Annotated in this window: 51 protein-coding genes and 2 tRNA genes (2 of these 53 only partly in view); 24 read left to right on the top strand and 29 right to left on the bottom strand. The window is 60.1% G+C overall.

Annotated features, from left to right (window positions below; genetic code table 11):
* Positions 1-1,793, top strand: partial view of a multidrug efflux RND transporter permease subunit gene (locus tag BW43_RS03725; RefSeq protein WP_032890839.1) — the 3' portion only. The gene continues 1,234 nt to the left of window position 1, outside the view; the window shows 1,793 of its 3,027 coding nt (coding positions 1,235-3,027); the start codon falls outside the window, past its left edge; its stop codon occupies positions 1,791-1,793.
* 54 nt (positions 1,794-1,847) lie between these two features.
* On the opposite strand, the gene BW43_RS03730 is transcribed toward BW43_RS03725, so the two are convergent.
* The 5 genes from BW43_RS03730 to colR all read right to left on the bottom strand — a co-directional run bounded on the left by BW43_RS03730 (position 1,848) and on the right by colR (position 5,618).
* Complete coding sequence (locus tag BW43_RS03730) at positions 1,848-2,075, bottom strand: hypothetical protein (protein WP_032890836.1); 228 nt, start codon at positions 2,073-2,075, stop codon at positions 1,848-1,850.
* Positions 2,072-2,791 (bottom strand): lipopolysaccharide kinase InaA family protein, encoded by a 720-nt coding sequence (locus BW43_RS03735; RefSeq protein WP_032890835.1) that lies wholly within the window; start codon positions 2,789-2,791, stop codon positions 2,072-2,074. The genes BW43_RS03730 and BW43_RS03735 overlap by 4 nt, the downstream gene beginning before the upstream one ends.
* A 4-nt stretch (positions 2,792-2,795) precedes the next feature.
* Positions 2,796-3,476, bottom strand: a complete 681-nt coding sequence (locus tag BW43_RS03740) for a class I SAM-dependent methyltransferase (RefSeq protein WP_032890833.1) — start codon at positions 3,474-3,476, stop codon at positions 2,796-2,798.
* Positions 3,477-3,664: 188 nt separating this feature from the next.
* Entirely contained in the window at positions 3,665-4,945 is a 1,281-nt protein-coding gene (locus tag BW43_RS03745) for a HAMP domain-containing sensor histidine kinase (RefSeq protein ID WP_032890831.1), read from the bottom strand.
* Positions 4,935-5,618 carry a two-component system response regulator ColR gene (gene colR, locus BW43_RS03750; protein ID WP_027605482.1) on the bottom strand — a complete coding sequence of 228 codons (684 nt, stop codon included), beginning with the start codon at positions 5,616-5,618 and terminating at the stop codon, positions 4,935-4,937. The genes BW43_RS03745 and colR overlap by 11 nt, the downstream gene beginning before the upstream one ends.
* A 201-nt stretch (positions 5,619-5,819) precedes the next feature.
* On the opposite strand from colR, the gene BW43_RS03755 reads away from it, so the two are divergent.
* Together BW43_RS03755 and BW43_RS03760 are read left to right on the top strand one after the other, a co-directional pair.
* Entirely contained in the window at positions 5,820-7,769 is a 1,950-nt protein-coding gene (locus BW43_RS03755) for an LTA synthase family protein (RefSeq protein WP_032890829.1), read from the top strand.
* Positions 7,770-7,819: 50 nt separating this feature from the next.
* Complete coding sequence (locus BW43_RS03760) at positions 7,820-8,539, top strand: phosphatase PAP2 family protein (protein ID WP_032890827.1); 720 nt, start codon at positions 7,820-7,822, stop codon at positions 8,537-8,539.
* Between the two features lie 77 nt (positions 8,540-8,616).
* Here BW43_RS03760 and groL read toward each other — a convergent pair whose 3' ends face one another.
* From groL to BW43_RS03785, 5 genes are all read right to left on the bottom strand, one after another.
* A complete protein-coding gene (gene groL / locus BW43_RS03765; RefSeq protein ID WP_032890825.1) occupies positions 8,617-10,263 on the bottom strand; it encodes a chaperonin GroEL in 1,647 nt (548 codons plus the stop codon).
* 50 nt (positions 10,264-10,313) lie between these two features.
* Positions 10,314-10,610: a co-chaperone GroES gene (groES, locus tag BW43_RS03770; RefSeq protein WP_003175874.1), complete on the bottom strand. Its 297-nt coding sequence runs from the start codon at positions 10,608-10,610 to the stop codon at positions 10,314-10,316.
* Positions 10,611-10,857: 247 nt separating this feature from the next.
* Positions 10,858-11,334 (bottom strand): FxsA family protein, encoded by a 477-nt coding sequence (locus tag BW43_RS03775; protein WP_032890823.1) that lies wholly within the window; start codon positions 11,332-11,334, stop codon positions 10,858-10,860.
* A gap of 66 nt (positions 11,335-11,400) precedes the next feature.
* Positions 11,401-12,132: a HugZ family protein gene (locus BW43_RS03780; protein WP_032890821.1), complete on the bottom strand. Its 732-nt coding sequence runs from the start codon at positions 12,130-12,132 to the stop codon at positions 11,401-11,403.
* A gap of 106 nt (positions 12,133-12,238) precedes the next feature.
* Positions 12,239-13,246 (bottom strand): DUF481 domain-containing protein, encoded by a 1,008-nt coding sequence (locus BW43_RS03785; protein WP_032890819.1) that lies wholly within the window; start codon positions 13,244-13,246, stop codon positions 12,239-12,241.
* 133 nt (positions 13,247-13,379) lie between these two features.
* Here BW43_RS03785 and BW43_RS03790 point away from each other — a divergent pair, with 133 nt between their 5' ends.
* The 4 genes from BW43_RS03790 to BW43_RS03805 all read left to right on the top strand — a co-directional run bounded on the left by BW43_RS03790 (position 13,380) and on the right by BW43_RS03805 (position 18,197).
* Positions 13,380-13,763, top strand: coding sequence for an MGMT family protein (locus tag BW43_RS03790; protein ID WP_050442874.1), 384 nt, complete (start codon positions 13,380-13,382; stop codon positions 13,761-13,763).
* A gap of 43 nt (positions 13,764-13,806) precedes the next feature.
* Positions 13,807-15,339 carry an AmpG family muropeptide MFS transporter gene (locus BW43_RS03795; RefSeq protein WP_032890815.1) on the top strand — a complete coding sequence of 511 codons (1,533 nt, stop codon included), beginning with the start codon at positions 13,807-13,809 and terminating at the stop codon, positions 15,337-15,339.
* 168 nt (positions 15,340-15,507) lie between these two features.
* Complete coding sequence (locus BW43_RS03800) at positions 15,508-17,223, top strand: proline--tRNA ligase (RefSeq protein WP_032890813.1); 1,716 nt, start codon at positions 15,508-15,510, stop codon at positions 17,221-17,223.
* A 20-nt stretch (positions 17,224-17,243) separates the two neighbouring features.
* Entirely contained in the window at positions 17,244-18,197 is a 954-nt protein-coding gene (locus tag BW43_RS03805) for a hypothetical protein (RefSeq protein ID WP_032890811.1), read from the top strand.
* Between the two features lie 130 nt (positions 18,198-18,327).
* On the opposite strand, the gene dinB is transcribed toward BW43_RS03805, so the two are convergent.
* Positions 18,328-19,386, bottom strand: a complete 1,059-nt coding sequence (gene dinB, locus BW43_RS03810; RefSeq protein WP_032890809.1) for a DNA polymerase IV — start codon at positions 19,384-19,386, stop codon at positions 18,328-18,330.
* Positions 19,387-19,665: 279 nt separating this feature from the next.
* On the opposite strand from dinB, the gene BW43_RS03815 reads away from it, so the two are divergent.
* The 4 genes from BW43_RS03815 to BW43_RS03830 all read left to right on the top strand — a co-directional run bounded on the left by BW43_RS03815 (position 19,666) and on the right by BW43_RS03830 (position 24,249).
* Positions 19,666-19,742, top strand: a tRNA-Met gene (locus tag BW43_RS03815).
* A gap of 241 nt (positions 19,743-19,983) precedes the next feature.
* Positions 19,984-20,060, top strand: a tRNA-Met gene (locus BW43_RS03820).
* 266 nt (positions 20,061-20,326) lie between these two features.
* Complete coding sequence (gene mprF / locus BW43_RS03825; protein ID WP_032890807.1) at positions 20,327-22,969, top strand: bifunctional lysylphosphatidylglycerol flippase/synthetase MprF; 2,643 nt, start codon at positions 20,327-20,329, stop codon at positions 22,967-22,969.
* Positions 22,969-24,249 (top strand): virulence factor family protein, encoded by a 1,281-nt coding sequence (locus tag BW43_RS03830; RefSeq protein WP_032890805.1) that lies wholly within the window; start codon positions 22,969-22,971, stop codon positions 24,247-24,249. The genes mprF and BW43_RS03830 overlap by 1 nt, the downstream gene beginning before the upstream one ends.
* A gap of 137 nt (positions 24,250-24,386) precedes the next feature.
* Here BW43_RS03830 and recJ read toward each other — a convergent pair whose 3' ends face one another.
* Both recJ and BW43_RS03840 read right to left on the bottom strand, forming a co-directional pair.
* Entirely contained in the window at positions 24,387-26,096 is a 1,710-nt protein-coding gene (recJ, locus tag BW43_RS03835) for a single-stranded-DNA-specific exonuclease RecJ (RefSeq protein ID WP_032890803.1), read from the bottom strand.
* 96 nt (positions 26,097-26,192) lie between these two features.
* The gene (locus BW43_RS03840) at positions 26,193-26,735 is read right to left on the bottom strand and encodes a YaeQ family protein (RefSeq protein ID WP_032890801.1); all 543 of its coding nucleotides are present in this window, start codon (positions 26,733-26,735) and stop codon (positions 26,193-26,195) included.
* Between the two features lie 147 nt (positions 26,736-26,882).
* Between BW43_RS03840 and BW43_RS03845 the strand changes: the two genes are divergently transcribed.
* Both BW43_RS03845 and BW43_RS03850 read left to right on the top strand, forming a co-directional pair.
* Positions 26,883-28,082 carry a CaiB/BaiF CoA-transferase family protein gene (locus BW43_RS03845; RefSeq protein WP_032890799.1) on the top strand — a complete coding sequence of 400 codons (1,200 nt, stop codon included), beginning with the start codon at positions 26,883-26,885 and terminating at the stop codon, positions 28,080-28,082.
* A 16-nt stretch (positions 28,083-28,098) separates the two neighbouring features.
* The gene (locus BW43_RS03850; RefSeq protein ID WP_032890797.1) at positions 28,099-28,968 is read left to right on the top strand and encodes a TIGR02285 family protein; all 870 of its coding nucleotides are present in this window, start codon (positions 28,099-28,101) and stop codon (positions 28,966-28,968) included.
* Between the two features lie 170 nt (positions 28,969-29,138).
* On the opposite strand, the gene BW43_RS03855 is transcribed toward BW43_RS03850, so the two are convergent.
* The 11 genes from BW43_RS03855 to ffh form a co-directional block, all read right to left on the bottom strand.
* Entirely contained in the window at positions 29,139-29,423 is a 285-nt protein-coding gene (locus BW43_RS03855) for a DUF3509 domain-containing protein (RefSeq protein WP_032890795.1), read from the bottom strand.
* A 315-nt stretch (positions 29,424-29,738) separates the two neighbouring features.
* Entirely contained in the window at positions 29,739-31,148 is a 1,410-nt protein-coding gene (gene thrC / locus BW43_RS03860; protein ID WP_032890793.1) for a threonine synthase, read from the bottom strand.
* A 66-nt stretch (positions 31,149-31,214) separates the two neighbouring features.
* Complete coding sequence (locus tag BW43_RS03865) at positions 31,215-32,519, bottom strand: homoserine dehydrogenase (RefSeq protein WP_032890791.1); 1,305 nt, start codon at positions 32,517-32,519, stop codon at positions 31,215-31,217.
* A gap of 129 nt (positions 32,520-32,648) precedes the next feature.
* Positions 32,649-33,380 (bottom strand): thioredoxin fold domain-containing protein, encoded by a 732-nt coding sequence (locus BW43_RS03870; protein ID WP_003175893.1) that lies wholly within the window; start codon positions 33,378-33,380, stop codon positions 32,649-32,651.
* A 144-nt stretch (positions 33,381-33,524) separates the two neighbouring features.
* Positions 33,525-34,421, bottom strand: a complete 897-nt coding sequence (gene xerD, locus BW43_RS03875; protein WP_032890789.1) for a site-specific tyrosine recombinase XerD — start codon at positions 34,419-34,421, stop codon at positions 33,525-33,527.
* 78 nt (positions 34,422-34,499) lie between these two features.
* Complete coding sequence (locus tag BW43_RS03880; RefSeq protein ID WP_032890787.1) at positions 34,500-34,913, bottom strand: acyl-CoA thioesterase; 414 nt, start codon at positions 34,911-34,913, stop codon at positions 34,500-34,502.
* 82 nt (positions 34,914-34,995) lie between these two features.
* Positions 34,996-35,346: a 50S ribosomal protein L19 gene (rplS, locus tag BW43_RS03885; protein ID WP_003175895.1), complete on the bottom strand. Its 351-nt coding sequence runs from the start codon at positions 35,344-35,346 to the stop codon at positions 34,996-34,998.
* Positions 35,347-35,391: 45 nt separating this feature from the next.
* Positions 35,392-36,165: a tRNA (guanosine(37)-N1)-methyltransferase TrmD gene (trmD, locus tag BW43_RS03890; protein ID WP_024077235.1), complete on the bottom strand. Its 774-nt coding sequence runs from the start codon at positions 36,163-36,165 to the stop codon at positions 35,392-35,394.
* Positions 36,147-36,683: a ribosome maturation factor RimM gene (gene rimM / locus BW43_RS03895; RefSeq protein WP_027605457.1), complete on the bottom strand. Its 537-nt coding sequence runs from the start codon at positions 36,681-36,683 to the stop codon at positions 36,147-36,149. The genes trmD and rimM overlap by 19 nt, the downstream gene beginning before the upstream one ends.
* Positions 36,684-36,688: 5 nt before the next feature.
* A complete protein-coding gene (gene rpsP / locus BW43_RS03900; RefSeq protein WP_003175899.1) occupies positions 36,689-36,940 on the bottom strand; it encodes a 30S ribosomal protein S16 in 252 nt (83 codons plus the stop codon).
* A gap of 250 nt (positions 36,941-37,190) precedes the next feature.
* A complete protein-coding gene (gene ffh / locus BW43_RS03905; RefSeq protein ID WP_003193965.1) occupies positions 37,191-38,567 on the bottom strand; it encodes a signal recognition particle protein in 1,377 nt (458 codons plus the stop codon).
* A gap of 233 nt (positions 38,568-38,800) precedes the next feature.
* Between ffh and BW43_RS03910 the strand changes: the two genes are divergently transcribed.
* From BW43_RS03910 to BW43_RS03920, 3 genes are all read left to right on the top strand, one after another.
* Positions 38,801-39,613 carry an inner membrane protein YpjD gene (locus tag BW43_RS03910; RefSeq protein WP_032890784.1) on the top strand — a complete coding sequence of 271 codons (813 nt, stop codon included), beginning with the start codon at positions 38,801-38,803 and terminating at the stop codon, positions 39,611-39,613.
* 12 nt (positions 39,614-39,625) lie between these two features.
* On the top strand, positions 39,626-40,864 hold the full coding sequence (locus BW43_RS03915) for a transporter associated domain-containing protein (protein ID WP_032890783.1): 1,239 nt from the start codon (positions 39,626-39,628) through the stop codon (positions 40,862-40,864).
* Positions 40,865-41,086: 222 nt separating this feature from the next.
* Complete coding sequence (locus BW43_RS03920; protein WP_032890781.1) at positions 41,087-42,397, top strand: MFS transporter; 1,311 nt, start codon at positions 41,087-41,089, stop codon at positions 42,395-42,397.
* Positions 42,398-42,524: 127 nt separating this feature from the next.
* On the opposite strand, the gene purT is transcribed toward BW43_RS03920, so the two are convergent.
* The 5 genes from purT to BW43_RS03945 all read right to left on the bottom strand — a co-directional run bounded on the left by purT (position 42,525) and on the right by BW43_RS03945 (position 45,782).
* The gene (gene purT / locus BW43_RS03925; protein ID WP_003193969.1) at positions 42,525-43,706 is read right to left on the bottom strand and encodes a formate-dependent phosphoribosylglycinamide formyltransferase; all 1,182 of its coding nucleotides are present in this window, start codon (positions 43,704-43,706) and stop codon (positions 42,525-42,527) included.
* 69 nt (positions 43,707-43,775) lie between these two features.
* Complete coding sequence (locus BW43_RS03930) at positions 43,776-44,243, bottom strand: VUT family protein (RefSeq protein ID WP_032890779.1); 468 nt, start codon at positions 44,241-44,243, stop codon at positions 43,776-43,778.
* A gap of 164 nt (positions 44,244-44,407) precedes the next feature.
* The gene (locus BW43_RS03935; protein ID WP_032890777.1) at positions 44,408-44,623 is read right to left on the bottom strand and encodes a DUF1289 domain-containing protein; all 216 of its coding nucleotides are present in this window, start codon (positions 44,621-44,623) and stop codon (positions 44,408-44,410) included.
* Positions 44,620-45,144 carry a gamma carbonic anhydrase family protein gene (locus tag BW43_RS03940; RefSeq protein WP_032890775.1) on the bottom strand — a complete coding sequence of 175 codons (525 nt, stop codon included), beginning with the start codon at positions 45,142-45,144 and terminating at the stop codon, positions 44,620-44,622. Before BW43_RS03940 ends, BW43_RS03935 begins: the two co-directional genes overlap by 4 nt.
* Before the next feature lie 35 nt (positions 45,145-45,179).
* Positions 45,180-45,782: a CoA pyrophosphatase gene (locus tag BW43_RS03945; RefSeq protein WP_032890773.1), complete on the bottom strand. Its 603-nt coding sequence runs from the start codon at positions 45,780-45,782 to the stop codon at positions 45,180-45,182.
* A 146-nt stretch (positions 45,783-45,928) separates the two neighbouring features.
* Here BW43_RS03945 and BW43_RS03950 point away from each other — a divergent pair, with 146 nt between their 5' ends.
* From BW43_RS03950 to BW43_RS03985, 8 genes are all read left to right on the top strand, one after another.
* Positions 45,929-46,477: an NUDIX hydrolase gene (locus BW43_RS03950; protein WP_032890771.1), complete on the top strand. Its 549-nt coding sequence runs from the start codon at positions 45,929-45,931 to the stop codon at positions 46,475-46,477.
* Positions 46,478-46,505: 28 nt separating this feature from the next.
* On the top strand, positions 46,506-47,009 hold the full coding sequence (locus BW43_RS03955; protein ID WP_032890769.1) for a murein L,D-transpeptidase family protein: 504 nt from the start codon (positions 46,506-46,508) through the stop codon (positions 47,007-47,009).
* Between the two features lie 261 nt (positions 47,010-47,270).
* Positions 47,271-48,020, top strand: coding sequence for a GntR family transcriptional regulator (locus BW43_RS03960; protein WP_032890767.1), 750 nt, complete (start codon positions 47,271-47,273; stop codon positions 48,018-48,020).
* A gap of 19 nt (positions 48,021-48,039) precedes the next feature.
* Entirely contained in the window at positions 48,040-49,146 is a 1,107-nt protein-coding gene (nagA, locus tag BW43_RS03965) for an N-acetylglucosamine-6-phosphate deacetylase (protein ID WP_032890764.1), read from the top strand.
* Positions 49,139-50,149: an SIS domain-containing protein gene (locus tag BW43_RS03970; protein ID WP_032890762.1), complete on the top strand. Its 1,011-nt coding sequence runs from the start codon at positions 49,139-49,141 to the stop codon at positions 50,147-50,149. The genes nagA and BW43_RS03970 overlap by 8 nt, the downstream gene beginning before the upstream one ends.
* A gap of 36 nt (positions 50,150-50,185) precedes the next feature.
* Positions 50,186-52,696 (top strand): phosphoenolpyruvate--protein phosphotransferase, encoded by a 2,511-nt coding sequence (gene ptsP, locus BW43_RS03975; RefSeq protein ID WP_032890760.1) that lies wholly within the window; start codon positions 50,186-50,188, stop codon positions 52,694-52,696.
* Positions 52,697-52,725: 29 nt separating this feature from the next.
* The gene (gene nagE / locus BW43_RS03980) at positions 52,726-54,432 is read left to right on the top strand and encodes an N-acetylglucosamine-specific PTS transporter subunit IIBC (protein ID WP_032890758.1); all 1,707 of its coding nucleotides are present in this window, start codon (positions 52,726-52,728) and stop codon (positions 54,430-54,432) included.
* Between the two features lie 77 nt (positions 54,433-54,509).
* Positions 54,510-57,508, top strand: the 5' portion of a protein-coding gene (locus tag BW43_RS03985; RefSeq protein ID WP_032890756.1) for a membrane-targeted effector domain-containing toxin. It continues 2,680 nt past the right edge of the window; only the first 2,999 of its 5,679 coding nucleotides appear in the window; it begins with the start codon at positions 54,510-54,512; the stop codon falls past the right edge of the window.

The following is a 57,508-nucleotide window of genomic DNA, read 5'->3' as shown; positions in this document are numbered from 1 at the left end:
ATATCGAGGAAGGCAAGACGCCATTGGATGCGGCGCTGGAAGGCGCTCGGGAAATTGCCCTGCCGGTGGTGTCCATGACCATCACGTTGGCCGCGGTGTATGCGCCCATTGGTTTTCTCGAAGGGCTCACCGGGGCGCTGTTCAAGGAGTTCGCCCTGACCCTGGCCGGGGCGGTGATCATTTCCGGCATTGTCGCCCTGACCCTGTCACCGATGATGTGCGCCCTGCTGTTGCGCCACGATGAAAACCCGAGCGGCCTGGCTCATCGCCTCGACCGGATTTTTGACAGACTCAAGCGGCGCTATCAACGCATGCTCCACGGCACCCTGAATACGCGGCCGGTGGTGATCGTGTTTGCGCTGATCGTGCTGTGCCTGATCCCGGTGTTCCTCAAGTTCACCCAGTCGCAACTGGCCCCGGACGAAGACCAGGGCATCATCTTCATGATTGCCAGCGCGCCGCAGCCCACCAACCTGGACTACCTCAACACCTACACCGACGAGTTCATCAACATCTTCAAGGAGTTTCCGGAGTACTACTCGTCGTTCCAGATCAATGGCTTCAACGGCGTGCAATCGGGCATCGGCGGTTTCCTGCTCAAGCCGTGGAACGGGCGTGACCGGACCCAGATGCAAATCCTCCCCGAGGTGCAGCATCGCCTCGAGCAGATTCCCGGCCTGCAAGTGTTCGGCTTCAACCTGCCGTCCCTGCCCGGCACGGGTGAGGGCCTGCCGTTTGGCTTTGTGATCAACACCGCCAATGACTATGAGTCGTTGCTGGAAGTGGCCAACCGCGTGAAAAAGCGCGCGATGGAGTCGGGCAAGTTTGCCTTTGTCGACATCGACCTGGCCTTCGACAAACCCGAAGTGGTGGTGGATATCGACCGCGCCAAGGCGGCGCAGATGGGTGTGTCGATGCAAGACCTCGGCGGCACCCTGGCAACCCTGCTGGCGGAGGCTGAGATCAACCGGTTCACCCTTGATGGGCGCAGTTACAAGGTGATCGCTCAGGTAGAACGCGCCTACCGCGACAACCCCGACTGGCTGAACAACTACTACGTGAAAAACACCCAGGGTGAATTGTTGCCGCTGTCGACCCTGATCACACTCACCGACCGCGCCCGACCGCGCCAGTTGAACCAGTTCCAGCAACTCAACTCGGCGCTGATATCAGGCTTTCCGATCGTGAGCATGGGCGAGGCCATCGACACGGTGCGCCAGATCGCCATTGAAGAAACCCCACCCGGCTATGCGTTCGACTACAGCGGTGCGTCCCGACAATTTATTCAGGAAGGCTCGGCGCTGTGGGTAACCTTTGGCCTAGCCCTGGCGATTATCTTCCTGGTGTTGGCGGCGCAGTTCGAAAGCTTCCGTGACCCGCTGGTGATCCTGGTGACGGTGCCGTTGTCGATCTGTGGGGCGCTGATTCCGCTGTTCCTGGGCTGGTCGAGCATGAACATCTACACCCAGGTGGGGTTGGTAACGCTGATCGGCTTGATCAGCAAGCACGGCATTCTGATCGTGGAATTTGCCAACCAGTTGCGTAAGGACAAGGGCCTCACGCCCCGACAAGCCGTGGAGGAAGCCGCATCGATTCGCCTGCGACCAGTGCTGATGACCACAGCCGCCATGGTGTTCGGCATGGTGCCGCTGATTTTCGCGACTGGGGCGGGTGCCGTCAGCCGGTTTGATATCGGGATGGTGATTGCGACGGGGATGTCGATCGGTACGTTGTTTACGCTGTTTGTACTGCCCTGCGTTTATACCCTCCTGGCCAAACCGGATAAGGCTTGAAGCAAAAAAAAGGGCCTCGCATCGCAAGGCCCTTTCGGGGTGGTTTAAATCGTTTCAACTCTGCGGCCTCATCCCTTGAGACATTCCAAACATGAACAGGAGCAACTCGTGATCAGGCTTGGCCGCCACACTCGCCTTGACGACGCGCGGCAACAGGCATTGCGCCCCGTCCTGCGTCGCACTGAGTACCTGTGTGCGAGGCTGTTCCCACGCGGCCAGGGCCAAGGCTGCAACGCCTAACGCCCCTACCAGAAACACACCTCGTGCTATTTCTAGCTTCATTTGGTTAAACCCTTGATAGCGCTGCCAAACGCCGTCTCGTAAAAGTAGCTGAGTTTTGCCCAGTCGCTATCGTTCCACGACGAATGGCGGCGCAGTTGCAGCATGTCGTGGGACGCTGCCTTATGAGCGGTAATGCGCTGGCGGCACTTCTCAAAATCCAGCAGTGCCACTTCCACGTTGGCCGCGTCGCCCTCGCCCGTCACCCTTACAAAGATATGCTTGATGTACAGGCAACCGTGCTGCCAACGCCCCTTGTGCATACGTGCCAGGGTGCAGGCCAATTCCTTGAGTACGCGCTCGTGGACCAATTCGCCGTAGCGTTCACGGCCACCCGCGGAGTACCAGTTTTCAATTTCGTCAAAACCGTCAAGGGACGCGGTAACCAGCAACGCCTGCCACTGGTGCTCAGCATCGCGGCGCGCCTCGCAGAACACCAACTCCGGCACCCGCACATCCAGCAAGCGCAGCCCCTTGAGGGCATCACGCTCGCGCAGCACCGTAGGGCGCCCAAAGGGGTGCAGCCAACTGCGGTAGATGTGGCCAGTCTGGCGCTTGCTGTAGAGAAGACGCCCATTGGCGCTCATCACTCGCTGCACACCACTTTCACCGCCGCGACGACGATTGGGCTCTTCGACCCACTCGCCTTGTTGGCGCCAGAAATAATCAAATCTTTCTTCGGGAGCTACGTGACTGCCTGCTACGCACTCAACTGCCATGCTCTTACCTCTTGCGCAATACATACACTCGCCACATGGCGTACAGCGGGATGAAATCCAGAGAATCCTGAACACGGAAACCCGCTTGCTCAAATTCTGCTTCAACAGTAGCAGCTGGTAACACAAATCTGTTTTGGTAACCTTCTTGCTCACCGTTCTTGCGTCGCTGCCCTTCAAGGCGTTTGCGTTTCCAGGCTTTGAAATTGCCATCGACCCACAGCGAAATGATCACGCTGTCGCGGGTAACACGCTGAAACTCCCGCAATATCGCCAGTCGGTGCGCCGGATCACCAATGTGGTGCAACAGGCGCATACAGAAAATGCTATCGACCGAGTTATCCGGCAAATCGATATCAAAGGCAGATGTCTGCAAAGGTCGTACCCGTTTCACCACATCCGCCGGTTGGGCGGCGGTTGCGACCTTCAACATCGACGCGGAATTGTCGGCGCCAATAATCACACGGTTGGGTTTTTCCGCCAGCAACGGCCAGAAGCGCCCCGCACCACACGGCAAGTCCAGCACCAGGCTAGGCTCACCCGCCATCGCCAACGCACCACGGGCCAATTGTTCGTCGCGCTTGTGGGACAAGCGGCGGGCCAAATTGTCCTGATGCTTGAGCAAATATTCGTGGGCGTGTTCGTCGTCGTACTTGTCGGAAAATTCGAGTTTGATCGGGGTAGGCATCAACGGATCTCCTGTTGCTGATGCCTACAACCTTAAGCAGCGTCCTGTGATCAACAGGTCAACCCATTGTGAAAAACTTGTCCTGTCCAATCTCATATATTTCAAGACTTTACAGATACAAGCAATATCATGGGGCCATCTTCGCCGAATTACGGCGATCTCTGGCAGGATAACGGCAGGGGAAACGGTCAGGCGTTGACCTGACTCAACTGAACATGAAAGCGACAGCCATTGGGTTCCATAGTGCTGAGGGTAACGCTCCAGCCCTGGTTCTCGCAGATGCGCTGGACCAGTGACAAACCCAATCCGAGGCCCTCACCGCGCTTCTCACTGCCGCGGACAAACGGCTCGAACATCGCTTCGCGCTTATCTTCGGGAATGCCGACGCCGCTGTCTTCCACCACAAACCCGGTAGGCTCCAGGGTCAGCCGGATAAAACCGCGTTCGGTGTAATGCAGCGCATTGCGCAACAGGTTGCCCATCACGGCATGCAGGAAGGTCGCGTTGTAGCGGGTATCCAAAGGGTTGCCCGGCTGGTAGATCAACTCCAGGCCCTTGTGCTCAATGGGCTCGCGCCAAATGCCAAGCAGATCATCAGCCACCTGCGACAGGTTGACCTTGGGCGACATGCTGCCATCGTCATGTTGGGCACGGGCGAGCATCAGGAAGGTTTGGACCAGTTCACGCATTTCTTCACAGGCACGGGCGATTCGCTCGACCTGGTTACGCCCACGCTGATCGATCGCGGGGTTTTCCAGTAGCAGTTCGCAGGAACTGGCCAGCACCATCAGGGGCGTGCGCAGTTCGTGGCTGACATCGCTGGTAAACAACTGCTCGCGTGACAATGCCTGACGCAGGCGCCCCAGCGTGGCGTCGAAGGCCACGGCCAACTCCCCCACTTCGTCGGCGGCATAGTCGGGCGCCAGGGGCGGCGCCAGGCCAAGCAACTGGTCACGGTGGCGCACCTGACGAGCCAGGCGCACCACCGGCGCCATCACCTTACGGGCCAGCACCCAACCGAGGAACACCGCCAGCGCCAGGCTGAGCACGAAGCCCACCAACACCACGGCAAACAGCACGCGCTCGCGCTCTTCGAAATCGCTTTGATCTTGCAGCAGCACATAGCGCCGACCGTCGACTACTTCGACCATAGCGTGGTACGACAGCGCCTCACGAAACACCTCATGAAACCCTGGCTCCAGATGGCGCAGGTCCTTGGGCAATTCAAAATCGCCGGGGCCACCGCTGAAGTAAAACAGCTGATCGGGCTCGGGCCGGTGCCGCCAGTCCTCAACGGTGTCCATCAGCAGCAGGCGCTGCAAGTCACCGCCCAAGCCTGCCGAGATCAACTTCTCTTCCACCAGGTGCACGGTCGCAACGATGCCCATGGCGAAGGCGCCCGCCACCAACGCACTCATCAAGGCAAAGGCGATGATGATCCGCTGGGCAAGGCTTTGCTTAAACTCCATCACGGCCCTCGGCCAAGCGGTAACCCACACCATGCACCGTTTGCAGCAGCGGTTTGGCGAACGGCTTATCGATCACTTGCCGCAACTGGTGCACATGGCTGCGCAGGCTGTCGCTGTCCGGGCAGTCATCGCCCCACAGCGCCTCTTCAAGCACTTCCCGACGCAGTACGTGGGGACTCTTCTGCATCAAGACCGCGAGCAGCTTCAGGCCGACCGGGTTGAGTTTGAGCAGGCGCCCTTCGCGGGTAACTTCCAGGGTATCGAGGTCGTAATTAAGATCGGCCACTTGCAGGGCGCGACGACCGCCACCTTGGGCACGGCGTAGCACGGCTTCGATACGCGCGGCCAATTCCGACAGGGCAAACGGTTTGAGCAAATAATCGTCGGCGCCGGACTTGAAGCCCTGCAACCGGTCATCCAACTGGTCGCGAGCGGTGAGCATGATCACCGGTGTGTCGCGGCGGGCGTCTTCACGCAGGCGTTTGCACAAGGTGTAGCCATCGATGCCAGGCAGCATGATGTCGAGCACGATCAAGTCGTAATGCTCGGTCGCGGCCAGGTGCAGGCCCGACAAACCGTCCTGCGCACAGTCCACGGTGTAGCCTTTTAGCCCCAGGTAGTCGGCCAGGTTGGCCAGAATATCGCGGTTGTCTTCAACCAATAGAATTCGCATGGGCAGTGTCTCCGTACGCGGTAACGGCCGTGTTGGCTCGCGCAGCTTAAGGCCAAGTGTGGCTAAGGGATAGAGCTGAGAGGTACGACGATAAAGGTTTTCAACCTTGTAAGGAGTTGAACAAGTTTTTCACTATAGCTTCACAAACTGACTACAGTGTCAGGCAGAAGATCGCCCCCCATTGATATAAGGAACATTGACATGGGGTTTCTCAAGATGGCGCCAATGCGCTATTTGCTGTTGGTAACCGGTGCCTGGCTGGTTATTTTCCTGCTCACTCGCAGCGTACTGCTCATCACCCACCTGGATGAAGTCGGCGGCAACCTGCTGCCGGTGTTTGGCGTGGGCCTGCTGTACGACATGGGTTTCCTGGCCTACGCAGCACTGCCGCTGGGGCTGTATTTGCTGCTATGCCCACCCGCGCTGTGGCGCCGTCGCGGTCACCGCTGGTTCCTGCAGGCGGTGCTCACCGTCAGCCTGTTCGCCATGCTGTTTACCTCAGTGGCCGAGTGGCTGTTCTGGGATGAGTTCGGCGTGCGCTTCAACTTTATTGCCGTTGACTATCTGGTGTATTCCGATGAGGTGTTGAACAACCTGTTGGAGTCCTATCCGATCGGTAAACTGCTGAGCCTGCTAGCCATGCTGGCCATTGTGCTGAGCCTGGCCTTGCGCAAGCCGTTCAACGCGGCGATGAGCGCCCCACTGCCGACAATGCGTGGCCGGCTGGCGAATGCCTTGGGCCTGTTGATCGTCACCGGGTTGAGCCTGCAACTGATCAGCCAAGACAGCCCACGCGCCCAGGGCGGTAACGCTTACAAGAACGAACTGGCCAGCAATGGCCCGTATCAGTTCTTTGCCGCCTTCCGTAATAATGAGTTGGATTACCCGCAGTTCTACAAAACCCTGCCAACGGACGTCGTTGCCCAGCAAATGCGCACCGAACTCAGCGAGCCCAACGCCCGTTTTATCGGTCAGGACCCGCTGGATATTCGCCGCGCCATCACCAACCCGGGCACGCCGCGCAAACCCAATATCGTGCTGGTGACTATCGAAAGTTTCAGCGCCAAATACATGGGCAGCAACGGCGACGAACGCAACCTCACGCCTTACCTCGATGCGTTGCGCAAACAGAGCCTGTATTTCAATAACTTCTATGCCACCGGCACCCGCACCGACCGTGGCCTGGAAGCAATTACCCTGGCGATCCCCCCTACGCCCGGGCGCTCGATCGTCAAGCGCATTGGTCGTGAAAGCGGCTTCGCCAGCCTGGGGCAGCAACTCACGGCCGTCGGTTACGACAGCGTGTTCGTGTACGGCGGGCGCGGGTACTTCGATAACATGAACGCGTTTTTCAGCGGTAACGGTTATCGCGTCGTGGACCAGAGCAGCGTGCCCGAGTCGGAAATCTCGTTCAAGAACGCCTGGGGCATGGCTGACGAGGACCTGTACAAACAAACCCTGAAACTGGCCGACACCGACTACGCCAAGCAGCAGCCATTTTTGCTGCAGTTGATGACCACTTCCAACCACCGCCCCTACACCTACCCGGATGGGCGCATCGACATCAAATCCGGGAATGGCCGCGACGGCGCCGTGAAGTACACCGACCATGCCATCGGCCAATTCCTGGAAGCCGCCCGTCAAAAACCCTGGTTCGATAACACGATCTTCATCTTCGTCGCCGACCACACCGCCGGCAGCGCAGGTAAAGAAGATCTGCCCATCACCAACTACCAGATTCCGCTCTTCATCTATGCGCCCAAGCTGATCGACCCACGAGAAAGCGCACAACTGGCCAGCCAGATCGACTTGGCGCCTACGCTGCTGGGCCTGCTCAACCTGAGCTACGAATCAACGTTCTTTGGCCGTAACCTGCTGCAGGAAAACCCACTGCCACCTCGGGTCGTGGTCGGTAACTACCAGCACCTGGGATTGTTCGACGGCAAGGACCTGGCCATTCTCAGCCCGCGCCTGGGCCTACGCCGACACGACCAAGCCCTGGGTGAAAGCAAAGAGCTGCGCGTCGGCAGCGATGATCCGTTGATCCAGCGGGCGATCAGCTACTACCAGGCTGCCAGTTATGGTTTCAAACAACAGTTGCTGAGCTGGAGGGCGCCCAAGGAAGAGGCCCCGGCATTGAGCACGCGCTAACCAAAACGTCCCGTACAGGTCAGTACGGGACTGTTTCACCAGGGTTCACCATGCGAACCACCCCCGCCGTACCGGCTTCCAAACCTCTCAACTTATGGCTATGCCTCGGCATCCCTGGCGGCGCTGCGCTTCTATTGCTGTTGCTGGAGCTGACCTCGCTGGACATGGACCTCGCCAAGCTGTTCTACAACGGCGCGGAGGGCGGTTTCATCGGGCGTTACAGTTTCTTCCTCGAAGACATCCTGCATGACCGCGCCAAAGAGTTGGTCATCCTGTTCTCGGTCTTGGCGATCCTGGGATTTGTCGGCACGTTTGTCCTCCAACGGCTCAAACCCTATCGCCGCGAACTGGGCTGCCTGGTGCTCTCACTCGGGCTGGCGACGGCGTTTGTCTCTCCGCTGAAAACCATCACCGGCGTCCAGTGCCCATGGAGTGTCCAGGAGTTCGGCGGTCAGGAAACCTACAGCAAACTGCTGAGCCCTCGCCCGCCCACCGATAAACCCGGGCGCTGCTGGCCAGGCGGTCATGCCGCCACCGGATTCGCCTTGTTCGCGCTGTTTTTTGCACTGCGGGACAGGCAGCCGCGCATGGCTCGCTACGCATTCATCTTCGCCGTCGGCTTGGGCAGCGTCTTTTCCGTCAGCCGTATGATGCAAGGCGCACACTTCTTTTCCCATAACGTGTGGACGGCGATTTTCTGCTGGCTGATCTGCCTGGGGCTGTATTGCATGTTGCTGTACCGGCCATCCAAGCGCGCAACGCACACCTGAACCCAAAGCAACGCCCACAAAAAAGCCCCGCCTGCATCACTGCAGGCGGGGCTTTTCAGTACAGGGGTAAGGCTGGCTTACATCATGCCGCCCATGCCACCCATGCCGCCCATGTCTGGCATACCGCCACCGCCAGCGCCTTCAGCCTTTGGCTTGTCAGCAATGGCAACTTCGGTAGTCAGCAGCAGACCAGCGATCGAAGCGGCAGCTTGCAGTGCCGAACGGGTGACTTTGGTTGGGTCCAGGATACCCATTTCAACCATGTCGCCGTATTCGCTGGTTGCAGCGTTGTAACCGTAGTTACCTTTACCGTTCTTCACTTCGTTGACCACAACACTTGGCTCGTCGCCGCTGTTGGAAGCGATCTGGCGCAGTGGGGATTCAACGGCGCGACGCAGAACAGCGATACCGACGTTCTGGTCAGCGTTATCGCCTTTCAGGTCAACCAGGGCTTCCAGGGCACGGATCAGCGCAACGCCACCGCCAGGTACCACGCCTTCTTCAACGGCTGCACGGGTTGCGTGCAGGGCGTCTTCAACGCGGGCTTTCTTCTCTTTCATTTCGACTTCGGAACCGGCGCCAACCTTGATCACTGCAACGCCGCCGGACAGCTTGGCCAGACGCTCTTGCAGTTTTTCACGGTCGTAGTCCGAGGAAGTCTCGGCAACCTGGGCGCGGATCTGGTTGATGCGGGACTGGATGTCGCCATCGACGCCAGCACCGTCAACGATGATGGTGTTTTCTTTGGAGATGGTCACGCGCTTGGCACTACCCAGGTTTTCCAGGGTGGCGCTTTCCAGGCTCAGGCCGATCTCTTCGGAGATTACGGTACCGCCGGTCAGAACAGCGATGTCCTGCAGCATGGCCTTGCGACGGTCGCCGAAGCCTGGAGCCTTAACGGCTGCAACCTTGACGATGCCACGCATGTTGTTCACAACCAGAGTCGCCAGGGCTTCGCCTTCAACGTCTTCGGAAACGATCAGCAGTGGGCGGCCGGCTTTGGCAACGGCTTCCAGCACTGGCAGCATTTCGCGGATGTTGGAGATCTTTTTGTCGACCAGCAGGATCAGCGGGCTTTCCAGCTCGGCAACCATGGTTTCTGGCTTGTTGACGAAGTACGGGGACAGGTAGCCACGGTCGAACTGCATGCCTTCTACAACCGACAGTTCGTTTTCCAGGCCAGTGCCTTCTTCAACGGTGATCACGCCTTCTTTACCGACTTTTTCCATGGCTTCGGCAATGATGTCGCCGATGGAGCTGTCGGAGTTGGCGGAGATGGTACCTACCTGAGCGATAGCCTTGGTGTCAGCGCATGGCTTGGACAGGTTTTTCAGCTCGGCAACAACGGCGATGGTGGCCTTGTCGATACCGCGCTTGAGGTCCATCGGGTTCATGCCGGCAGCGACGGCTTTCAGGCCCTCGTTGACGATCGACTGAGCCAGAACGGTGGCGGTGGTAGTACCGTCGCCTGCGTCATCGTTGGCACGGGAGGCAACGTCTTTGACCAGCTGCGCGCCCATGTTTTCGAAACGGTCTTCCAGTTCGATTTCTTTAGCTACAGAAACGCCGTCCTTGGTGATGGTCGGAGCGCCGAAGCTCTTCTCGATGATCACGTTACGACCTTTCGGGCCCAGGGTAGCTTTTACTGCGTCAGCCAGGATGTTGACACCGGTGAGCATTTTTTTACGGGCGGAATCGCCGAATTTAACTTCTTTAGCAGCCATGATCGATATTCCTTAAATACTTTGTAGTAACGGGAAAATGAGCGGGGAAATCAGTCTTCCAGAACAGCGAGAATCTCGTTCTCAGCCATAACCAGCAGGTCTTCGCCGTCGACTTTCACAGTGTTGCTGCCGGAGTAAGGGCCAAATACAACCTTGTCACCGACTTTAACGGCCAGCGCACGTACGTCACCGTTTTCCAGAGTCTTGCCTGGGCCTGCAGCGACGATCACACCGTGGTTGGCTTTTTCAGCAGCCGAACCTGGCAGAACGATACCGCCAGCGGTTTTCTTTTCTTCTTCGCTGCGACGGATTACGACGCGGTCGTGCAGAGGACGAAGCTTGCTCATTGTCGATCTCTCCTAATTGTGTTTTTCATCGGCCGGTGTCAGTACCGGCAGGTTGTTATCCGGCTGTGCCGGTCGCGCCTCGCCAAGCAAGACGCGGAAGTCTGTCTGGTGTCGCCACCAGAAACCTTGCGGTGACCGTTACATAAGGGCGCATAAGCTTATTACAAGGGCGATCGGCGGAATTTTTTTGCAGTTGCCGAGCGATAAAAGCAACACGGCACCCTCAGGTGCCGTGTCAATAAAGCGGTTATTTGCTGTCGCGGTGTTCGAACTCACCTTCGATCACATCGCCTTCACGCCCCAAAGGCTGGCGCGGAGCCGGGCCACCACGGGGTTGCAGGTCGTCTGCGAACGCACGCTGGCGAATCGCCGCCTCTTCGGCGCGCTGGCGCATCTTGCCCGCCAGAAGTTTGCGAGTGAACGGCAGCAGCAGGAACAGCCCGACAACATCGCTGACGAAACCCGGCAGGATCAACAGGCCACCCGCCAGGGCCATCATCAGACCTTCAAGCATGGTCTGGGCCGGTAGTTCGCCACGGTTCAGGCTTTCACGGGCACGCAGTGCCGTTGCCAGGCCGGCGACGCGCAGCACCAGAACGCCAAGCATCGAGCCGAGAATGATCAGCAACAGGGCCGGGAAAAACCCGATCGCACTGCTGACTTGGACGAATACGAACAGCTCCAACACCGGGAACAGCAGAAAGAGCAATAAAAAAGGGCGCATCAAATGGTTCCTCAACGCAAGAATGCCTTGCCAGTCCACCTTAGATGACGTCGCCGTTTCGTGAATTCAAGCGTCAGCCGCGGCTTTTTTCGGCCAGACTTGGGCGTGGGCCAATGAAACCAGGGCTTCGCGTACTTGTGTCGGCGTGTTGCAAGGCTCGGCAAACGGCAGCCAGTACAGGGCTTGGCCGATACGCAGGTGCATGCCTTCGCTGTCGATGCCGGCCAATTGCGCGGGCTCCACGGCAGGCAGGCCGGCAAGCTGGACGTAATGGGCGATGGCCTTGGTGTGATCGCTGTTCATGTGCTCGATCATGCTGCGCTCAGCCTTGCCCGCGAACGGGTTGGCGAGGGTCAACTGGTCGACCCAGTGAATCGCGCCAAAGCCGCCGATGTAACGGTGGCGCACCGGCTTGAGCACCCAAAAGTCGAAATCGTGAGCTTTATGGTAGTTGGCGGAATCGGGGAAGTAGCGGTAATAGCGCTCGGCGGCAGCCTCGATGGCGGCGCCCTCCTCCAACTTCTCGGCTTCACCCAGGTAGGTCAGACGCCCAACGGCCTGCACATCATCGGCCTCACGTTCGCCCACCAGCAGCGAGCACTTGGGGTCTTTTTGCAGGTTGTGGGTGTGCTGGGCGATACGGCTGATCAGGATCAGCGGGCGACCCTGTTCGTCCAGGCAGTACGGCACGACCGAGCCAAAGGGAAAACCCGGCATGGCTTTTGACTGTGTGGCGAGAGCCCCACGGTATTCCTTGAGCAATAGCTCTCGGGCGTTCTTGGCAACGTGCGCGCTCAACGTGTGACTCCTAGGGTATTCAGCCGCCCAACCCATATGGGAATGGATCGCAACACAAGGTAATCAATATCCGCGCAGGTTGCCAAGCAGGTTTTATGCAGCCTTATTACCAGGCCACGCCGAAGCCTGCGGTGTAGCGGGTCTTGCTCAAACTGCTTTCCGAGTCGCCACTGATAACGTCGCGCTCGGCCTTGAGATTGAGGGAAGCCCACTCGGTGACCTTGTAGCGCAGGCCGACTTCCGCATCCAGAGAGTAATCCGCGGGCGCATCGATAGGCTTGCCCAGTTCGCCAGTGGTGAAGAACTCGACGGTCTTGCCCACCAGATAGCGGTTGTAGTTCCACTTCATAGCCAGGGAATAGAAGTTGTCCTTACCGCCATCGGCATATTCATAATCGGTGCGGTTGACCAGCGACCCCAGGGAGAACGCACCCAATTCGTCGTCCCAGAACTGGTAGCCCGGACCGGTACCGACCGTGCGTTGACGCGCAAGGTCTTCCACTTTGTCGCGCTTGTAGGTCAAACGCCCTTGCCAGAACCAATGCTCGGTGATGAACCGGTCCAGGTCGTATTCCAAAGCCCAGTTGTCGGTGGTGGTCACGTCGTCCTGGAATTCGCGGTTGTACTCACCTTGACCGGTATGCCGCCACTGGCCATGGCGGGCAGTGGTTTTGAAGTCGATATCGTAGTCGTTGGTGTCGTTCTCGGCGCGTTTGTAGTCCAGCGCCATGTCGACGTTGCCCTTCCACACCAGGTCTTCGATCACAGGCTTGGGCTTGATGATCTGCTGGATGCTGGCCAGTTCTACAGTCTTGGGCGCTTCGCCATTGGCCAGCACCACTTTGCCATCATCCGCAGCTTTGAGGGATTTAGCCTTCTCGCCAGTGTAGGCGTCCTGCTTGACCAACAACTCCTGGTCGCTCTCCAGGGTTTTAACCTGCTTCCAGTCCACCGGGATTGCACCCGCGTAGTCGGTCTGGATCAGCAGCTTGCCACCGTCAAATACCTTGATCTTGCCGGTCAGGCGGTCACCGTTCTTCAACCAGACGGTATCGGCGAGCAAAGGTGTTGAGGCGCTGAAAACAGCAAGGCACAGCAGGGTTCTGGACAACATATGCGGATTCGAGGCTCGGTTTTGGCGAAAAGAGGGCATTATCGTCTTAGATGACGTGTTAGCAAGGACTGACTCAAGGATCTGTATTGAGTTCAATTCTCAACACCCTGCTTACAGCATATTTCTTACAGATATGCCGACATTTTCAACGGATAGCACCTCAGTGAATCAATCTGCCGACACCCCGCAAAACGCGGCCGAGATGCGCCGTACCGCGTTGTACCTGACATTGGCGCAAGTCCCCGCCGGCTGCGTGGTGAGTTACGGCGAGCTGGCGCAACTGGCCGGGCTGGGCCGCGCTGCACGCTGGGTGGGGCGCACCTTGAGCCAACTCCCAGAAGGCACCACATTGCCCTGGCATCGCGTGCTGGGTGCCGGCGGTCGGATAAGCCTGCCGGTGGGCAGCGCCTCGGGCGACGAGCAGCGTGCGCGTTTGCGCGATGAAGGCGTCACTGTCCGTAATAATCGCGTGGATATTCAGCGCCATGGCTGGCGCCCGGTAGAGCACAGCGGTTAGAGTGCGCGCTTTGTTTCCGCAAACCTGAGGCAGACTCCAGCCCATGCCCCGTAAAACCTGGCGCGCCGCGCTCGCCGCCTATGCCAGCCCCTCGACGTTAGTGCTGTTGTTGCTCGGCTTTGCCGCCGGCATGCCTTACATGTTGGTGTTCTCGACGCTTTCGGTGTGGCTGCGCGAGGCCGGTGTGGCCCGCGAGACCATCGGCTATGCGAGCCTGATCGGTCTGGCGTACGCCTTCAAATGGGTCTGGTCACCACTGCTCGACCAATGGCGCCTGCCGCTGCTCGGCAAACTTGGACGGCGTCGTTCCTGGCTGGTATTGGCCCAGTCGCTGGTGATCCTTGGATTGATCGGCATGGGTTTCTGCGACCCGCAGAAACATTTGTCCTGGCTGATCGCTATTGCCGTCGTCGTCGCCTTCGCGTCCGCCACCCAAGACATCGCAGTCGACGCCTACCGCCTGGAAATCGCCGACGACAGCCGCCAGGCCGCGCTGGCCGCCAGCTATATGTCCGGCTACCGCATAGCCGCCCTGCTGGCCACGGCGGGTGCACTGTTCTTTGCCGAAGGCTTTGGCTCCACCGGCTTCAACTATAAACACTCGGCGTGGACCGGCACCTATGTGCTGTTCGGCGTGCTGATGATCCCAGCGCTGCTGACCACCCTGTTCATGCGCGAACCCAATGTGCCATTGCGCACCCAGTTGCAGGCTGGGCGCTACAGTTTCATGCACCAACTGATGTCGGTGTTTGTGCTGATCGTTCTGCTGGTGTCAGTGCCCGCCATGTTTACCCAGTTGTACAACACCGACTTCGGAAGCGTGGTGTTCCACGACACCAGCGTGTGGGACCTGCTGATGGAGGACCGCGCGTTCCTGCGCGCCATTCTCTATATCATCCTCACCGCCCTGTGCCTCTCGACCATGGGCCGTCGCGGCCTGGCGCCGGTGCTGACACCGGTCAACGACTTTATTCTGCGCTACCGCTGGCAGGCACTGCTGCTGCTCGGGCTAATCGCCACCTATCGCATGTCCGACACCGTGATGGGCGTGATGGCCAACGTGTTCTACATCGACCAGGGCTTTACCAAGGATCAGATCGCCGGGGTCAGCAAGATCTTCGGCCTGATCATGACCCTGCTCGGCGCCGGCATGGGTGGTTTGCTGATTGTGCGGTTCGGCATCCTGCCGATCCTGTTTATCGGCGGTGTCCTGTCGGCCGGCACCAACCTGCTATTCGTGATGCTCGCAGACATGGGCCCCGACCTGCAGATGCTGATCTTCACCATCTCCCTGGACAACTTCAGCTCCGGCCTGGCCACCTCGGCATTTGTGGCTTACCTGTCGAGCCTTACCAACCTCAAGTTTTCCGCCACTCAATATGCCTTGCTCAGTTCGATCATGCTCCTGCTGCCGCGCCTGATCGGTGGGTATTCGGGGGTGATGGTGGAGAAGTTCGGATATCACAACTTCTTCCTGATCACCTGCATGCTGGGGGTGCCGACGCTGCTGCTGATTGCGTTGCACTGGTTTCAGGAGAATCGGCGGATTCGGTTGAATCCGCCGGCAGAAGACTGATTTTGGGGGCCCTTTAAAAGCCAGACTGCGGCGCCACCATCGCGAGCAAGAACTAGGCGTCCCCCTCGCTCCTTCAAACAGCCCTATATTCTGATGCCTGTACGGCGGCAGTTTGCGCCCGTACAATCCCAAGTCATTTCAAGTCCAAGCAACCGACAACGGCCTACCATGCGTACCAGTCAATATTTGCTCGCCACACAGAAAGAAACGCCTTCCGACGCGGTCGTGATCAGCCATCAGCTGATGCTGCGCGCCGGCATGATCCGCAAACTGGCCTCCGGCCTGTACACCTGGCTGCCCATGGGCTTGAAGGTGATGCGCAAGGTCGAAGCCATCGTTCGTGAAGAAATGAACGCCGCCGGCTCTCTCGAAGTGTTGATGCCGAGCACCCAACCGGCTGAGTTGTGGCAGGAATCAGGGCGCTGGGAAGAGTACGGCCCTGAGTTGCTGCGCTTCAAAGACCGTCATGGCCGCGACTTCTGCGCTGGCCCGACCCACGAAGAAGTGATCACCGACCTGATGCGCAACGAGCTGAGCAGCTATAAGCAGCTGCCGCTGAACCTGTATCAGATCCAGACCAAATTCCGTGATGAAATCCGCCCACGCTTCGGTTTGATGCGCGGCCGCGAATTCATCATGAAGGACGCCTATTCGTTCCACGCTGACCAGGCATCGCTTCAGGTCACCTACGATCGTATGCACCAGGCTTACTGCAATGTGTTCACGCGCTTGGGCCTGAAGTTCCGGGCAGTTGAAGCGGACAATGGCTCCATCGGCGGTGCCGGTTCCCACGAGTTCCACGTACTGGCTGAATCCGGCGAAGACGATATCGCGTTCAGCAACGGTTCCGACTACGCGGCCAACATCGAGAAAGCCGAAGCCGTACCGCGCGAAACCTCGCGCCCAGCGCCGGCTGAAGAACTGCGCTTGGTGGACACGCCAGAAACCAAGACCATCGCGGCCCTGGTGGAAAAATTCAATCTGCCGATTGAAAAGACCATCAAGACCCTGATCGTGCGCGCCGAGGAAGAAGGCAAACTGATCGCCCTGGTGATCCGTGGCGACCACGAACTCAACGAAATCAAGGCTGCCCAGCAGCCTGGCGTGGCCAGCCCGCTGGTCATGGCCACCGATGCCGAACTGCGCGACGCCATTGGCGCCGGCGCCGGTTCCCTCGGCCCGCTGAACCTGCCACTGCCGATCATCATCGACCGTTCGGTAGAGTTGATGAGCGACTTCGGTATCGGCGCGAACATCGACGATAAGCACTATTTCGGCGTGAACTGGGAACGCGACCTGCCAGTTCCGACCGTAGCGGACCTGCGCAACGTCGTCGCCGGCGACCCAAGCCCGGATGGCAAGGGCACCCTGGAAATCAAGCGCGGCATCGAAGTCGGGCACATCTTCCAGCTGGGCAACAAGTACAGCAAGGCGATGAAGTGCGAAGTGCTGGGCGAGAACGGCAAGCCGATCACCCTGGACATGGGGTGCTACGGCATTGGCGTATCCCGCGTGGTTGCTGCTGCTATCGAGCAGAACAACGATGAGAAAGGCATCATCTGGAGCGACACACTGGCGCCGTTCCAGATCGCCCTGGTACCGCTGCGTTACGAAACCGAGCAAGTACGCGAAGCCACCGACAAACTGTATGCCGAACTGACGGCCGCCGGTTTTGAAGTGCTGCTCGATGACCGGGACAAGAAAACCAGCCCGGGCATCAAGTTCGCCGACATGGAATTGATTGGCATCCCGCACCGGATCGTGGTCAGTGACCGCGGCCTGGCCGATGGCAATCTGGAATACAAGAGCCGGACCGAAGCCGAAGCCCAACCGTTGCCGGTGGCTGACGTGCTGTCTTTCCTTCAGGCGCGTATTCGTCGCTGAAAACCAGATCAAGAGAAGTCATGTTCAAGCGAAACACCAGAGCCCTGGGGGGCGCCGCCTTGTGCGGCGCCCTGCTGGTCAGCGGCTGCGCCAACCAGATGTCGCAACGCAGTGAGCACGAGGAGCGGGTCGAGCGTAAGTTGCTCGACCACAGTCTGCAGATCGATGTAGGCGATCCCAAAGTGCTGGAACTGCCGCAACGCCGGGTTCGCATTCACGAGCAGAAGACTTTCGAGGTCACCGAATTCGAAGTCACCCGTCGCTACGACCGCTACACGCCTTACCAGCCCTGGCGCAAACTCTATGAGTTGCCCCTGGGTGCGGTGGCATTGGTGGCTGGCGCGGGAGCCAACGTGGCGAATATCTTCGCCCTCGGCAACCTGCCTACCAGCATGACCCACGACTGGCTGACTTACGGCGTGGACGGTCTCAACCCGTTCATGAACGTGCAATCCCACGGCCGGGCGCAACAGAATCTGGCAGGTATCGATGAAGTCCAGCGTGACAAGCGCGTGGAGTATTCAAGCCTGCCCTGGAGCGAACGACCGGTGCAGGTCACCGCCGGCAAAAAGATCCACGAGCTGACCACCGACCGCAACGGCGTCCTGCGCCTGAACCTGTTGGACAGCCCGTTTGCCGAGCAAGACCTGAATCGCATCACGACGCTGAAGATCAGCGTGGAAGATGGCCAGGACGACGTACATTCGGACTCGACCCTGGCAATCAGCAGTACCTTGCGCGGCAAGTTGCTGGAAGCCCACGGCCTGATCTACGACGACCTGGAAGACGACGAAGTCAGCCAATGGGTGCACCGGGTCAAGCGTCTGTCGGAGCTGGGCTTGGAAGAAGAAGCCAGTGAACTGGAACAAAGCCTGATTGAGCTGACCCGCAATGATCCGGAGCTACAGCAGGAATTCCTGCAGGCGCTGACCAAGGACGCGGGGCGGTTAGTCGCAGATCCCGGAGCACGCTGAGACTTCGAAAACACTGTAGATCCAAATGTGGGAGGGGGCTTGCTCCCGATTGCGGTGCATCAGTCAGCTTATACGTAGCTGACCCACCGCTATCGGGAGCAAGCCCCCTCCCACATTTTGTTTCCGGTTTCTACCAAGAGAACTCTAACTGTTCGTGGCCGCCGCTTAGGTCCAGCAACCGCACGCCAATACCCAACAATCGCACCGGTTTATCACCACGATTAAACGCCTGGGTCATCAGCTGTTGATAACTCTCCAGATCCCGCCCTGCCCCCGCCTGCTCCAAGGTGGTCTGGGTAAAGTCGTGAAACTTCACCTTAACGAACGGTTTGCCCGCACGGTAACTGCTGTCGATGCGCGCCATGCGCCCGGCCAGGGTCTCCATCAGTTCAGGGAGTTTTTCCAGGCAGCTTGAGAGATCCGGCAGGTCCACGTCGTAGGTATTTTCCACACTGATCGATTGCCGACGATTGTCGTTCTGCACTGCGCGTTCATCGATCCCACGAGCCAGGTTCCAGAGTCGCTCGCCAAAACTACCGAATTCCCGTACCAACGCCAGTTTGCTCCACTCGCGCAGTTGCAGGCAGTCTTCAATACCCAAACGAGCCAGCTTGTCGGCCGTGACCTTGCCGACGCCGTGCAACTTGCTCACGCGTAACTGCGAGACAAAGTCTTCGACCTGGTCCGGGGTGATCACAAACAGGCCGTTGGGCTTTTTCCAGTCGCTGGCGATCTTGGCCAGGAATTTATTCGGGGCCACGCCGGCGGATACGGTGATGTGCAATTGGTTGGAGACCCGCCGACGAATGTCTTGGGCAATACGCGTGGCACTGCCGCCAAAATGCGGGCTGTCCGAGACGTCCAAGTAGGCTTCATCCAAGGACAATGGCTCAATCAAGTCGGTGTAGTCGCGAAAGATCGTCTGAATTTCCTTCGACGCTTCTTTATAAGCATCCATGCGCGGCTTGACGATGGTCAGGTCCGGGCAAAGCTTCAAGGCATGGCGCGACGACATGGCTGAGCGCACCCCGTACGCCCGCGCTTCGTAATTGCACGTAGCGATCACGCCCCTTCGGTCCGCCGAGCCACCCACAGCCAGAGGCTTTTGCGCCAGGCTCGGGTTATCGCGCATCTCGATAGCGGCGTAGAAGCAATCACAGTCGACGTGGATGATTTTGCGCTGCGTCATATATAGAGGGGTGAAATCCTACGGGTGGGCAGTATCGCACTCACACCTGTATATAGCACCAGTAGTTTGAATCTTCTGCCTAAGCGGTAGGAAATTTCACACATGGATTTATTTTTTCAATCGAAAACAGCATCCCGATAGAGCCGAAACCCTTGGCCCGCCTGGCTCGCGCGGCCCCTACAAGGCTTTCTGGAGAGCTAACCGATTGAAGCACAAGCGCTTTTCTTCAACTCACAGGTTGACACACTCGTGATCCTCTGTAGAATGCCGACACACAGACGCGGGATGGAGCAGTCTGGTAGCTCGTCGGGCTCATAACCCGAAGGTCGTCGGTTCAAATCCGGCTCCCGCAACCAAACATCAAAAAAGGCTACTCGAAAGAGTGGCCTTTTTTGTGCGCGTGTGTTTTTCAAACCTGGATCGCGTGCACTTCATTACGAACGCTTCGCGCCCAACGCGGAGCAAGCCTGCTCACCACAAAAAGCCTTCTCAATCGAGAACTTAGGTTGCATGGGGCGGTTAATTCACACTTATTTGCACCATCGGTTGATTAACGGTTGACACCTCGCCGCTTGGCTGTAGAATGCCGCCCACAGACGCGGGATGGAGCAGTCTGGTAGCTCGTCGGGCTCATAACCCGAAGGTCGTCGGTTCAAATCCGGCTCCCGCAACCAAACATCAAAAAAGGCTACTCGAAAGAGTGGCCTTTTTTGTATCCGGTGAAAAAGTTCTTCTGAAACAATGGGATGGCATCTTTCATGAAACCGTACACGGTTTGTAGAGTCCATCTCATCGCACGCTATGCTTACTCCTCTACGACCAAGGGCCGCTGTCGCCGCCCCCGGTGATACGCGTTAATATTTGTAATTATTTTGTCCATAGGGATTGGTAACTTGGCTGGATACCCCCATCCTGTCGCGCACAATCCACGAGGTGATTGATGCGCGCCAACTCGTCTGAACCACAAGACACCGTCACAGCAGAACAACCGATCACGCCTACCCGATTGCGTTGGCTGGATCTGATCAGCAAGTACCGGCAACCCCTCGGGCTGGCGGTCACCCTGTTGCTGTTCGCCATCGCCTTGATCGCTTGCCGCCACCTTCTGCTGGAACTCGACCTGTACGCACTTCACGACTCGATCCTGGAAGTGCCCAAACCTGCACTGCTGGGAGCATTTGCCGCGGGCGTCGCAGGGTTTGTCATTCTTCTCGGCTATGAGTTCTCCGGCGCACGCTATGCCGGCGTGAAGCTGCCCGCCAAGACACTGGCCCATGGCGGCTTCACCGCCTTTGCCATTGGCAATGCGATTGGCCTGTCGATGCTCTCCGGCGGCTCGGTGCGCTACCGTTTATATGCACGCCATGGCATCGGGGCCTCGGAAGTCGCCCATATGACTGTGTTCGCCAGCCTGGCCCTGGGCTGCGCCCTGCCCCCGCTGGCCGCACTCGCGACACTGAGCAACCTGCCTGCAGCGTCGACCTACTTGCATCTGTCGCAAGGCCTGCTCGGCGCGATTGCCGGTGCCGTGCTGCTGTTGTCGGCCGCGCTGTGTATCGGCATTTACCGCCGCCGCTTGCCGGAGCAACCTTACCCGGACAACCTGCTGGTCAAAGTCGGCCGTCGCACCCTGCGCCTGCCCGGCCGGCGCCTGACGCTCCTGCAATTGGTCATCACTGCCCTGGATGTCGCCGCCGCCGCCACTGTCCTCTATCTATTGCTGCCAGAAGCGCCGCCCTTCGGGCCATTCCTGCTAGTTTACCTGCTGGCTCTCGCCGCTGGCGTGCTCAGCCACGTACCGGGCGGAGTCGGGGTGTTCGAAGCGATCCTGCTCGCCGCGTTTGCAGACAAGCTCGGCGCCGCACCACTGGCCGCTGCCCTGCTGCTGTATCGGATGATCTACGTAGTGTTGCCGCTCCTGATCGCGTGCGTGTTCCTGCTGATCAACGAGGCGCAACGACTATTCCAGACCCAGCAGAGCCTGCGCGTGGCCTCAGGTCTGGCGGCGCCAGTGCTGGCCGTACTGGTTTTTTTGTCCGGCGTGGTCCTGCTGTTTTCAGGCGCCACGCCAGAGATCGATTCACGCCTGGAAAACATCGGGTTCCTGATTCCCCACCGCCTGATTGATGCCTCGCATTTTGGTGCCAGCCTGATAGGCGTACTGTGCCTGTTGCTGGCCCAGGGCCTGCGTCGACGTTTGTCGGCGGCCTGGATGCTGACCATGGTGCTGCTGCTGGTGGGCGCCCTGCTCTCGCTGCTCAAAGGCTTCGACTGGGAAGAAGCCAGCCTGATGACCATGACGGCGGTGCTGCTGGCGATCTTTCGCCGCTCGTTCTACCGCGCCAGCCGCCTGACAGAACTGCCGTTCTCACCGCTGTACCTGGTGTCCAGCGTCTGCGTGCTGGGTGCCTCGATCTGGCTGCTGCTGTTTGCCTATCAAGATGTGCCGTACAGCCATCAACTGTGGTGGCAGTTCACCCTCGATGCCAACGCCCCACGCGGCCTGCGCTCATTGCTGGGAGCCGCCGTGCTGCTGGTGATCGTATCGCTGACCTGGCTGCTGCGCACCGCCCGCCCGGTGATCCACCTGCCGACCCCGGATGAGCTGGAGCGCGCCTCGAAGATCCTGATGGCTTCGTCCCAACCCGACGGTGGCCTTGCGCTGACCGGTGACAAGGCGCTGCTGTTCCACCCCAACGACGAAGCCTTCCTGATGTATGCCCGTCGCGGCCGCAGCCTGGTGGCCTTGTACGACCCAATTGGACCGACCCAGCCAAGGGCCGAGATGATTTGGCAGTTCCGCGACCTGTGCGACATCCACCACGCGCGTCCGGTGTTCTATCAGGTACGGGCGGAGAACCTGCCCTACTACATGGACATCGGCCTAACCGCGATCAAGCTGGGCGAAGAGGCGCGCGTCGACCTGAAACGCTTTGACCTGGAAGCCAAAGGCAAAGAGATGAAGGATCTGCGCTACACCTGGAACCGTGGCACCCGGGACGGTCTGTCCCTGGAGATCCATGAACCGGGTACGGCGCCGATGGATGAATTAAAAGTCATCTCGGACGCATGGCTTACCGGTAAGAATGTGCGCGAAAAAGGGTTTTCCCTGGGACGCTTCAGTGACGACTACCTCAAGCATTTTCGGATTGCGATCATTCGCTTCGAAGGACGCCCGGTAGCCTTCGCCAACTTGCTTGAGACTTACAATCACGACCTGGCCAGCCTCGACCTGATGCGCGCCCATCCGGATGCGCCCAAGTTGACCATGGAATTCATGATGGTCGGTCTGATTCAACACTATAAGAGTCACGGCTACGCCCGTTTCAGCCTCGGCATGGTGCCGTTGTCGGGCCTGCAACCGCGACGCGGCGCGCCACTGACCCAGCGTTTGGGTTCGATGGTGTTCCGTCGTGGCGAGCAACTGTATAACTTCCAAGGTTTGCGCCGCTTCAAAGATAAGTTCCAGCCAGACTGGGAACCCCGTTACATGGCCGTGCCCGCAGGACTTGATCCGCTGGTGGCACTGGCCGATACCGCCGCCCTGATCGCGGGTGGCTTGACTGGATTGGTGAAACGCTGATGATTCGACGCTCCTGGCGGTATGTATTGGCCTTTGTAGTGCTGCTGGCCCTGGTTCTGGGTGGCGGCTTTTGGTATTTGAAACGCCCTGCCCCGCAGCCGACCCTGGAGCAACTGCCCCAGGCCGATGGCTCGGTAATGACCCGCGTGACCCCAGCCGGCAACCCGAAAGCCCGTGTGGCCGTGGCGGTGATGGCCGACGAAACCCTGACCGATAGCCAGTTGTTAACCCTGAGCCAGGGTGGCAAAGCGCAGATCGTCCAGGTGGTCTTGCCAAAAGATGACTGCAAGCTGCAGGAACAAGCGCTGCAAAGCGCCTTGAGCCAGCTCAAGGGCCCTGCGACGCTGGTCAGCGGCATCGGCCCTGGCGCGGCGCTTGCCTTTCGCTGGCTGGCCACTCAGAACGACGACAAGGCCAATGCCATCTCTGTCGGCTTCGCTCTGGCGCAGGAAGGCTGCAAAGATCCACTGCCGAAAACTGCAGAGCACGGCAACTGGCTGGTGGCGTGGAATGACAACCCTGACGACGAAAGCGCCAGTTTCGTACGCGATACACCACGCGCCACAACCAGCATCAGTGACTACGACATTCACTACCCGCAAGTACTGAACAACGAACTGCGCAAGCAACTGGTGGGTTCGGATAACGGTGGCCTGGCGATTCCCGTGGTGGAAGTCCCGGCAGGCCAGGCTAAGGACACCGTGACCCTGTTCCTCTCCGGGGACGGCGGCTGGCGGGACCTGGACCGCGACGTGGCCGGTGAAATGGCCAAGATCGGCTACCCAGTGGTCGGCATCGATACCCTGCGCTACTACTGGCAGCACAAGACGCCGGAACAAAGCGCCAAAGACCTGACCGAGCTGATGCAGCACTACCGGCAAAAGTGGGGCACCAAGCGCTTTGTGCTGACCGGCTATTCGTTCGGCGCCGACGTGTTGCCAGCGATCTATAACCGCATGCCGGAGAACGAGCAACAGCGCGTCGATGCGATCATCCTGCTGGCCTTCGCCCGCACCGGTAGCTTTGAGATCGAAGTGGAAGGCTGGCTGGGCAACGCCGGCAAAGAAGCCGCGACCGGCCCGGAAATGGCCAAGCTGCCGCCTGAGAAAGTGGTGTGCATCTACGGCGCCGAAGAAGTCGACGAGAGTGGCTGCACCGACAAGACCGCCGTGGGCGAGGCTGTGAAGCTGCCCGGCGGGCATCACTTCGATGAGAACTACCCGGCGCTGGCCAAGCGGTTGGTGGATATCATCGTCAAGCACCAGGCCAAAAGCGAATAACCCCAGGCCTTACACAAATCAAAATGTGGGAGGGGGCTTGCCCCCGATAGCGGTAGGTCAGTCACAGCATTGCTGACTGACACTCAGCTATCGGGGGCGAGCCCCCTCCCACAGTTGTTTTGCGGTGTTAGTAAAATCTAACGCGGCTCGATGTGGGCAATCATCAGCTGTACGGTTTCATTCCCACGAAACTCGTTCACGTCCAGCTTGTAGGCCAACTCCACCCATCGCACGGTCGGATTCGGCCAGACCTCACGGTCCACGCCAAAGGCGATGCCATCGAGCTTCACTGACCCGCATTCGCTCTTGAGCACCACTTTCAGGTGCCGCTCCCCTACCACACGTTGCTCCACCAACTGAAACACCCCGTGAAACAGCGGCTCGGGGAAGTGCTGCCCCCAAGGACCGGCGTGCCGCAGGGCGCGGGCCAGCTCCAGGTGAAACTCCTCAACCGCCAGTGTGCCGTCGGACAACAGGCGACCGGTGAGGTCTTCTTCACGCAGTTGACGACGCACTTCGGCATCAAAAGCTTCGGCAAACAGAGGGAAATTCGCCTCTGGCAATGTCAGACCCGCCGCCATGGCATGGCCGCCGTACTTGGCGATCAGAGTGGGATGCTGGCTAGCAACCACCGCCAGCGCATCACGGATGTGAAAACCCGGCACAGAGCGCCCAGAGCCCTTAAGCAGGCCATCACCCGCATCGGCGAAGGCGATGGTCGGGCGGAAATAACGCTCTTTCATGCGCGACGCCAGAATGCCGATCACGCCTTGGTGCCATTCAGGGTCGAACAGGCACAGGCCAAAGGGCATTGATTCCACCGGCAAGTCCTTGAGCTGGGCCAGGGCCTCGCGCTGCATACCTTGCTCGATGGATTTACGGTCCTGGTTCATGCCGTCCAGTTGCGCCGCCATTTCCCGCGCCGCCGCGAAATCCGTGGTGAGCAGGCATTCGATACCCAGGCTCATGTCGTCCAGCCGCCCGGCGGCGTTGAGCCGCGGCCCGAGAATAAAGCCCAGGTCGGTGGAGGTGATGCGCGCCGCATCGCGCTTGGCCACTTCAAGGATTGCCTTGATCCCCGGCCGTGCGCGACCTGCGCGGATACGCTCCAGGCCTTGGTGCACCAGGATGCGATTGTTGGCGTCCAGCGGCACCACGTCGGCGACACTGCCCAGGGCGACCAAGTCGAGCAGATCGCCGATATTCGGCTGCGGCTTGTTCGCGTACCAGCCCAGCTCACGCAAGCGCGCGCGCAGCGCCATCAGCACGTAGAAAATCACGCCAACACCGGCCAACGCCTTGCTCGGAAACTCACAGCCCGGCTGGTTAGGATTGACGATGGCGTCTGCCGCAGGTAACTCGTCACCGGGCAAGTGGTGATCGGTGACCAACACCTGCAACCCCGCCGCCTTCGCCGCCGCCACGCCTTCGACACTGGAGATGCCGTTGTCCACGGTAATCAGCAACTGCGGCTCGCGCTGCAGGGCCACGGCAACAATCTCCGGCGTCAGGCCGTAGCCGTATTCGAAGCGATTGGGCACCAGGTAATCGACATGGGCGGCACCGAGCAAACGCAGGCCCAGGGTGCCTACAGTGCTGGCGGTGGCGCCATCGGCGTCGAAGTCACCAACGATGAGGATGCGTTGGCGTTGCTCCAGGGCCGTCACCAAAAGGTCTACGGCGGCGTCGATGCCCTTGAGCTGTTGATAGGGAATCAACCTTGCCAGGCTTTTATCCAGCTCGGCCTCGGACTGCACCCCGCGTGCGGCATAAAGACGGGTCAACAGCGGTGGCAGTTCACCGAGAAATGGCAGGACAGCGGGCAACGGACGAGGATCAATACGCATGGGGTGATGGGCGCTTCTCTTTGATACGACGGTTAAACGACAACGCTGAAGGCAACACGGAGCACATGTGGAAGGGGCAAGCCCTCCCTGCAGTGTTCAACCGCGCTCGCCGACCAGCCATTGCAGTTGCACTTCATGCTGGCCACGGTCATCAGTGACGAAGATCGTGCCTTCGCTGATCATCACGTCCCACTTGATTACGCGGGGCATGTCCTTGGCCAGAACCTCCAGAATCTCCTGGGGCACCGCAGCGATGTGTACGTTTTTCAGATTATTCGCCACCGGCACCACTTTGCCTTCCCATACACGCAGGCTGCCATAAGCCAGCAGGCTGGTACGTTCAGTACGGCGCGAGCACCAGGTCAGGCGGTCGGCATCGGGCTGGCCGACTTCGATCCAGTGCAAAACCCGATCATCCAGGCTTTTTTCCCACAGGGCCGGTTCGTCTACATCTGAAAGGCCACGACCGAATGCCAATTGCTCATTGTAAAAAAGGGCGTAGGCCAGCAGGCGCACGGTCATGCGTTCTTCGGTTTCCGAAGGGTGGCGGGCGATGGTCTGTTTGACGCTCTCGTACACCGAACGGTCAAGGTCGGTGAGGTTGAGTTCGAATTTGTAGGTCGTGGACGGCTGGGCCATGAACGGGCTTCTAGAGACAGGGAAAGGCGGCCAGTCTAACTGATGGTGGTGCCATTCAACGAATCCTGCGCTGTTTCACGCTTATCCCTGGCCGCTCGCCTATGTTAAAAGGCATCACACACCCGCTCCGCGCAGACAAGGATCCCCATGTCGTTTAATGCCAAACCGCTTGCCGGCCTGAAAGTCATCGAACTCGGCACCCTGATCGCCGGCCCGTTCGCTTCGCGTATCTGCGCTGAATTTGGTGCAGAAGTGATCAAGGTCGAATCCCCGAATGGCGGCGATCCGCTGCGCAAATGGCGCAAGCTGTACGAGGGCACCTCGCTGTGGTGGTTCGTGCAGGCACGCAACAAAAAATCCCTGACGCTGAACCTAAAGCACCCGGACGGTCTGGAGATTCTCAAGAAACTCCTGACGGACGCCGACATCCTCATCGAGAACTTTCGCCCCGGCGTACTGGAGAAACTCGGCCTGAGCTGGGAAACCCTGCACGCGCTGAACCCGAAACTGGTGATGGTGCGCCTCTCGGGCTTTGGCCAGACCGGACCGATGAAAGACCAGCCGGGGTTCGGTGCAGTCGGTGAATCCATGGGCGGGCTGCGTTACATCACCGGTTTCGAGGACCGCCCGCCGGTGCGCACAGGGATTTCCATTGGCGACTCCATCGCTGCGTTGTGGGCAGTAATCGGTGCACTGATGGCGCTGCGTCATCGCGAAGTGAATGGCGGCGTAGGCCAAGTGGTGGATGTGGCGCTGTATGAAGCTATCTTCGCCATGATGGAAAGCATGATTCCTGAGTTTGACGTGTTCGGATTCATCCGTGAGCGCACCGGCAACATCATGCCCGGCATTACACCGTCGTCGATCCATACCAGCGCGGACGGCAAGCATGTGCAGATCGGCGCAAATGGGGATGCAATCTTCAAACGGTTTATGAGTGCCATTGGCCGTGAAGACCTGGCGAATGATGCGCAGTTGGCGAGCAATGACGGGCGCGATACCCGTCGTGATGAGCTGTATGGCGTGATTGATCGTTGGGTCAATTCGCTGTCACTGGAGCAGGTGGTGGAGCAACTGAACAAGGCCGAGGTACCCGCCAGCCGGATCTACAGCGCCGAGGACATGCTTGGCGATCCGCAATTCCTGGCGCGGGAGATGTTCCTCAAGGCGCAACTGCCAGGCGGCAAGGACTTCAAGATGCCGGGCATCGTGCCCAAGCTGTCGGACACGCCCGGGAGCTGCGAGTGGGTCGGGCCGCAGTTGGGCGAGCACACCAACGTGCTGCTTAACGAGCTGGGTTACGACGCGGCCGCGATCACCCGGCTACGTGAACAAGGCGCGATCTGATGGCGCACTCGCAATAATGGCGCGGCGTTGGCTCCTGGGTGTTTGTGCACCGTTGCTCGGGCTTCTGCCGCTGTCTGCCAAGGCAGCGGACACCTTGACCTGGTTAATCCGCGACCTGCCCCCGATGACCATCCTCGACGGCCCGCAAAAGGGCCAGGGCGTCATCGACGAATTGCTGCCGATGCTGATGGAGCGCCTGCCCGAGTACCAACACAAGATTTTGCACGTTAACCGTGCACGCGGCCTGCAGATACTTCAGACCCCCGCACTGACCTGCGACCCCACCATGCTATGGACCGCAGAACGGGCCAAGTGGGTGGTGTATTCGCGCCCGGCTTTTTCCATGGTCAGTAATGGGGTGGTGGTACGTCAGGACCGCCGTGACGTGCTCGCGCCGCTTGTCGCACAGCAAAGGGTGGACCTCGCGGCGCTCCAGCTGGATAAGCGCGCACGCCTGGGCGTGGTGGCCGAGCGCAGCTACGGGACGCTCATCGATGAAATGCTGGACCAAACGGATGCGCATACACGCGTGCTGCACTACGGAAACGACGCCCTGGGCAGCCTGCTGCAAATGCAGCGATTGGGTCGCCTGGAAGCCGTGCTGGGCTACTGGACTGAAATTCGCTATCACGCCCTGCGCCAGGGGATTGATCCGCTGACCTTGGCGTTCTATCCGATTGCTGGCGTCATGCCCTACCAACGTGTGCATATCGGCTGCTCCGATACGCCTGAGGGCCACCAGGCAATTGAACACATCAACCAAGTGTTGAACGAGCTGCCCCAGGCTCAACTACTGCACGCCTATGCCGCCTGGCTCGACCCTGCGCTGCGCACGCAATACCTGACCGACCATCTCCAGTTTTACCAAGACGCGCCTACGCCCTGACAAATCGCGGGCAAAAAGAAACCCCGAAGCGTGGGGAGACACTTCAGGGTTAAACGTGGCCAACAAAGACCAGTACAGCAAGCCACAAACACCGGAGCACAATGTTTGCTCTTGCTGTTACAAAATCTGACCGGCCATGCCGTAGGAAGTTTCCATCGATGAACAATTCTTCATGCGCGGGCAATGCCACGGGTCTGGGCGGCATTGCGTAAGGCGGCGATGACCGAGGGTTCCAATCGGCCTTCTGCAATTTTGATGTCACGCAGCAGGCAGTCCACTACGTCCACCAGCACGCGTTTATCCATCAATTGGGCACGGTCAACTTCACGCTCGACCACAATAGCGCCAGTAGGATTCTTTACTGTCACCAAGCACTCGTCCTGAACACCCGCAGTGGTCAGCGTAACCTGATAAGGGGTCAGTGCTTCTTCGAGCAATAGGCTGATACTTTCCATCTCGATCACCACTCAATAGTTCGGGAACAATCGTTTCAACGGGAACTGCATCTATCCTAAGTGACTGGCTATGACGTAGGAAAGTTCGCTTTTTCGTATTTACGGGGGTTACCGGGGGATGAGGTTTCCAGCATGCGCTTGCAATATGACAAGCAAAAAACGGCGACACATAAATGCTTGCGCAATGGGCGGTGATTTGGGGTTTGGCCGGGCGCTATCGCAGGTCGCCCCTTTACTTAATGAGCGCTGCCAAAAAACAAAAAACGCCGCTGACCCAAGCAAGGGAGAGCGGCGTTTTTGTGTACGCGGTCTGCCTTACAACGGCTTACCACGATTGCCGTGCTGGCTGACAAACGCCTGCACTGCTTTCAAGTCATTGGCCAACACCGTGCAACGCTCTTCGCGCTCGAACAGGTCGGTCAAGTGCACCGGCAGCTCCAACGCCTTGCCGACACCGGCTTTCTCCACCGCTTCCGGGAATTTGACCGGGTGCGCGGTACCGAGGATCACCATTGGAATATCCAGGCTGCGACGGCATTCGCGGGCGGCCTTCACACCGATGGCGGTGTGCGGGTCGAGCAGTTCGCCGGTCTGGGCATAGACTTCGGCGATGGTCTCGCAGGTCTGTGCATCGTCCACGGCCAGGGAGTCAAAGAGCTTGCGGGTTTCGGTCCAGCGCTCCTCATCAACGCTGAAACCGCCGCCGCTCTTGAAGGTGTCCATCAAGCCGGCAATCGCCGAACCGTTGCGACCGTGCATGTCGAACAGCAGGCGTTCGAAGTTCGACGAGACCATGATGTCCATGGAAGGCGACAGGGTAGCGTGCAGGGTTTCCTTGACGTACTGATTGCCGCTCATGAAGCGGTGCAGGATGTCGTTGCGGTTGGTGGCGACGATCAACTGATTGATCGGCAGGCCCATGTTACGCGCCAGGTAACCGGCGAAGATATCGCCGAAGTTGCCGGTCGGCACCGAGAACGACACCGAACGCGCCGGGCCGCCCAACTGTAGGGATGCGTGGAAGTAGTAAACGATCTGGGCCATGATCCGCGCCCAGTTGATCGAGTTCACCGCGACCAGGCGGGTGCCCTTGAGGAAGCTCTGGTCAGCGAAGCTGTTCTTGACCATTTCCTGGCAGTCATCGAAGTTGCCTTCGATGGCGATGTTGTGGATGTTCTCGCCAAAGATGGTGGTCATCTGACGGCGCTGCACTTCCGACACACGCTTGTGCGGGTGCAGGATGAAGATGTCGACGTTTTCGCAGTGCTTGCAACCTTCGATGGCGGCCGAACCGGTATCACCGGAGGTAGCGCCGATGATCACAACGCGCTCGCCGCGCTTCTCCAACACATAATCCAACAGGCGACCGAGCAGTTGCAGGGCAAAGTCCTTGAACGCCAGAGTCGGGCCGTGGAACAGTTCCAGCACCCACTCATTGCCATTCAGTTGGCGCAACGGCGCGATGGCGCTGTGGGAAAACACGCCGTATGTTTCTTCCAGAATCTTCTTGAAGTCCGCATCTGGAATGCTGCCGGTGACGAATGGACGCATCACTCGGAACGCCAGTTCGTGGTACGGCAGCCCGGCCCAGGAGGCGATTTCTTCCTGAGTGAAGCGTGGCAGGTTTTCCGGCACGTACAGGCCGCCGTCAGTGGCAAGGCCTGCCAGCAAAACGTCTTCGAAATTCAGGGCCGGTGCCTGGCCGCGGGTGCTGATGTAACGCATGACTGGCTCCTCTAAAACATTCTCGAACAGAGGCCGCCGAACGCGCGGGGCCCCTGGAACAATCGGTTAGTTCAGGTGTTCAACACGAATACGAACGACCGGGCCGACAACGCCTTGCAAGGCTTCCAGCGCGGTGATGGCGTCGTTGATGTGCTGCTCAAGCACCCGGTGGGTCAGCAGGATCATCGGCACCTGGCCATTTTGCTCCTCGACTTCCTTCTGCATGATCGACTCGATGTTGATACCGCGCTCCGACAGGATGCTGGCGACCTGGGCCAACACGCCCGGATGATCCTTGGCCTGGATGCGCAGGTAGTAGGCACTTTCGCACGCTTCGATAGGCAGGATCGGGTGGGCCGACAGTGAATCAGGCTGGAAGGCCAGGTGCGGGACGCGGTTTTCCGGGTCGCTGGTCATGGCGCGAACCACGTCTACCAAGTCGGCGATCACCGAGGAAGCGGTCGGCTCCATACCAGCGCCGGCGCCGTAGAACAGCGTGGAACCCGCAGCGTCACCGTTGACCATCACTGCGTTCATCACGCCGTTGACGTTGGCGATCAGGCGATCGGCGGGGATCAGCGTCGGGTGCACACGCAGCTCGATACCAGCCGGGGTGCTGCGCGCTACGCCAAGATGCTTGATGCGGTAGCCCAGGGCTTCGGCGTAGTTCACGTCGGCCGTGGTCAGCTTGGTGATGCCTTCGGTGTAGGCCTTGTCGAACTGCAGCGGGATACCAAAGGCGATGGACGCCAGGATGGTCAGCTTGTGGGCCGCGTCGATCCCTTCCACGTCGAAAGTCGGGTCGGCTTCGGCGTAACCCAGAGCCTGGGCTTCTGCCAGCACGTCTTCGAAGGTACGGCCCTTCTCACGCATTTCGGTGAGAATGAAGTTACCGGTGCCGTTGATGATGCCGGCCACCCAGTTGATACGGTTGGCGGACAAGCCTTCACGTATCGCCTTGATCACCGGGATACCACCGGCTACTGCGGCTTCGAACGCTACGATCACGCCCTTCTCACGCGCCTTGGCGAAGATCTCGTTGCCGTGCACGGCGATCAGCGCCTTGTTGGCAGTGACCACGTGCTTGCCGTTCTCGATGGCTTTGAGCACCAGCTCACGGGCAACGGTATAGCCGCCTACCAGCTCGATGACGATATCGATCTCCGGATTGGTGGCCACGGCGAAGACATCGTTGGTAATCGCAATACCGGTCGTTTCGAACTGAGGCTTTGGCGAACGCGTGGCAATTTGCGCCACTTCAATCCCGCGCCCTGCACGGCGGGAAATTTCTTCAGCATTACGCTGAAGTACGTTGAAGGTGCCGCCACCGACGGTCCCTAAACCACAGATGCCTACTTTGACCGGTTTCACTGAAGAACTCCCCATGAAACGGCCGACGCTAGGTCGGCCGTGGAAAACAGCCGCACAACTGCGGCTTTCAATTAATGACCCGTCGACTGATCAACGAGCCATGATCGTCAAAGGTTCGACGATGCTGGTTTATTTGGCACTCAGCGCCAGTTTGGCAACTTGTGGCGCCGGCTGGTAGCCCGGAATAACCTGGCCATCAGCCAAAACGATAGCCGGTGTACCGTTCACGCCAATGGACTGGCCCAATGCGAACTGCTTGGAGACCGGATTGGCGCACTTGGCGGCCTTGATTTCCTTGCCGTCGACCATCTTGTCCATGGCCGCTTTCTTATCGGCCGAGCACCAGACCGCCTGCAATTGTTCGTCACCCGGCGAACCCAGGCCCTGACGCGGAAACGCTACGTAGCGCACTTCCACACCCAGCTTGTTCAACGCAGGCACTTCGGCGTGCAGCTTATGGCAGTACGGGCAGGTGGTGTCCGTAAACACGGTAATGTGAGTCTTGGTCTCGCCGATGGCCGGGTACACCACAGTCTCGGCCACCGGAATGCCATTGATCAATTTGGACACGCCCAGACGCTCGGCTTTCTCAGTCAGGTTGACCGGCTTGCCGTCTTTCAACTGGAACAGGTAACCCTGGACGATGTACTGGCCATCGGCACTGGCGTACAACACGCGGCTACCCTTGAGCTTGACTTCATACAGGCCGGCCATCGGGCTGGCGCTGATGCTTTCGATCGGGGTATCAAGTTGCAGGTTGGCCAGGCTCTTGCGGATGGTCTGCTCGGCAGCATCATCGGCGACGGCAAAGGTGGAAACCAACGCAATGGCTGCGGCGGCAATAATCTGGGTCAAGCGCATGGGAACTCCTGAAGGCAGATGCAGGGACGGGAAGGAACACCGCTGTCTCTGTAGACACGGGTCGGGACCGTCACCTTTGCTAACCGGCAAAGCCTACCACAGTTGGGCCGCAGGGCAGCCCGCGGCGGGATAAATTGGCGGTTTTCAGCCTCGCGGGTGGTGCTTGGCGTGCATATCCTGCAATCGCGCACGCGCCACATGGGTGTAGATCTGGGTGGTGGATAAGTCGCTGTGCCCGAGCAGCATTTGCACCACGCGTAAATCCGCACCGTGGTTGAGCAAATGGGTGGCAAATGCATGGCGTAGCGTGTGGGGAGACAGGCTCTTGCCAATTCCGGCGACCTTGGCCTGGTGCTTGATGCGATGCCAGAAAGTCTGGCGGGTCATTTGCTCACCGCGCAGGCTGGGAAACAGCACATCGCTGGGGCGCCCACCGAGCAATTCGCCACGGGCATCGCGCATATAACGCTCGACCCACACAATCGCCTCCTCTCCCATCGGCACCAGCCGCTCCTTACTGCCCTTGCCCATCACACGCAGCACGCCCTGACGCAGGTTAACCTGCTCCAGGGTCAGGCTGATCAGCTCGGTAACCCGTAGCCCGCATGCGTACAACACTTCGAGCATAGCGCGGTCACGCTGGCCGATGGCTTCGCTCAGGTCAGGGGCGGCGAGCAAGGCGTCGACGTCGGCTTCCGATAGGGATTTGGGCAATGGCCTGCCCAGTTGCGGCATGTCGACTTGCAAGGTCGGGTCCAGGGCAATCAGCTTTTCCCGCAGCAGATAGCGATAAAAGCCACGTACACCAGATAGAAACCGTGCAGTGGAGCGCGGCTTGTAATTCTGATCCAGGCGCCAGGCCAAGTGATCGAGGATCAGCTCACGGCCAGCGCTGACCAGCTCAAGGTTATTCTCCTGCAGCCAGCCGTTGAACAGCGCCAGGTCACTGCGGTAAGCCTGGCGAGTGTTGTCCGAAAGGCCTTTTTCCAGCCAGAGGGCGTCGAGGAAGCGGTCGATCAGGGGGTGGTCGATAGCAGGCATGAGGGCTCGAAGCAGAAAAGAATAGGGGGATGCTACCGCATGTAGAAGTCGGCTTGCCGGCTCCTACAAAAGGATGTTTCAGTTTGCAAATCCCGGCAGCACAGGTACTGGGCGCTTGTCCGCATCAATCGCGACAAAGCTGAACACGCCCTGGATCGCCTTTTCACGTCCATCGGCACTCATGCTCTCGACGAACACTTCAACCTCAACCTTGAGACTGGTGTTGCCGACCTTGATTACACGGCCGATCAGCTCAACGATGGAACCCGCCGGAATCGCATGATTGAAGTCGATGCGGTCGGTAGAAACCGTCACCAACGGCAAACGGCAAAAACGCGTGGCGGTGATGAACGATACTTCATCCATCCAGGCCAGTGCAGTGCCGCCGAACAAGGTGTTGTGGTGGTTGGTCGTCGGCGGGAATACAGCCTTGGTCACATGGGTGACAGAGAGGTCAGTACGGCGCTGAATTTCTTCGAGGCGAGTAGTCATGGGCAAATACCGGAAAATGGACAAATTTCAGGCACAAAAAAGCAGCCCGTAGGCTGCTTTTTTCTGCATCGGAAAGCTGGACTTAAGCCAGTTTTTCCTTGATGCGAGCTGCTTTACCGGACAGGTCACGCAGGTAGTACAGCTTGGCTTTACGTACGTCACCGCGACGCTTAACGGCCATGCTGTCGATTTGCGGGCTGTAGGTCTGGAAAGTACGCTCTACGCCAACACCGTTGGAGATTTTACGAACAGTGAAAGCACTGTTCACACCACGGTTACGCTTGGCGATTACCACGCCTTCGAACGCTTGCAGACGCGAACGGTCGCCTTCCTTCACTTTCACCTGAACGACAATAGTGTCGCCCGGGGCAAAGGTAGGGATCTCTTTGGTCATCTGCTCTGCTTCGAGTGCAAGGATGATTTTGTTAGTCATGCTGTGCTCCTAAGGTAAGTCAATGGACCTACCATCGATACGTTGTTAACTATCGTCCCGCGCGAGGATGTATTCCTCGAGCAGCTTCTTCTCTTCTCCAGAAAGCGAGCGGCTTTCCAGAAGATCGGCGCGTCGTTCATAGGTCCGACCAAGGGACTGCTGTAAACGCCAACGCCGGATGTGTGCGTGATTGCCACTTAGCAATACGTCGGGAACACGCTGATCCGCATACACCTCCGGACGGGTGTAGTGCGGGCAATCCAGCAAACCATCCGTGAAGGAATCTTCCTCCGCGGAGTCCGCATGCCCTAAAGCTCCAGGCAGCAGTCGTGTAACCGCATCTATCAGGACCATCGCCGGCAGCTCGCCGCCAGACAGGACATAGTCCCCAATCGACCACTCTTCATCGACATGAGCCTCAATAAAGCGCTCGTCAATGCCTTCATAGCGACCGGCAATCAGGATTAATGCTTCCTCATTCGCCAGTTCGCGTACCGCCGCCTGTTTCAGCTGACGGCCTTGAGGGGACAGGTAAATTACCTTCGCCTTCTCCCCAGCAGCTGCCTTGGCCTGAACCAACGCGTCTTCCAGGGGCTTGATCTTCATCACCATGCCCGGGCCACCGCCAAATGGGCGATCGTCCACAGTGTGATGTCGATCCGTCGTGTAGTCTCGCGGATTCCAACAGGTGAGCTGCAACAGCCCCTGTTTCACCGCCCGACTGGTGATGCCGTACTCGCTGATGGCGGAGAACATCTCGGGAAACAAACTGATCACTTCAATGCGCAAATTAGCCACGCTTAGAAGTCCGCGTCCCATTCCACCTTCATCTCGCCCGCTGCCAGGTCAACAGCCAACACGCATTGCTCCGTATAGGGCAACAAGCGTTCGCGATCATCCAGGCTGCCAGCACAAGGCTTGACCACCATTACATCATTGGCGCCGGTTTCCAGAAGATGATCGATTTTCCCGAACAATTGCCCGAGTTGATCAATAACCTTCAGACCTTCCAGCTGGTACCAGTAGTACTCGCCGTCGGTCAATTCAGGGAACAGGTTGCGCGGCACGCAGATCTCATAACCAGCCAGAAGACGAGCTTCTTCACGATCATCAAGACCCTTGAGCTTCGCGACCAGGAACTTATCGCTCCCACGCCCACTGACCAGCTCGACCTGTTTCACACTACCTTCGCGCTTGAGCGTCCAGGTTTTGTACTGCAACAGGTTTTCTGTCGGATCAGTAAAGGAATACACCTTCACTTCGCCGCGAACGCCATGAACAGAATAAATCTTGCCGATAACGATCAAATCATCAGCAACAGTTGGCGTCGCGTTCATATTGCTCAGGCTGCGGCCTTAGCCGAGTCCTTCAACAGTTTTGCAACGCGCTCGGATGGCTGTGCGCCAACGCTCAGCCAGTAGGCTACGCGCTCTTGGTTCACGGACAGACGAACTTCTTGACCACGAGCAACAGGGTTGAAGAAACCAACCTGTTCTTTGTGCGAACCGTCGCGCGGGTTGCGGCTGTCGGTTACGGTCAAGTGGTAAAACGGGCGCTTTTTGGAGCCGCCGAGGGCAAGACGGATTGTTAGCATGTGAAGATCGTTCCTGTAGTCGGTGCTGCAAATCTAAATGCACAGCGGGCATAGGTGCCCGAAAGGCCGCATATTCTAAGGAATATCCGGACTTTTGCAAATGTCTTTTTCTGGCGCCTATCAGCGTGCCATTCAGATCTGCTATGGAGCCGTCGTTTAAAACGGCAGGTCAGCCCCCGCCAACGGCGGGTTTGCTGGAGATCCCACATCCCTGTGGGTCGGAGCGCAAGCGAACTTGCGCTCGAATTCTTTACATTTTCGGCATGCCGCCGCCGGGCAACATACCGCCCATGCCGCGCATCATCTTGGCCATTCCGCCTTTGGCGGAGAATTTCTTCATCATCTTCTGCATCTGCTTGTGCTGCTTGATCAAGCGACCGATGTCCTGCACCTGGGTGCCGGAACCCATGGCGATCCGACGCTTGCGCGAACCGCTGATCAGCTCAGGGTCGCGGCGCTCGGCCGGGGTCATGGAGTTGATGATGGCTTCCATCTGCTTGAACTGCTTCTCTGCCGCGCCTTGGGCATTGCCCATTTGCGCCAGGTTCACACCGCCGATGTTCGGCAGCTTGTCCATCAGGCCGCCGAGGCCGCCCATGTTCTTCATTTGTTGCAGCTGGTCGCGGAAGTCTTCGAGGTCGAAGCCCTTGCCCTTCTTCAGCTTCTTGGCCAGTTTATCGGCCTTGTCCTTGTCGAGGGTGGCTTCGGCCTGTTCGATCAGGCTGAGCACATCGCCCATGCCGAGGATACGCGAGGCGATACGCTCAGGGTGGAACGGTTCGAGCGCTTCGCTCTTCTCACCCATACCGATGAACTTGATCGGCTTGCCGGTAATGGCGCGTACCGACAGCGCAGCACCGCCACGGGCGTCGCCATCGACCTTGGTCAGGATCACGCCGGTCAGCGGCAGCGCATCACCGAAAGCCTTGGCGGTGTTAGCCGCATCCTGGCCGGTCATGGCGTCGACCACGAACAGTGTCTCGACCGGATTGATCGCGGCATGCAGCGCCTTGATCTCGCCCATCATCTCTTCATCAATGTGCAGGCGACCGGCGGTATCGACGATTACGACATCAATGAACTTGAGCTTGGCCTCTTTAATAGCTGCGTTGGCAATGTCGACTGGCTTCTGGCTCAGATCGGACGGGAAGAAGGTTACGCCCACTTCGCCCGCCAGCATTTCCAACTGTTTGATGGCCGCAGGACGGTACACGTCGGCCGACACAACCATTACCGACTTCTTCTTGCGCTCTTTAAGGAAGCGCGCCAGCTTGCCGGCGGTGGTGGTTTTACCCGCACCTTGCAGACCGGCCATCAGCACGACGGCCGGTGGCACGGCGCTGAGGTTCAAATCTTCGTTGGCGGCGCCCATCAGGCTTTCGAGTTCGGCCTGGACGATCTTCACAAAGGCCTGGCCCGGGGTCAGGCTGCGGGACACTTCAGTGCCGACCGCACGCTCCTTGACCGAGTTGACGAAGTCCTTGACCACAGGCAAGGCCACGTCGGCTTCCAGCAACGCCATGCGTACTTCACGCAGGGTGTCTTTAATATTGTCCTCGGTCAGCTTGGCCTTGCCGGTTACGTGGCGCAGCGTCTGCGAGAGACGGTCAGTCAGGTTTTCAAACATGCGCGATCCTTTCAGGCCCTATTCATCGAAATGCATTGTAGACCGAGGTAATGGCGGCCCAGGCTGTGGTAAATCGCTATTAAAAACAGCGCTCAGCGAGCCTGCGGCGTGGGCAGGTCGCGGATTATAGCGAAGACTGCGCCCATGCACACCCGCTGTCTGGTCCGGGAGTCTTTCGTGGAACGCAGGTGTATGCCAAACTCAGCGCCTTTCGGGCTTGTCTATCAGGATTTATGGTCCCCTTGTCACCCAGTTTGCTACCCAGTCTCGCCGCCGCCCTCTTATATGCCGCTGCGACCTTCTATCAGGGCACTCGTCTTGCCCAAGGCACCAAGGCGGACAAACGCCTGCTGGTCGGCCTGGGCGTACTCGCCCTGCTGGCTCATGCCGCGAGCCTGTTCACCCACCTGATGACGCCGGTCGGCCTGGGCCTGGACTTTTTCAGTGCCGCCAGCCTGATCGCTGCAGCGGTCATCGCGCTGACGCTGCTGGCCTGCTACCGGATCCCCGTTGAGAACCTACTGGTCCTGCTCTTCCCCCTGGGCGTACTGACGGTGCTACTGGCGCAGTTCGCGCCCACCGGCACGGTGCAGGTGATTGACGAAGAACCCGGTATCCTCGCCCATATCCTGCTGTCGATCCTGGCCTACGGCATGTTCACCATCGCGGTGTTCCAGGCCCTGCTCCTGCTCCTGCAGGATCACCAGCTCAAGCACAAGCACCCCTCCGGCCTGATCAAGAACTTCCCTCCGCTGCAAACCATGGAAAGCCTGCTATTCGGTTTCCTATGGGCCGGCTGGACGCTGCTCTCGCTGTCGCTCATCTCCGGCTGGTTGTTCGTCGAGAACCTGTTTGCCCAGCACCTGGTGCACAAGACCCTGCTGGCGTGCCTGGCCTGGGTGGTGTTCAGCGTGTTGCTGTGGGGCCGCAATCGCCTCGGCTGGCGCGGGCACAAGGCGATCCGCTGGACCCTGGCCGGTTTCTGCCTGCTGATGCTGGCCTATTTCGGCAGCAAGCTGGTTCGCGAATACATCCTGCATATTTGACGGGCAGCAATCATGGACAACTTGCCCCTTGGGCCGATGCTCGCGGTAATCGCCTTGCTGGTGTTATGGGCGGCGCTGTTTACCGCCATCGAAGCCGCACAACAACACCTGCTGGCCCTGCGCCCCGGTACACGTCAGGGCGACAAGGCTGCCGCCCGCCTGAGTTTCCCGCGCCACAGCCTGATCCTGTGCAACAGCCTGTGCCGTGCGGCCGTGGTAATCCTCTGCACCCTGCTGGCGATTTATGCCTGGGCACAGAACGGCCCGTGGCTCGGCTGGCTGATCTCCTGCGCTGTTCTACTGATCCTGGCCGACTACCTGCCACGCGCCCTGGCAACCCGCCATCCGCAAGCGGTGCTGGGCTTCGGCAACACGCTGCTGGGCGTGCCATTGAAAATCCTCTATCCCGCCGCCTGGCTGCTCAATGGCATCAGCCTGTTGCTGCTACGCCCGTTTGCCCGAAAGCCCGGCGTGGTGAAAAACAGCGACGAGCCACAGCCCGACCACGACGATGAGCCGCAGCCCGAGGCCGACGACAGCCGCACCCCTCGCATGCCGGGCATCCACGCCTTGGACAACATCACCGTCAATGACATCCTGGTACCCCGCAGCGAAGTGGACGGTATCAACCTGGATGACTCGGTCGAAGAAATCATCGAGCAACTGCGCACCTCCCCGCGCACTCGCCTGCCGGTGTTCCACAGTGACATCAATCAGGTCGAAGCCGTACTGAACACCCGACTGATCCAGCATCTGCTGCCGGACGCCAGCCTGACCAAGGAAGCCTTGCTCGAAGCCTCCTACGAACCCTACTTCGTTCCGGAAAGCACGCCCCTCCAGCTGCAACTGCTGAACTTCCACAAACAGCAGCGGCGCTTGGGCATGGTGGTGGATGAATATGGCGAAGTGCTGGGCATCGTTACTCTGGAAGACATCCTCGAAGAAATCGTCGGAGAGTTCGAAAGTGAACAGGGTACGGACAACCCGCATATCGAAGCGCAGCCCGATGGCCGCTACATCATTGATGGCGCCGCTTCGATCCGCGAACTGAACAAGAGCCTGGGATGGCACCTGCCAAGCGACGGCCCCAAGACGCTCAACGGCCTGGTGACCGAAGCCCTGGAGACCATTCCGGATTGCGCGGTGTGCCTGAAGATCGGCCGCTACCGCCTGGAAATCCTCGAAACCGAGGACAACCGGGTGAGCAAGGTACTGATCTGGCACACCAGTCGAGTGCCGGTGTCCGTTTAATCCGCTTGTTCGATGCGCAACCCCCTTCCTATAATCGGGTCGGCTTACCCAAGCCCCGCCCGACCGTGTGCTATCCGCACTGAGCGCGTCCAGGCACCGCAGCATCCTGTCTGACCGGTGTACGCTCCCATCCCGAGCCGCCCCGCGCACAACCCTGATCCAGGGGTGTTCGACCAATAATAATCCGCGTCCAAACGCGCAATGACTGTCAGGGATAATTCAATGAGCACCACCTATAACGAGGCTGCGACCGCCGCCCCGACCAACTCGACTGCACGAGTCGCCACCGCGAGCATCGTCGGTACCGCCATCGAGTTCTACGACTTCTATATCTACGCCACCGCCGCTGCCCTGGTGATCGGCCCGGTATTCTTCCCGCAAACCTCCGGCACCGCGCAGATGCTGGCGTCATTCCTGACCTTCGGTATCGCCTTTATCGCCCGCCCACTGGGTTCAGCGCTGTTCGGCCACTTTGGCGACCGTATCGGCCGCAAGTCGACGCTGGTGGCTTCACTGCTGCTGATGGGCGTGTGCACCACGTTGATCGGTTTGCTGCCCGGCTATGACAGTATCGGGGCCTGGGCGCCGATCCTGTTGTGCGTGCTGCGTTTCGGCCAGGGCCTTGGCCTGGGCGGGGAATGGGGCGGCGCGGCGCTGCTGGCTACCGAGAATGCGCCAAAGGGCAAACGCGCCTGGTTCGGCATGTTCCCGCAGCTTGGCCCATCGATCGGCTTCCTGGCCGCAAACGGCTTGTTCCTGATCCTGGCCATGAGCCTCAACGACGAGCAATTCCGTAGCTGGGGCTGGCGCATCCCGTTCATCCTCAGCGCAGCACTGGTGATGGTCGGCCTGTACGCGCGGTTGAAATTGCATGAAACCCCGGTGTTCGCCAACGCCGTGGCCAAGGAAAAACCGGTAAAGGTGCCGCTGGTGGAATTGTTCAGCCAGCATTGGCTGCCGGTGCTGCTGGGCGCCGCATCGATGGTGGTGTGCTATGCGCTGTTCTATATCACCACGGCGTTCTCCCTGAGCTACGGCGTGTCGACCTTGGGCTACAGCCGCGAGACATTCCTTGGCCTGCTGTGCTTCGCGGTGCTGTTCATGGGTTTGGCCACACCGTTGGCTGCCTTGGCCAGTGATCGGTACGGGCGCAAGCCGGTGCTGATCGTCGGCGCAGTCCTGGCGATCCTGTCCGGCTTCACCATGGAGCCACTGCTGACTCACGGTTCGACCTGGGCCGTAGCACTGTTCCTGGCGCTGGAGCTGTTCCTGATGGGTGTGACCTTCGCACCGATGGGCGCCCTGCTGCCAGAGCTATTCCCAACCCGCGTGCGTTATACCGGCGCTTCGGCGGCGTATAACTTGGGTGGAATTGTGGGCGCTTCGGCGGCACCGTTTTTCGCAACCAAGCTGGTGGCGATGGGCGGGCTCAGTTATGTCGGCGGATATGTGTCGGCGGCAGCGTTGCTCAGCTTGATTGCTGTGCTGTGCCTGAAAGAGACGCGGGATAATGATTTGAACAAGGTTGCCTGATAAACCGCTATCGGCGGCAAGTCGAATCGTCGCACCGCCCCTCCCACATTTTGAGCGCATTTCTACAGATTAAACGCGGTCAAGTGTGGGAGGGGCGGTGCGAAGATTCGATTTGCCCCCGATGCTTTTAGAGCTCTACCACAACCGCCTGGGAAGCACGGGTCGCCTTGGCCCGAGCCGCTTCAATCGACTCATCCCGCGCCAACGCCACGCCCATGCGGCGCTGGCCATTCACTTCTGGCTTACCAAACAGACGCAACGCGGTGTCCGGCTCGCTCAGTGCAGCGCCGAGGTTGGCGAATGCGGTCTGGGTCGACTGCCCTTCCACCAGAATCACCGCCGAGGCCGAAGGCCCGAACTGGCGAATCAACGGGATTGGCAAGCCCAGAATGGCGCGCGCGTGCAGGGCAAACTGCGATAGATCCTGGGAAATCAAGGTCACCAGACCCGTGTCGTGCGGGCGCGGCGACACTTCGCTGAACCACACCTGATCGCCCTTAATGAACAGCTCCACGCCAAACAGACCACGGCCACCCAAGGCTTCGGTCACGGCTTTGGCAACGCGCTCGGATTCCGCCAGGGCAACCGGGCTCATGGCCTGTGGCTGCCAGGATTCCTGATAGTCGCCCTTCTCCTGACGGTGGCCGACTGGCGCGCAGAAGGTGGTGCCGCCGATATGGCGCACGGTCAGCAAGGTGATTTCGTAGTCGAAGTCGATAAAACCTTCGATGATCACGCGGCCTTTACCAGCCCGCCCGCCTTCCTGGGCGTAATCCCAGGCCTTCTGCACATCGTCAGCGCTGCGCAGCAAGCTCTGGCCTTTGCCCGACGAACTCATCACTGGCTTGACCACGCACGGAAAGCCCAGATCCTGGACGGCCTTGCTGTAGTCTTCAAAGGTGTCGGCAAAATGGTACGGCGAGGTCGGCAGGTCCAGCTCTTCGGCGGCCAGGCGACGGATACCTTCGCGGTTCATGGTCAGCGACGTGGCGCGTGCGGTTGGGATCACGGTGAAGCCTTCGGCTTCCAGCTCCACCAGGGTAGCGGTGGCGATGGCTTCGATTTCCGGCACGATGAAGTGCGGTTTTTCCGCTTCGATCACCGCACGCAGGGCGGCGCCGTCGAGCATGTTGATCACATGGCTACGGTGGGCAACCTGCATGGCCGGCGCATTGGCGTAGCGATCCACGGCAATCACTTCAACGCCCAGGCGTTGCAGTTCGATCACCACTTCCTTGCCCAGCTCACCGCAGCCACACAGCAAAACGCGGGTCGCGGTTGGCGACAATGGAGTTCCGATTCGGGTCATCTCAGGTCCTCAGGGGAGCGGATCATGGGGAGAAAGGCCGGCATTTTACATGAACTGTAAAAATTGGCCTCAGTTGGCGACGGCCCGCTTGCGGATACGCCAGGCCATGATCAGCCACACCACCGTGACCCCGGCGAATTTCGATGCCAAGGCCGTACCCACCACCGCCGGCGTCAGCGCGCCGATCAGGCCGAAGAAGATAAACGTGTCGAGGGGAATGCTCAGCGCCGAACTTATCCACAGGCGATCGTGGAGCGGGCGCTTGGTAATGCTGAACACCAGCCAGTCAATGCATTCGGACACCGCGAATGCCGTGGCACTGGCCAGGGCAATGGCAGGGTCGGAAGTGACATAGGACAGTACCAGCGCCGCCAACATGGCGATGATCGCACCGTGGCCGAAGCGGGTTTGCACCATGTCGCGCAGAATAAATACCAGGCCACCCCAGGCGGACCAGATCACGTCAAGGTGCGGGGCGGTGGAGAAAGCGAAGTTGATCAGCACGACGCTGCTGATGTAGGCGATCAGGAAGAGCATGGGGCGAGAGACCTGTGAACAAGGGGCACAGGGTACTTCACATTTTGAAATATGTCGTCTGAGAGGGCCTCATCGGGGGCAAGCCCCCTCCCACATTTTGACCGTATTCCTACAGATTAAACGCGATTAAGTGTGGGAGGGGGCTTGCCCCCGATGGCGATCTATCAGGCGCCGGATTTACCAGAAGCCATAAACACCAGCCCAGCCGCCACCGCTCGCTCGTGGCACAAGCCCAACACCACCCGGCGTTCGGCGTTGTCCATGCGGCTCCAGCGCGTGATTTCATCCACGGTGCGCTGGCAGCCGGTGCAGATGTCGTCATCATCCAGCGCGCAAATGCTCACGCACGGCGAGCCAACGGGGCGTTCAATCGGGTTCATTCTTGCTGCTCAGCCAGGTCGCGGGCATAGCGCTGTGAGTTATGCACATAGTGGGCGGCGCTGGCTTCGAGCATGCGCTTCTGGGCGTCGGTCAACTCACGCACCACTTTGCCCGGCGAGCCCATTACCAGCGAGCCATCGGGAATTTCCTTGCCTTCGCCAATCAGCGAGTTAGCGCCAATGATGCAGTGCTTGCCGATTTTCGCGCCGTTGAGGATCACTGCATTGATGCCGATCAGACTGTAATCGTCCACGGTGCAGCCGTGCAGCATGGCGTTATGGCCGATGGTCACGCCCGTGCCCAGAGTCAGCGGATAGCCCATATCGGTGTGCATCACGCTGCCGTCCTGCACATTACTGTTCTTGCCGATCAGGATCAGTTCGTTGTCGCCACGCAATACCGCGTTGAACCAGACGTTGGCGCCCTCTTCCAGCTTGACCTTGCCCACCAGCGTGGCGTTCGGCGCCACCCAGCTGTTGGGATGCGTCTCGACGCGGGCGTCGCCCAGGCGGTATTTCATGGTGTGTCCTCACGGCTTGCCATTCAAACGATGGCTTAGATATTGATGAAGCTCTTGGGCGGCTGGTGCAGGCTGATCTGGGCGTCGTCATAGAGCAGGTTGATCAACTCGACGATCATGATCGCCGTCAGCCCCCAAATCTTGTATTCGCCAAACCGATAGCTGGGCACATACCAACTGCGGCCCTGGTAATCGATTCTGTGGGTATGTTCGCGCGGATCCTGTCGGAAAAAGTCCAGGGGTACGCTGAAAACGGCGGCAATCTCTGCATCATTGGCCAGGTATTCGACGTAATCAGGGACCACGCCGACATACGGTGTGACGCGAATACCATGCAGGGAGATCAGGGGGCTCAACGGGCCGATCACTTCGACCAAGCCAGGCGGCAGGCCGATTTCCTCTTCGGCCTCACGCAGGGCGGTGAAAATCAGGTCCGGGTCTTCGGGGTCGCGACGACCGCCGGGAAACGCCACTTCGCCACCGTGGGTCGACAGGCCGCTGGCGCGTAGGGTCAGGATCAGCTCGGGTTCATCACTGCGGGTAATCGGCACCAGCACCGCAGCCTCGGGGAAACGCCCGTCGGTTTCCAGCGTGTGGGGGGTGTGATTGCTTACCCGGCGAAGTAGCTCGTCCAGCATGAGTCATCTCGGTCTGTTGGCTACCATGCATCATGCACCAAAGCGTGCGGGCGCCCAACCCCAAAACCCGGCGGGTGTCGCTAAACGACAACTTGCAGGCCCCTGCCCGCCACGCCAAGATAGGCGCACTTTCCAGGAACCCCAGCATGAAATTCTGCAGCCAGTGCGGTAAACCGGTCACCCAACGCATTCCAGAAGGCGACGGGCGCCTGCGTTTTGTGTGTGATCACTGCTCGACCATTCACTATCAGAACCCCAATATCGTCGCCGGGACCGTGCCGGTGTGGGGCGATAAAGTGCTGCTGTGCCGACGCGCCATCGAACCGCGCCTGGGCTACTGGACCCTGCCCGCGGGCTTTATGGAAAACGGCGAGACCGTCGAGCAGGCCGCCACGCGCGAAACCCAGGAAGAAGCCTGCGCACGCGTGCGCAACCTGGCGATTTACACCCTGATCGATGTGCCGCACATCAATCAGGTGCATATCTTCTACCGCGCCGAACTGGTCGACCTGGACTTCGCCGCAGGCCCCGAAAGCCTTGAAGTGCAGCTGTTTGACGAAGCCGACATCCCTTGGTCCGAGCTGGCTTTCCGCACGGTGGGACGTACCTTAGAATGCTTTTTCGCTGACCGCAGACTTGAGTCCTACCCGGTGCGCAGCGAGGCTGTGCCGCCGATGGGCAAGCCCGCCCAATAATAATCCGGCATCAAGGGAAATCGTTTTAATGCGTTGGTTGCTTGCTCTGCTCTGCCTGTCGTTCACTACCCTTTCGCCGGCTTCTACCGTGGAGACCCTGGGCGGCAAAACCGTCGAAAAAGTCCTGGTGCTCAAGTCCGCCCACCAATTGCAACTGATCAACGACGGCAAGCCGATCAAGACTTACCGCATTTCCCTGGGCAAAAACCCCAAGGGCCACAAGCTGATAGAGGGCGACCGCCGCACCCCGGAAGGCCTGTACTGGATCGACTGGCGCAAGACCAGCGACCGCTTCAACCTGGCCATGCACATCTCCTACCCCAATATCAGCGACGCCGCCCGCGCGCGCCGCGAAGGCGTGAAGCCCGGCAGCATGATCATGATCCACGGCACGCCTGACACCGAAGACTACCCCGAACAGTGGTTCCACACCCTGGACTGGACCGACGGCTGCATCGCCATGCGCAACGTCGATATGCGTGAAGTCTGGACCCTGGTCAAAGACGGCACCCTGATCGAGATTCGGCCGTAATCGTCGACCGTTCGTAAAATAATTCGAAAATTTTTCCCGCCTTCAACAGCGCCCGCCGGTGAATACCAGTTCACCGCGCGGGCTGCGCCGTTCTGCGCGCCATAAAGACCTCTCTAATACCACTTAAGACCAAGCCCCGTTATAGGGCCATAAAAACCGGATTTGCACCGTTTTCGCTGCATTGACATGGTATTTAAGTGGTATTAATTTCCGGCCAATACCGGGCGACAACACTCCAATAACGCATCGGAAACCTGACAGATGAATCCCATCCTGGCCCTGCGCCCTGACGACAAACAATCCACGCCGCTTTACCTGCAATTGGCCCGCAAGCTGGAAGCGGCCATCCATGCCGGCGAGTGGAAATCCGAACAGGCATTGCCGTCTGAACGCGTCCTTAGCGAGCAACTGAGCATCTCGCGAGTCACCGCCCGCAAGGCGCTGGAAGTGTTGTTTGCCCAAGGCCTGATCCGCCGCAGCCAGGGCTCCGGTACCTTTATCACGCCTCGCCTGGAACAGCCGCTCTCGCGCCTGTCGGGTTTCAGCGAGATGTTACGCCTCAAGGGCTTTGTGCCCAGCTCCCAATGGCTGGAGCGTGACATCACCCCGCCGACCCATGAAGAGCTGATCCGCCTGGCCCTGTCGCCCACCGACAAAGTGGCGCGCCTCAAGCGTTTGCGTAAGGCCGACGACACCGTCATGGCCATTGAGATGACCACCATGCCTGCCTCGGTGCTGCCGCAACCGCAAGCCATCGGCAGCTCGCTGTACGAGTACCTGGAAAGTATCGGCAAGCCCATCGTCCGTGCCCTGCAGCATATCCAGGCGGTCAACGCCTCGGACGAGTTCGCCGCCCTGGTGGGCATCGCCCCCGGCACCGCCATGCTGCTCATGACCCGCGTGGGCTACACCGCCGACAACACGCCGATTGAAATCACCGACACCTACTGCCGCAACGACTACTACGACTTTGTCGCAGAGCTGCGTCGATATGACTTTGCCGCCGAGTAGCGGCCTTAGAGAACTGCCCATGTCCGAAGATAATATCCTCACGCCCCACGGCTGGATTCGCGGCCGCCTGGTGCATGAACACGGCAAGGTGACCGCCATTGAAGGCGTGCCTTGCGACCCGACGCAAAACGATTTGCCCTACCTGCTGCCGGGCTTTATCGACCTGCATGTGCACGGCGGCGGTGGCAAGGACATCATGGAAGGCATCGACGCCTTCGAGACCATCACCCGCACCCACGTGCGCTTTGGCACCACCTCGCTGCTGGCCACCACCATGACCGCGCCGGTGGATGAAATCTCCAGCGTGCTCGGTCAACTCGGCGGCTTTTGCGAGCAGCGCCCTGCCGGCAGCGCCCGAGTACTCGGCGTACACCTGGAAGGGCCTTACATCAACCCAGGCAAACTTGGCGCCCAACCCAACTTCGCCCACACCGCGCTGATGGAAGAAGTCGAGGCGTACCTGCGCCTGGCGCCCATCCGAGTGATCACCATCGCCCCGGAAATCGCCGGCCACGACGCCCTGATCCGCGCCCTCAGCGAGCGCGGCGTACGCATGCAAATCGGCCACACCTTGGGCAGCTATGAAGAAGGCGTCGCCGCCCTCGCCGCGGGCGCCACCAGTTTTACCCATCTGTACAACGCGATGAGCCCGTTGCATCACCGCGAGCCGGGGATCGTCGGCGCCGCGCTGGCCCACGCCAAGTACGCCGAGTTGATTCCGGACCTGCTGCATGTGCACCCCGGCGCGATACGCGTGGCGCTACGGTCGATCCCTTGCCTGTATTGCGTTACCGACTCCACCGCCGCCGCCGGCATGCCCGATGGCGAATACAAGCTGGGCAGCCACACCGTGACCAAATGCCTGGGCGGCGTACGCCTGGCCGACGGCACCCTGGCCGGCAGCACGCTGACCATGGACCAGGCGCTGCGCAATCTGGTGAAGATCGGCCTGCCTATCAGCGAAGCCTCGCAACGCCTGTCGCAATTTCCTGCGGATTACCTGGGCCTGGAAGAACGCGGCCGCCTGCAACCCGGCAGCTTTGCCGACTGCGTGCGCCTGGACCGCTCCCTGCAACTCACCGACGTCATGGTCGAAGGAGAAACCATTGTCTTCAAAAATGCTTGAAGAGGCCTTGGCCTCCTGTGACGCCGTCGCGGCGCAACTGCAACGCCTGAACCCGGCACTGGAAGAAATCGCCGGCCGCCTGCGCCGCCAGCCGCCGCAAGTGGCGATGACCATCGCCCGTGGCAGCTCGGACCACGCCGCCAGCTATTTCGCCTACCTGGCCATGCAGCATGTGGGCATTCCGGTGGCGTCGTTGCCGATGTCGGTGGTGACCTTGCTGCAAGCGCCGTTGAAGGTCAGCGGCCAGGTGGCGTTCGGTTTCTCGCAGTCCGGCCAAAGCCCGGACCTAGTCAACAGCCTGCGCCTGCTGCGTAAGCGCGGGGCTTTGAGCATCTCGTTGGTCAACGCCGAAGACTCGCCGCTGGAAGCCGCCTGTGAATTCCACGTGCCGCTGTGCGCCGGGCCGGAACTCAGCGTGGCCGCGACCAAAAGCTTTATCGCCACCCTCAGCGCCAGCGCGCTGTTGGTCGGCCACTGGAATCAGGAAGCCGACCTGCTGCAAGCCTGCCAGGCGTTGCCCGATGGCTTGCGTGAAGCGGCCCGCCAGGATTGGAGCCGCGCCATCGACGCCCTGCGCGACAGTCAGCGCCTGATGGTGATCGGCCGTGGCGCCGGTTTTGCCATTGCCCAAGAAGCCGCACTCAAGCTCAAGGAAACCTCGGCGATCCAGGCCGAAGCCTTCAGCAGCGCCGAGGTGCGCCATGGGCCGATGGCCTTGATCGGCGACAACTATCCACTGTTGGTGTTTGCCCCGCGCGGCGCCGAGCAGGCAGGCCTGTTGAGCCTGGCCGCCGACATGCGCCAGCGCGGTGCCCGCGTGCTGTTAGCCGCGCCGGACGATATCGCCGAACGCGACCTGACCCTGAGCCGCGCCGAACACCCGAGCCTGGACCCGGTGCTGGCGATCCAGAGTTTCTACGTCATGGCCGCCGGTCTGGCGGTCGCCCGCGGCATGGACCCGGACCAACCGCGCCACCTGAGCAAAGTCACCCGCACTCACTGAGTGGTGTGCCGTGTTTTCCTGATGAGTACCGTGCCCATGTCTAACAACAATAATGCAGTGACCCTCAGCGCCCCCCTCAGTGGGCCGGTGCTGACCCTGGGCAACGTCCCCGACGAAGTATTCGCCAGCGGTGCCATGGGCGACGGCCTTGCGATCGACCCGCTTAATAACTGCCTGCATGCGCCCTGCGACGGCGAGATCATTCACGTCGCGCGTACCGGCCACGCGCTGACAATCCGCGCCGACAATGGCGCCGAGCTGCTGATGCATTTGGGCATCGACACCGTCGAGCTGAAGGGCGAAGGTTTTGCGCTGCTGGTCAAACAGGGCGCGCGGGTGAGCCTGGGCCAGGCGCTGGTACGGTTTGACCTGGATTGCATTGCGCGCCAGTGCAAAAGCCTTATCAGCCTGATCATCCTAACCAATGGCGAGCACTTCGACGTGCTGCCTCTGGCGTCGCAAACCGTCAACGTCGGCGAGCCACTGATGCAGGTCATCGCGCGGTCGACAGCGCCCGCTCAGACGGCTGTGGATAACTCCATCGAAGAAGCCAGCGCCCGTGTGCACATCACCCATCGAGGCGGCTTGCATGCTCGGCCCGCAGCGCTGATCCGCAAGACGGCCCAGGGCTTCAGCAGCCAGGCGCGCTTGCACTACGCTGACAAGTCGGCCGCCTGCGACAGCTTGATCGGTTTGATGGGGCTCGGCATCGGCGAAGGCGACGAAGTGCGCGTCACTTGCCGGGGCAAGGACTGCGAGGCGGCGTTGCAGGCCTTGGTTGCCGCGCTGTCTGCACCGATGAAAGAAGAACATCACGCGCCTGCCGCCGTTACGCCACGCCGAGCCAATACCGAAGCCGGTGTATTGCAAGGCGTCTGCGCGGCGCCCGGCCTGGTCTGCGGGCCGCTGTTTCGCCTGAGCGGTATCGAGCTGCCCGCAGACACGGGCCAGCATTCGGCCGACGAACAACTGCAACGTCTGGACACGGCGCTGGAGCAGGTGCGCGGTGAAATCCGCAACACCCTGGAGCACGCCCGCCAGCGTAAAAACGTCGAGGAAGAAGACATCTTCGCCGCCCACCTGGCCCTGCTGGAAGACCCGACCCTGCTGGAAGCCGCCACGGGTGCCATCGAGCAAGGCAGCGCCGCCACCCATGCCTGGCGCGATGCGATCCAGGCCCAGTGCGCAGTGCTGCTGGCATTGGGCAAGCCATTGTTCGCCGAGCGCGCCAACGACCTGCGCGACCTACAACAACGCGTGCTGCGCACATTGCTGGGTGAAGCCTGGCACTTCGAGTTACCCGCTGGCGCCATCGTCAGCGCCCATGAACTGACGCCCTCGGATTTGCTGCAACTGAGCGCGCAGCAGGCCGTCGGCCTGTGCATGGCCGAAGGCGGCGCGACCTCCCATGTGGCGATTCTGGCGCGCGGCAAAGGGCTGCCCTGCGTGGTCGCGCTGGGCAGCGAAGTCCTCGACGTACCGCAAGGCCAGCGGGTGGTGCTGGACGCCGCCAACGGTCGCCTGGAACTGGCGCCCAGCGAAGCCCGTCACGCTCAAGTGCACCAGATTCGCGACGCGCAAAAACTGCGCCGCCAACAGCAACAGGCCCAGGCTCACCAGCCGGCACGCACCAGTGACGGCGTAGGCATTGAAGTGGCCGCCAATGTTGCCTCCAGCGCCGACGCCCAAACAGCGTTTGAAAACGGCGCCGATGGTGTCGGCCTGCTGCGTACCGAATTCCTCTTTGTCGACCGCCGCACCGCGCCGGATGAACAGGAGCAACGCCAGGCCTATCAAGCCGTGCTGGACGCCATGGGCGACAAGTCGGTGATCATCCGCACCATCGATGTGGGCGGCGACAAACAACTCGACTACCTGCCCCTGCCCGTCGAAGCCAACCCGGTCTTGGGCCTGCGCGGTATCCGCATGGCCCAGGTGCGTCCCGAACTGCTCGACCAGCAACTGCGCGCGCTGCTGCAACTCACACCGTTGGCGCGCTGCCGCATCCTGTTGCCGATGGTCAGCGAAGTCGACGAACTGCTGGAGATCCGCCAGCGCCTGGATGAACTGTGTGCGCAGCTGAAGCTGACCCAGCGCCCTGAACTGGGGGTGATGATCGAAGTTCCCGCCGCCGCGCTGATGGCCGAACAACTGGCCGAACATGCGGACTTCCTGTCCATCGGCACCAATGACCTGTCCCAGTACACCCTGGCCATGGACCGCGACCACGCCGGACTCGCCGCGCGGGTCGACGCGCTGCACCCGGCGCTGCTGCGGCTGATCGCACAAACCTGCGACGGCGCAGCCAAGCATGGGCGCTGGGTTGGCGTCTGCGGCGCGCTGGCGTCCGACCCGCTGGCCACCCCCGCACTGATCGGCCTGGGGGTCAGCGAGCTGTCGGTGAGCCCGCCGCAAATCGCAGAAATCAAGGACCGCGTCCGCCACCTGGATGCGGCGCAATGCCGGCAACTGAGCCTTAGCCTGCTCGACCTGAGCAGCGCCAAAGCCGTACGCCAAGCCTGTCAACACCACTGGCCGCTGAGCTGACAACAACAACAAGAAAAAGGAGACCCGCCATGTACCAACTGTTCATCGAAGGCCTGCAACGCCTGGGCCGCGCGCTGATGCTGCCTATCGCCATCCTGCCGATTGCCGGCCTGCTGTTGCGCCTGGGCGATACCGACCTGCTCAACATCGCAGTGATGCACGATGCCGGCCAGGCGATCTTCGCCAACCTGGCGCTGATCTTCGCCATCGGTATCGCCGTGGGCTTTGCCCGCGACAATAACGGCACAGCCGGGCTGGCCGGTGCGATTGGCTACCTGGTGATGATCTCTACCCTCAAGGTGATGGACACCAGCATCAACATGGGCATGCTCGCCGGGATCGCCAGCGGCCTGATGGCCGGTGCGCTGTATAACCGTTTCAAGGACATCAAGCTGCCTGAGTACCTGGCCTTCTTCGGCGGGCGACGGTTCGTGCCGATTGTCACCGGGTTCTCAGCGGTTGGGCTGGGGGTGATCTTTGGCCTGATCTGGCCGCCGATCCAGCACGGCATCAACAGTTTCGGCGTGCTGCTGATGGAAAGCGGCAGCATCGGCGCGTTCGTGTTCGGCGTGTTCAACCGCCTGCTGATCGTCACCGGCTTGCACCACATCCTCAACAACATGGCCTGGTTTGTGTTCGGCAGCTTCACCGACCCGGCCACCGGCGCCGTAGTGACCGGCGACTTGACCCGCTATTTTGCCGGTGACCCCAAAGGTGGCCAATTCATGACCGGCATGTTCCCGGTGATGCTGTTCGGCCTGCCCGCCGCGTGCCTGGCGATGTACCGCAACGCCCTGCCGGAACGGCGCAAGGTGATGGGCGGGATCTTCCTGTCGATGGCGCTGACCTCGTTTCTCACCGGCGTGACCGAGCCGATTGAATTCGCATTCATGTTTCTCGCGCCGTTCCTGTACCTGATCCATGCGCTGCTCACCGGTCTGTCGATGGCCGTGACCAATATGCTGAATATCCACCTGGGCTTTACCTTCTCCGGCGGGTTTATCGACATGGTGCTGGGCTGGGGCAAGTCCACCAATGGCTGGCTGGTGGTGCCGGTGGGGCTGGCGTACGCAGCGATCTACTACACGGTGTTCAGCTACTGCATTCGCCGCTTCAACCTGAAAACCCCGGGCCGTGAAGACGGCCAAGTGGCACCGGCCGAAGCAATGAGCGACAACCAGCGCGCCACGGCGTACATCCGCGCCTTGGGCGGCGCGGACAATCTGCTGAGCGTCGGCGCCTGCACCACTCGCCTGCGCCTGGACATGGTTGACCGCAACAAGGCCGTGGATGCCGAGCTCAAAGCCCTGGGGGCGATGGCTATCGTGCGGCCGGGCAACGGCGGCAGTTTGCAGGTAGTGGTCGGGCCGCTGGCAGACAGCATTGCCGATGAGATTCGTCTGGCGATGCCGACCTCCGTCAGCACATCACCTGCCAGCGCCACTGCGCTGACTCAAGCCAGCAACGTTGCCTCGACCGTGGCGCAGCAATGGCTGGATGCGCTGGGCGGTCAGGCCAATGTCGTGCAGTTGGAATGCGTGGCCATGACCCGCCTGCGCCTGCACCTGGCCGACGAAAACGCGCTGTCGCAGGCGCAGCTCACCGCACTCGGTTGCCAGGGTGTCAGCCGGATCGACGCCGGTGTGTGGCACCTGCTGGTCGGCGAGCAGGCCCAAGGCTTAAGCGCCGCACTCAAGGCCTTGACCTCTCGCCAGCCAGTCCGCGCCGGCGCCTGACCTACCTATCTACCGCCCTGTTCAGGGCGGTCGTGCCCATGCTGAGGGCTCCAATCCTCAGCATGGAGCCTGTGCCCGTGAGCACTTCCACCCCACCCCTGACCTTTGACGAGATCAAAGGCTCACTCAACTTGATCGGCCATCACCTGCTCGACCTCGATGCACCGCTGCTGCCGACGCAGCCGGCGTCGCCTCCACTCGCGTACCTTGAGCGCCTGAATACCCATCTGGAAAACTACCGCCAGCAGTTCCTGACAAACAGCCGCGTGCTGTACCAGAACCTGGCCAACAGCGATCTGCGCAGTACTGAAGGTCAGGCCCTGCTGACCACGCTCAAGGCCACGCTCAACACGCAATTGCTGGACATGGATAGCCGCGAGCAGATCGACGGCAAAGCGCGCAAATCCTTCATGACCTTTGAAGCCGGCTACATCGCACTGACCCACGAAACCGCACTCGCGGTCGCCGATCGCCTGTTCCACCCTCAAGAGCAGGCGATCCTGGACCGCGTACCACTGGGCGTCACGCAACGCCCCGGCCTGTATGCACTGACCTTTGAATACCAGGGGCAAACCATCGAACTGGCCGGTGCGTTTGTGCTGACCGAACATTCAAGCCCGGTGGTAAGCGAGCTTCAATCGAGCACGCCGGTTGGCCGCGTGGCACTGTTCACTCCCTCGCGCGGGATTGAGTTTTTCGCCTCACTGGCCGACCTCGACAGCGATCTGTTCCAACGCCTGGACACCGCCGCCGAGCGCGCTCACTTCATGGGCATGCTGGCAACCGACTACCGCACACTGACGCCGCAAGCCATCTGGCCGCTGGCATTGACCCCGATCAGCGAACGGCCACTGTTCGAGCACCTCGACAACCAACTGATCGCCAAGCGCAGCGCCGACATCGACCGCGCCCTGAGCCTGGTGGACAACCCGCACACTGACGCGCAGGCACTGATCAATGCGCTGGAGCAGGCCATCGTCGACGCCGTGCCCGACCTCGGCGCGCGACTGCAATGGCGCGCCCAATTGCTGCTCGACCGATGGTTACGGCACAGCGCGCCAGACTGGTACCGCAGCGCCTCAGACACCCAACGCGCACGACTCGCCGAACACGTGCAGCATTACGACCAGTCCCGGCAGCGCCTGGAACAACTGTTCGGCGCCCTGGCCACGCCGTACACCCTGGCACGCCACCAATGGCTGGAGCGCCTGAGCGATGACCTGGATATCCACAACCTGGAACCACAACGCTTGCTGGTGACCACCCGCCGCGCCGTCACACCGATCGGTGAATACAGCCACAAACGCGACCTGGTCGAATTGGCCTTGCGTGGCCTGCATCCCGACGATGAAAACGCCGGTTCCGATTTCCTCGAAAAGACCAGCCTCAGCTACGACGGCGCGCCACTGCCCGACACCTACGCCGCGCTGACGCCGGCCTGGCTCGCGCAACAAATGGGCACGTTGCAACCGCGTATCGACTTCAGGGACCTACAAAAGCAGCTGCATGCCAAGACCGAGCTGTGCCAGGCCATCGAAGCCATGCTCGACCACAGAATCAACGCGCTGGCCTGCACCGCAATGCTGCAGGGGCATCTCACTGCTGACGATTTCGAACTGATCCAACGCGTGCGCCAAGGCAGCGATCCATTGCTGAGCGCCACGACCCTGGCGCTGCACGAGGCCCAACTGCAAGACCTGTGGGTGCTGCTCCGGCGCGACGCCAGCGGCGCCGTCGACCGCGTGTTGCTATGTACGCCGCAGGCTCCGCGCGAGCAACAGTTCCAGGCGTTCGACAGTGAAATTGCCTGCCAGAACCACATCCTCGGCTGGACTTTGGACAATGGCCTCAAATCGCCGCCAGGCACCCTCACCGATTACCTGATCAGCCGCGTCGCCCTGCGCTTTCGGGCCAAGATGAAACAGGTGCTCAGCGGCCTGAGCTACAAGTTTCACGCCCAGGAACACCGCGAAATCAGCTTCGGACACGCCGGCAGCCATGCCGATTGCCTCAAGGCCATGGCCACCCATGTGTTGGCCACGCGCCTGGATGACGATGAGTTCAGCACGCCCACCTGGTTCCGCGCGGCGCCGCTGACCACACGGCGAACCCTGATGAAACTGGCGGACGACACCAAAGGCGGTCTGCGCGCCTACAACGATTATTCGTTGTCCGAGACGCAAGTGCCGGGCTTCAGCGCTTACCTGCATGAGCAGGCGCGCGCCCGTCTGAATGAGCTGCTGGGACGCCCACGCAACGATGTCGACCCCGACACTGTTTGGGCCTACTCACCGGGGTCGGCTAAGGCTGCGCCCATCAACTACACCCAGCTGTATCGCGACGGCTATGCCGACGGCATCGGTTTTCTCGACGAAAAGTTCTCGCGCTCGGCACACTTCAAAGGCCCCGAAGGCATCGATCTGAGCCCATTGACCGCCGAAAAAGTCGCACGCTCGGTCACCGGCGTCTGGATCGGCCAGCGCTACATCGATGAGATCAAGACACGCCTACTGAACGTCGGCAGCCCGGACTACAAGCTGCGCCGCGATACCACACTGGCCATTACTCAATGGCAATTGCGCAGTGCCGCTCTGGAATCTCACTTGCAGGGGGATATCGCGTCCATCGACCGGGAATGGCTGGAGCGCAGTATTGCGAAGATGGGCGAGACGGCACCGGCCATCCGCCGCGACCATGGGATCCACCGCCTGGTCATCGACGGCGACTGGGTGATCGGCTGCTATCTGTTCACCCATGCCGATGACCCAACGCTGCTCTACACCCCCAATGCCCCGGACGGCGTCAGCGTGCGCGAAGCCAGGCAGTTCAACTACCTGCTGAAAAAACTGCCCGGCATGCTCGGTTACCTGGTGCAACGCGTCGCGGTGCAGTCCCAGGGACGAGTGCGCACATTCCTGGAGGACGCCCGGCACCAGTTGCCTGAAGGGCTGGATAAAACCAGCATCAGCCCGCCGCGCTATGACCCGATACGCGCGCAAACCCAGATCCAGGACCTGCGGCGCGAGGTGTATGACCTCAAGCTGCAACGCACCATTGATGATGTTCACGCGACTAC

Source organism: Pseudomonas sp. RIT357 (genome assembly GCF_000632245.1).
Classification (GTDB): Bacteria; Pseudomonadota; Gammaproteobacteria; order Pseudomonadales; family Pseudomonadaceae; genus Aquipseudomonas; species Aquipseudomonas sivasensis.
Note: the sequence above shows the minus strand (reverse complement) of the source record. Positions and strands in the feature narration are given on the sequence as shown.

What these genes read in the sequence shown, in the direction of transcription:
- dinB (WP_032890809.1), bottom strand. Translation starts at nt 19,386, where the DNA reads ATGACGCAGCGCAAAATCATCCACGTCGACTGTGATTGCTTCTACGCC.
- recJ (WP_032890803.1), bottom strand. Translation starts at nt 26,096, where the DNA reads ATGCGTATTGATCCTCGTCCGTTGCCCGCTGTCCTGCCATTTCTCGGT.
- BW43_RS03870 (WP_003175893.1), bottom strand. Translation starts at nt 33,380, where the DNA reads ATGCGCTTGACCCAGATTATTGCCGCCGCAGCCATTGCGTTGGTTTCC.
- BW43_RS03730 (WP_032890836.1), bottom strand. Translation starts at nt 2,075, where the DNA reads ATGAAGCTAGAAATAGCACGAGGTGTGTTTCTGGTAGGGGCGTTAGGC.
- rimM (WP_027605457.1), bottom strand. Translation starts at nt 36,683, where the DNA reads ATGAACGCGACGCCAACTGTTGCTGATGATTTGATCGTTATCGGCAAG.
- BW43_RS03760 (WP_032890827.1), top strand. Translation starts at nt 7,820, where the DNA reads ATGCGAACCACCCCCGCCGTACCGGCTTCCAAACCTCTCAACTTATGG.
- rplS (WP_003175895.1), bottom strand. Translation starts at nt 35,346, where the DNA reads ATGACTAACAAAATCATCCTTGCACTCGAAGCAGAGCAGATGACCAAA.
- rpsP (WP_003175899.1), bottom strand. Translation starts at nt 36,940, where the DNA reads ATGCTAACAATCCGTCTTGCCCTCGGCGGCTCCAAAAAGCGCCCGTTT.
- ptsP (WP_032890760.1), top strand. Translation starts at nt 50,186, where the DNA reads ATGTCTAACAACAATAATGCAGTGACCCTCAGCGCCCCCCTCAGTGGG.
- colR (WP_027605482.1), bottom strand. Translation starts at nt 5,618, where the DNA reads ATGCGAATTCTATTGGTTGAAGACAACCGCGATATTCTGGCCAACCTG.
- BW43_RS03830 (WP_032890805.1), top strand. Translation starts at nt 22,969, where the DNA reads ATGATTCGACGCTCCTGGCGGTATGTATTGGCCTTTGTAGTGCTGCTG.
- BW43_RS03850 (WP_032890797.1), top strand. Translation starts at nt 28,099, where the DNA reads ATGGCGCGGCGTTGGCTCCTGGGTGTTTGTGCACCGTTGCTCGGGCTT.
- BW43_RS03950 (WP_032890771.1), top strand. Translation starts at nt 45,929, where the DNA reads ATGAAATTCTGCAGCCAGTGCGGTAAACCGGTCACCCAACGCATTCCA.
- BW43_RS03960 (WP_032890767.1), top strand. Translation starts at nt 47,271, where the DNA reads ATGAATCCCATCCTGGCCCTGCGCCCTGACGACAAACAATCCACGCCG.
- BW43_RS03945 (WP_032890773.1), bottom strand. Translation starts at nt 45,782, where the DNA reads ATGCTGGACGAGCTACTTCGCCGGGTAAGCAATCACACCCCCCACACG.
- BW43_RS03920 (WP_032890781.1), top strand. Translation starts at nt 41,087, where the DNA reads ATGAGCACCACCTATAACGAGGCTGCGACCGCCGCCCCGACCAACTCG.
- BW43_RS03970 (WP_032890762.1), top strand. Translation starts at nt 49,139, where the DNA reads ATGCTTGAAGAGGCCTTGGCCTCCTGTGACGCCGTCGCGGCGCAACTG.
- BW43_RS03880 (WP_032890787.1), bottom strand. Translation starts at nt 34,913, where the DNA reads ATGACTACTCGCCTCGAAGAAATTCAGCGCCGTACTGACCTCTCTGTC.
- BW43_RS03805 (WP_032890811.1), top strand. Translation starts at nt 17,244, where the DNA reads ATGTTCAAGCGAAACACCAGAGCCCTGGGGGGCGCCGCCTTGTGCGGC.
- mprF (WP_032890807.1), top strand. Translation starts at nt 20,327, where the DNA reads ATGCGCGCCAACTCGTCTGAACCACAAGACACCGTCACAGCAGAACAA.
- BW43_RS03790 (WP_050442874.1), top strand. Translation starts at nt 13,380, where the DNA reads ATGCCGACATTTTCAACGGATAGCACCTCAGTGAATCAATCTGCCGAC.
- BW43_RS03955 (WP_032890769.1), top strand. Translation starts at nt 46,506, where the DNA reads ATGCGTTGGTTGCTTGCTCTGCTCTGCCTGTCGTTCACTACCCTTTCG.
- thrC (WP_032890793.1), bottom strand. Translation starts at nt 31,148, where the DNA reads ATGCGTTACATCAGCACCCGCGGCCAGGCACCGGCCCTGAATTTCGAA.
- BW43_RS03855 (WP_032890795.1), bottom strand. Translation starts at nt 29,423, where the DNA reads ATGGAAAGTATCAGCCTATTGCTCGAAGAAGCACTGACCCCTTATCAG.
- BW43_RS03935 (WP_032890777.1), bottom strand. Translation starts at nt 44,623, where the DNA reads ATGAACCCGATTGAACGCCCCGTTGGCTCGCCGTGCGTGAGCATTTGC.
- purT (WP_003193969.1), bottom strand. Translation starts at nt 43,706, where the DNA reads ATGACCCGAATCGGAACTCCATTGTCGCCAACCGCGACCCGCGTTTTG.
- BW43_RS03845 (WP_032890799.1), top strand. Translation starts at nt 26,883, where the DNA reads ATGTCGTTTAATGCCAAACCGCTTGCCGGCCTGAAAGTCATCGAACTC.
- xerD (WP_032890789.1), bottom strand. Translation starts at nt 34,421, where the DNA reads ATGCCTGCTATCGACCACCCCCTGATCGACCGCTTCCTCGACGCCCTC.
- BW43_RS03930 (WP_032890779.1), bottom strand. Translation starts at nt 44,243, where the DNA reads ATGCTCTTCCTGATCGCCTACATCAGCAGCGTCGTGCTGATCAACTTC.
- BW43_RS03795 (WP_032890815.1), top strand. Translation starts at nt 13,807, where the DNA reads ATGCCCCGTAAAACCTGGCGCGCCGCGCTCGCCGCCTATGCCAGCCCC.
- nagA (WP_032890764.1), top strand. Translation starts at nt 48,040, where the DNA reads ATGTCCGAAGATAATATCCTCACGCCCCACGGCTGGATTCGCGGCCGC.
- trmD (WP_024077235.1), bottom strand. Translation starts at nt 36,165, where the DNA reads ATGGGACGCGGACTTCTAAGCGTGGCTAATTTGCGCATTGAAGTGATC.
- groES (WP_003175874.1), bottom strand. Translation starts at nt 10,610, where the DNA reads ATGAGCAAGCTTCGTCCTCTGCACGACCGCGTCGTAATCCGTCGCAGC.
- BW43_RS03735 (WP_032890835.1), bottom strand. Translation starts at nt 2,791, where the DNA reads ATGGCAGTTGAGTGCGTAGCAGGCAGTCACGTAGCTCCCGAAGAAAGA.
- BW43_RS03755 (WP_032890829.1), top strand. Translation starts at nt 5,820, where the DNA reads ATGGGGTTTCTCAAGATGGCGCCAATGCGCTATTTGCTGTTGGTAACC.
- BW43_RS03940 (WP_032890775.1), bottom strand. Translation starts at nt 45,144, where the DNA reads ATGAAATACCGCCTGGGCGACGCCCGCGTCGAGACGCATCCCAACAGC.
- nagE (WP_032890758.1), top strand. Translation starts at nt 52,726, where the DNA reads ATGTACCAACTGTTCATCGAAGGCCTGCAACGCCTGGGCCGCGCGCTG.
- BW43_RS03745 (WP_032890831.1), bottom strand. Translation starts at nt 4,945, where the DNA reads ATGGAGTTTAAGCAAAGCCTTGCCCAGCGGATCATCATCGCCTTTGCC.
- BW43_RS03775 (WP_032890823.1), bottom strand. Translation starts at nt 11,334, where the DNA reads ATGCGCCCTTTTTTATTGCTCTTTCTGCTGTTCCCGGTGTTGGAGCTG.
- BW43_RS03785 (WP_032890819.1), bottom strand. Translation starts at nt 13,246, where the DNA reads ATGTTGTCCAGAACCCTGCTGTGCCTTGCTGTTTTCAGCGCCTCAACA.
- BW43_RS03910 (WP_032890784.1), top strand. Translation starts at nt 38,801, where the DNA reads ATGGTCCCCTTGTCACCCAGTTTGCTACCCAGTCTCGCCGCCGCCCTC.
- BW43_RS03915 (WP_032890783.1), top strand. Translation starts at nt 39,626, where the DNA reads ATGGACAACTTGCCCCTTGGGCCGATGCTCGCGGTAATCGCCTTGCTG.
- BW43_RS03840 (WP_032890801.1), bottom strand. Translation starts at nt 26,735, where the DNA reads ATGGCCCAGCCGTCCACGACCTACAAATTCGAACTCAACCTCACCGAC.
- BW43_RS03740 (WP_032890833.1), bottom strand. Translation starts at nt 3,476, where the DNA reads ATGCCTACCCCGATCAAACTCGAATTTTCCGACAAGTACGACGACGAA.
- groL (WP_032890825.1), bottom strand. Translation starts at nt 10,263, where the DNA reads ATGGCTGCTAAAGAAGTTAAATTCGGCGATTCCGCCCGTAAAAAAATG.
- ffh (WP_003193965.1), bottom strand. Translation starts at nt 38,567, where the DNA reads ATGTTTGAAAACCTGACTGACCGTCTCTCGCAGACGCTGCGCCACGTA.
- BW43_RS03800 (WP_032890813.1), top strand. Translation starts at nt 15,508, where the DNA reads ATGCGTACCAGTCAATATTTGCTCGCCACACAGAAAGAAACGCCTTCC.